Consider the following 57,671-nt stretch of genomic DNA (forward strand, 5'->3'; position numbering starts at 1 on the left):
GAGCGCCGGTGCGGAGTCCGGTGAGGCGGCCACCGTCCGTCCGACCAACTCGACCAACCGTGCGTGCGCCCGGCCGACGGGGATCCGGGTGCTGTGCGCCGAGGTCGACCCCACGATCGAGAGCACGGCCCAGGCGATGAGCCGCGACGACCGCGGGTCGAGGTCACGGTCGCCGGTGAGGGCGTCGGCCCACCGGTCGAGGATCGCCCCGGTCCGCCGTCGGACCTGGATGTTCTGCTCCTCGGAGAGGAAGCTCGCGTTCCACCGCCACAGGATCGCGGCGTCCGGTCGGTGCAGGCCCATCCGGCACGCGGCGTCGATGAGGGCGTCGCGACGCAACGCGGGATCGTCCGGGGTGTGGTCGGTGAGTGCGCCGTCGGTACATGCCTGCAGATCGTCGATCCGAGCCATCACCGTCTCGGCGAGGAGCGTCTGCTTGTCGGCGAAGTGCCGGTAGACCCCGGGGCCCGTGACCCCGGCCGCGCGGGCGACGTCGGCGACCGAGACCCGTGCGTATCCGCGCTCGGCGAACAACGTCGCCGCGGCGTCCAACAGGGCGCGACGGCGGTCCGGATGTCGGCGCGACCGAGCGGGGGCGGCAGTCATGGTGAACCGAGACTAGCGCACGGCGAACAATGAGCGAACGTTGTGACCGGCGGCTATGGCGGTATATGTTATCGAGCGTTAGCCTTGCGGCAACCGATGTACGAAGGTGAGAGGACACTGTCCATGAGTGACGCATTCATCTACGAGGCGATCCGTACGCCCCGTGGCAAGCAGCGCGGTGGTTCGCTGCACGGAACCAAGCCCGTCGACCTGGTCGCCGGCCTGATCACCGAGCTCCGCACCCGATTCCCCGACATCGACCCCGCCGACATCGACGATGTCGTGCTCGGCGTCGTGTCGCCCGTCGGTGAGCAGGGCGCAGTGATCTCGCGGACCGCGGCACTGGTCGCCGGTCTGCCCGACACGGTCCCCGGTACCCAGATCAACCGGTTCTGCGCCTCCGGCCTGGAGGCCAGCAACCTGGCCGCCCAGAAGGTGGCGTCGGGCTGGGACGACCTGGTGATCGCCGGTGGTGTCGAGTCGATGTCGCGCGTGCCGATGGGCTCCGACGGCGGCGCGATGTTCCAGGACCCGGCCACCGCCTACGACCTGTACATCGCCCCGCAGGGCATCGGCGCCGACCTGATCGCCACCCTCGAGGGCTTCAGCCGCGACGACGTCGACTCCTACGCCGTCGAGTCGCAGAACCGCGCCGAGGCCGCATGGTCGGCCGGCTACTTCGCCAAGTCCGTCGTGCCGGTGAAGGACATGAACGGTGTCCTCATCCTGGACCACGACGAGCACCGCCGTCCCGGCACCACGGTCGAGCAGCTCGGCAAGCTCAAGCCCGCGTTCGCGGGTCTGGCCGACATGGCCGGCTTCGACGAGGTCGCGAAGCAGAAATACCGCAGTGTCGAGAAGGTCAACCACGTCCACACCGGCGGCAACAGCTCCGGCATCGTCGACGGCGCGGCCCTGGTCCTCATCGGTTCGGAGGAGGCGGGCAAGAAGGCCGGCCTGACCCCGCGTGCGCGCATCGTCGCCACCGCCCAGACCGGCTCGGACCCCACGATCATGCTGACCGGTCCCACCCCGGCCACCGAGCTGGTGCTGAAGAAGGCCGGCCTGACCGTCGACGACATCGACGTGTTCGAGCTGAACGAGGCCTTCGCGTCGGTTGTCCTGAAGTGGATGAAGGACCTGAAGATCCCGCACGAGAAGACCAACGTCAACGGCGGCGCGATCGCCATGGGCCACCCGCTCGGCGCGACCGGCGCGATGATCCTCGGCACCGTCGTCGACGAGCTCGAGCGCTCCGGCGGCCGCTACGGCCTCATCACCCTCTGTATCGGTGGCGGCATGGGCGTCGCGACCATCATCGAGCGCGTCTGACGCACGGCCTGACACAGGAGAATTCGAGAACACATGAGTGACAACATGATCGCGTGGGACAAGGACGCCGACGGCGTCGTCGTGCTCACGATGGACGACCCCAACCAGGGCGCCAACACCATGAACGACCTGTTCATGAGCTCGCTCGAGGCCACGGTCGACCGCCTCGAGGCCGAGAAGGACGACATCACCGGTGTCGTGCTCACCTCGGCGAAGAAGACCTTCTTCGCCGGTGGCGACCTCAAGGACATGACCAGCGGACGCGGTGATCGCGACAAGGTCGAGATCGCGACCGAGATCACCAACCGCACCAACGCGATGAAGAAGAACCTCCGCCGTCTGGAGACCTTCGGCAAGCCGGTCGTCTCGGCCATCAACGGTGCCGCGCTCGGCGGCGGTCTCGAGCTGACGCTCGCGACCCAGCATCGCATCGCGGCCGACGTCCGCGGCGCCTCGATCGGCCTGCCCGAGGTCACCCTCGGCCTGCTGCCCGGCGGTGGCGGCGTCGCTCGTACGGTGCGTCTGCTCGGCATCCAGAACGCGCTGATGAACGTCCTGCTGCAGGGCCCGCGCATGAAGCCGGAGAAGGCCAAGGAGACCGGCCTGATCCACGAGGTCGTCGGCAGCGTGGAGGAGCTCCTGCCCGCCGCGAAGAAGTGGCTGTCGGAGAACCCCGAGGCCGTGCAGCCGTGGGACGAGAAGGGCTTCAAGATCCCCGGTGGCTCGCCGTCGAGCCCATCGGTCGCGCAGTTCCTCCCGGCGATGCCGGCGATCCTGCGTCGCCAGCTCAAGGGTGCCCCGATGCCCGCGCCGCGGGCGATCCTCGCCGCCGCCGTCGAGGGCGCGATGGTCGACATCGACACCGCCACGCAGATCGAGACGCGCTACTTCGTGTCGCTGGTGACCGGTCAGGTCGCGCAGAACATGATCAAGGCGTTCTTCTTCGACCTCAACCACATCAACGGTGGCGGTTCGCGTCCCGAGGGCTACGACAAGTGGTCGGCCACGAAGGTCGGCGTCATCGGCGCCGGCATGATGGGCGCGGCCATCGCGTACGTCTCGGCGAAGGCCGGGATCGACGTGGTGCTCAAGGACATCGACCTCGATGCGGCCAAGCGCGGCAAGGCCTACTCCGAGAAGCTGGAGGAGAAGGCGCTCTCGCGGGGCAAGACCACGCAGGAGAAGTCCGACGCGCTGCTCGCGCGCATCCACCCGACCGTCGACCCGCAGGACTTCGCCGGTGTCGACCTCGTGATCGAGGCCGCGTTCGAGTCGGTCGAGGTCAAGCACAAGGTGTTCCAGGAGATCGAGGACATCGTCTCCCCGGAGGCCGTGCTGGGCTCGAACACCTCGACGCTGCCCATCACCTCGCTCGCCGAGGGTGTGAAGCGGGCCGACGACTTCATCGGCATCCATTTCTTCTCCCCGGTCGACAAGATGCCGCTGGTGGAGATCATCCGCGGTGCGAAGACCTCGGATGCGGTGCTGGCCAAGGTCATCGACTACACGCTCGCGATCAAGAAGACCCCGATCGTCGTCAACGACAGCCGTGGCTTCTTCACCTCGCGCGTCATCGGCACGTTCATCAACGAGGCCATCGCGGCCGTCGGTGAGGGCGTGGAGCCGGCGTTCATCGAGCAGGCCGGTCAGCAGGCGGGGTACCCCGCGGCCCCGCTGCAGCTCTCGGACGAGCTCAAGCTCGGCCTGATGCAGAAGATCCGCAACGAGACCGCCGCCGCCGCGAAGGCCGAGGGCAAGGACTACCCGGAGCACGGGTCGTTCGCCGTCGTCGACTGGCTGCTCGAGCAGGGCCGTGACGGCAAGACCGCCGGCAAGGGCTTCTACGAGTACGACGAGAACGGCAAGCGCACCGGCCTGTGGAACGGTCTGCGCGAGCAGTACAAGTCGGGGAGCAAGGAGATCCCGTTCCAGGACATGGTGGAGCGCATGCTCTTCGCCGAGGCCCTGGAGACGGTGAAGTGCTTCGACGAGGGCGTCATCACCTCGATCCCCGACGCCAACATCGGCTCCATCTTCGGGATCGGCTTCCCGGCGTGGACCGGTGGCGTCGTGCAGTACATCAACCAGTACGAGGGCGGCCTGCGGGGCTTCGTCGACCGGGCGAACGACCTGGCGTCGAAGTACGGCAAGCACTTCGAGCCGCCGCAGTCGCTGGTCGACAAGGCCGCCAAGGGTGAGAAGTACTGATCTGATCTGCTGATCCGATCGCAGAGCGGCCCGGTTCCCCGAGAGGGGGCCGGGCCGCTTTCCTTTCGGGTCGGGGATGGGTGGACACTGTCATCCATGGATGGCACCTTCAGCGCCCCGGACCACGAGATCGTCATCGTCGGGGGAGGGTTCTCCGGCATCGGCGCGTCGATCCTGCTCGACCGGGCCGGGTTCTCCGACCAGCTGGTCGTCGAGGACGGCGACGGCCTCGGCGGTGCGTGGCACTGGAACACCTACCCGGGCGTCGGCGTGGACATCCCGTCGTTCAGCTACCAGTTCTCGTTCGACCAGCGGGCCGACTGGTCGCGCATCTACGCGCCCGGCCGGGAACTGAAGGCCTATGCCGAGGACTGCGCCCGCCGGTTCGGGGTGACCGCCCGGACACGCCTGAACACCCGCATCGTCGACGCGGAGTTCGACGAGACCTCCGACATCTGGCGGCTGCGCACCGGCGACGGGGACACGATCTCGGCGCGGTACGTGGTGGGTGCGACGGGGGTGTTGACCCAGCCGAAGCGCCCGGACATCGACGGTCTCGACGACTTCGCCGGCGACATCCTGCACACCGCCCGGTGGGACCACGATCTCGACCTGCGGGGGCGTCGCGTCGCGGTGATCGGTACGGGAGCGTCTGCGGTGCAGGCGATCCCGGAGATCGCGCAGGTGGCCGAGCATCTCACCGTGTTCCAGCGGACCCCGATCTGGTGCATGCCGAAGCCGGACGCCGCGATCCCGGGGGTGGTGCGGACCGCGTTGGGGCGGATCCCCGGCGCGCGACGCCTGGCGCGGACGCTGTCGCAGGCGTTCGTCGAGGTGAATTTCCCTCTGCCCGCGCACTTCAACGGCGTGGTGCCGATCGCGACCGCGGGGGAGAAGCTGGCCCGGGCGTACCTGCGGCGCACCGTGACCGACCCGATCACCCGGGAGAAGCTGACGCCGCGGTACGCGATGGGCTGCAAGCGCCCGAGCTTCTCCAATGCGTACCTGCCGACCTTCAACCGCGACGACGTCACCCTGGAGACGACCGGCATCGCGGCCGTCGAACCGACCGGTGTCCGCACGGCGGACGGGACTCTCCACGAGTGCGACGTGCTGGTGCTCGCGACCGGGTTCAAGGTCTTCGAGAAGGGCAACATGCCGCCGTTCGGTGTCCGCGGCGTCGGCGGCCGCGATCTCGACTCCTGGTGGTCGGAGCACCGTCTGCAGGCGTTCCACGGTGTGAGCGTCCCGGGGTTCCCCAACTTCTTCACCATCCTCGGGCCCTACGCCTACAACGGGTCGTCGTACTTCACCCTCATCGAGACCCAGAGTCGCCACATCGCCCGGTGCCTGACGCGCGCACGGTCGGCGGGTGCGTCACGCGTCGAGGTCACCGAACAGGCCAACGCCGACTACCTCGCGGAGATGTTGGGGCGTCGCGACAACCAGGTGTTCTTCCAGGGCGGGTGCGGGTCGGCGAACAGCTACTACTTCGACGACCACGGCGATGTCCCGTTCCGGGCGTCGACGACGCTGGAGACCATCTGGAGCAGCCGCCGGTTCGATCTCGACGCCTACGAGTTCACCCGCGTGAGCGACCGTCGGACACCGGCCATCGGCTGACCGGCGGCGGGGTTCGAAAATCTGGACATGCTGTTCAATATTGGTCGATTAGTCCGGGGTCGTCCGGCGGTCGGCGCACCGCCGCCCGGGTCCACCCCGGCGAACCTAGAACACGTTCTAGTCTGTCGGGGTGGACGTCACCTACGAGAACACCCGTCGCGAGCTCACCACCGACAACGGCGTGCTGCGGTACCACGAGGCCGGCGACGCCGACGCGCCCCCGCTGATCCTGTTGCACGGGTCCGGACCGGGAGTGACGGGGTGGCGCAACTATCGCGGCAATCTCGGCGTCTTCGCCGAGCACTTCCACACCTACGTCCTGGAGTTCCCCGGCTTCGGCGTGAGCGACCCATGGGGCGGCATGCCGGTCCTCGACGCGGGTAAGTCGGTCAACGCGTTCATGAAGGGTCTCGGCATCCCGTCGGCGGCGATGATCGGCAACTCGATGGGCGGCGTCGTCGCCGTGAATCTCGCCATCCGCAAACCCGAGCTGGTGAGCAAGCTGGTCACCATCGGCGGGGTGGGGGCCAACCTGTTCAGCCCGCAGCCGACGGAGGGTCTGCAGCTGCTCCAGGAGTTCGCCGACGACCCCGATCGCGACCGCTTGATCCGCTGGCTCCGGTCGATGGTCTACGACAAGTCCCTCGTCACCGAGGAGCTCGTCGAGGAGCGGTGGGAGGCCGCGACGCATCCCGATGCCCGCAGGACCGGCGAGACGATGTACGGCTCCGCCGCCTTCGCGATGCAACAGGAGTTCCTGGCGGCGTCCGACGCACCGCCCTACTGGGCGACGATGCACAAGGTCGCCTGCCCGACGCTGCTCACCTGGGGACGTGACGACCGTGTCAGCCCGCCCGACATGGCGCTGGTCCCGATGCGTCTCATCCCCGACGCGCAGCTGCACGTGTTCCCGCGGTGCGGGCACTGGGTGATGATCGAGGCCAAGGAGGCCTTCGAGGCGACCGTCCTGGCGTTCCTGCGGGACTGACCCCGACCGGGTGGCCCGGAACCGTCAGGACCCGGGGCCGGCCTCGACGACCTGCAGCGCCACGTCGGAGAGTTTCGTGTTCGAGTCCTGCGACAGCCGGGCGAGGAGCTGGAACGCGTCGTCGGCGGACAGCGAGTACCGCTCCATCAACATGCCCTTGGCCTGACCGATGATGTCCCGGTTGGTCAGCGCCGACCGGATCTGCTCCTTCTCGCGCACCGAGGAGAAGGCGATGGCCGCATGCGCCGCGAACAGACTGCCGATGGACTGCGACTCGTCGTCGAACGCGTCTACCCGGGTGCTGTGCAGGTTGAGCGCGCCGAAGTTGTCGCCCTCGACGTACAGGCAGAAACACACCATCGACCGGATGCCGAGGTCGGCGGCACCCGCGCAGAAGCGGGGCCACCGCTCCTCGGTGCGGGTGTCGTCGATGACGACGGTGTCCGCCTGGAGGGCGGACGTGACGCACGGTCCCTCCCGCAGCTCGGCCTGGAGGCGATCGGACGCCGCGGCGAGATCGCCGATCAGGACGGGACTGGTGATCGAGGACTTCTTCTCCACCAGCGTGATGCTGGCGTACTCGGCGTGCGGGATGGACTCGACGGCGGCCGCACTGATGGCCCGGAGAACGGATTCCGTGTCCCGGCTCTCCGACTTCAGCCGCCGCGCGAGCTCGGCCATCGTCGTCGACAGCGTCGTCAGCGACATCACCGGCTCGTCACCGTGGTCGAGCACGTCGGATCCGCCGTGGTCGGCGTCCGAGGGTGCTGTCGTCATCGTCTCGCCCCGGAATGGGCGAAACGATCGGTCGTGTACACAGGCAGGTCTCTCACCCGGGGTTTCCTTCACCGCTCGACTACGGGAGCCGTTCGCGGCTCACCAGCGCCGGCCCTGGTTCTCGACGCCGGTGACGGGATTCTAGCGAGGAGATACCGCACGCGCGGTGGGAGACAGCGAAACCGGGGGACCTGCTGCTCAGGCGGTCTGCGCGCGGTAACCGTGGTAGCCGAGGTGGGCGCCATAGGCGAGCAGTCCCGCCACGCCGAGCCGCCGGGTGGCCGGCACCAACAGAGCGATCCCGAGACCGGTCTCCACGGCGCCGTGACGCATGATCCACGCCCGTGTGTCCTCGGGGAACGCCGCGGCGGTCAGCGCCTCGAACGCCTCGGGCTTGATCCAGTGCAGCGGTCCGACAGCGGCGAGAGACGCCCCGACGATCGTGAGTGCGGCCATGTCATCCACCTCGCATCCGGTCCCGCGCCGAGGTGCGCGAGATCGGACCCACCGTAGCCGGGGGTCACCAGATGCGGACGCGCTGCTCCGGCTCGAGGTACAGGGCGTCGCCGGCGGCGACGTCGAACGCGTCGTAGAACGCGTCGATGTTGCGGATGACGCCGTTGCACCGGAACTCCGGCGGGGAGTGCGGGTCGATCGACAGGCGCCGGATCGCCTCGGCGTCGCGGGTCTTCGTCCGCCACACCTGCGCCCATCCGAAGAACACGCGCTGCAGACCGGTGAGTCCGTCGACCACCGGCGGATCCGTGCCCTCGGTCGCGATGCGGTACGCGGCCAGCGAGATCGACAGGCCGCCGAGGTCGCCGATGTTCTCACCGATCGTGAACTCACCGTTGACCGTGTGCGAGGGGTCGAGGCCCGTCGGGGTGAAGGTGTCGTACTGCTCGATGAGGGCGCGGGTGCGCTTGCCGAACTCGGTGCGGTCGTCGTCGGTCCACCAGTCGACGAGGTTGCCGTCGCCGTCGTATTTGGCGCCCTGGTCGTCGAAGCCATGGCCGATCTCGTGACCGATGACCGCGCCGATACCGCCGTAGTTGGCGGCGTCGTCGGCGTCGGGGTCGAAGAACGGGGGCTGCAGGATCGCGGCCGGGAAGACGATCTCGTTCATCCCCGGGTTGTAGTAGGCGTTCACCGTCTGCGGCGTCATGAACCACTCGTCGTGGTCGACCGGTCCGCCGATCTTCGCCAGTTCGCGGTCCTGCTCGAACGCCGACGCCCGGGCCACGTTGCCGATGAGGTCGTCGGGCGCGATCTCCAGGCCGGAGTAGTCGCGCCACCGGGCGGGGTAGCCGATCTTGGGGGTGAACTTGTCGAGCTTGGCCAGCGCCTTCTCGCGGGTCGCCGGGCTCATCCACTCGAGGTCGCTGATGTTGCGGCGGTACGCCTCCACCAGGTTCGCGATGAGCTCGTCCATCCGTGCCTTCGCCGCCGGCGGGAAGTGCCGCTCGGTGTAGATGCGGCCGACGGCGAAGCCGACCGCCGCCTCCACGAGTCCGACGCCGCGCTTCCACCGCTCACGGATCTCGGGTGTGCCCGAGAGGGCGCGGCCGTAGAACGCGAAGTTCTCGTCGACGATGTCCGAGGTGAGATAGGGCGCGCTCGAGTGCAGCAGCCGCCACTGCAGCCAGGCGACCCACTCGTCGAGCGGGCGGTCGCGCACCAGCGCGCCGAGACCCTCGACGAAGGACGGCTGCCCGACGACGACCTCGGCGAGGACGGCGCTGTCGGTGACGCCGAGCCCCCGCGACCACGCGGCGATGTCGAAGGCGCCTGCGGACGACACGAGGTCGTCGTGGGCGACGAGGTTGTAGGTGAGGTCGGCGTCGCGCCGACGGACGACGTCCCAGTGGTGGGAGGCGATCGCCGTCTCGAGATCCACCACGGTCGCGGCGCGTGCGGCGGCGTCGTCGAACCCGGCGAGGGTGAGCATGCGCTCGATGTGCGCGACGTACCCGCTGCGGGTCTCGGCGTGCTTGTCCTCGCGGTAGTACGACTCGTCCGGGAGGCCGATGCCCGACTGGCCGAGGTGGACGAGGTAGCGGTCGGACTGCTTGGAGTCGGTGTCGACGTAGAAGCCGACCGCACCGCCGACGCCGCGGCGCTGCAGTTCCCCGATCACCTCGGCGAGCTCCTCGACCGAGGAGATGCCGGCGATGCGGTCGAGGTCGGAGCGGATCGGGTCCAGACCGAGCGACTCGATGCGGTCGGTGTCCATGAAGGAGGTGTAGAGGTCGCCGATGCGCTGGGCGTCGGAGCCGCGTTCGGCGTCGGACCCGGCGCACTCGACGACGATGTCGCGGACGTTCTCCTCCGCGCGGTCGCGCAGGGCGAGGAACGATCCGTCGATCGGCCGGTCGGAGGGGATCTCGTGTTCGGCCAGCCAGCGGCCGTTCACGTGCGCATACAGGTCGTCCTGGGCGCGGATGTCGTCGTCGACCCAGGACAGGTCGATGCCGGAGGGACGGTCGGTGTCGGTGGGTGCGCTCACCCCGCCCATCCTGGCACCGCGACGCCGCGGCTGCACGGACCTCGCCGCCGGACTGCACGGGCGGGGTAGGGTGGTAGGGAAAGTCCCTGTGGGGCCGCCGATCTGGCGATGGGTGTACATCCAATCGTGATCGGATCGTGAGCGGATCGAAAACCCCAACGGTGTCATCTGTGACCTGCACCGGGTGGACTGGGCATCGTGACGAGTTCGGTGTCGTGATGGCCTCCATCTCCCTGCGTACGCGTGTCGCCGTGGCCTCTGTGGTCAGTGGCGTCCTGGTCCTCGCGTCCTGCGGGGTGTTCTCCGACCAACAGGTGTCGGGGTCGCACCGCATGCTCGACGAGTTCGGCGCCGCCCTCGCGGCGCAGGATGCCGGTAGGGCGGCGGCACTCACGTCCGCACCGGGCCAGGCGGCCCCGCAGATCGCCTCGACCCTCTCGGGGATGCACGCCCAGTCGGTGAAGGTGAGCGTCACCCGCCCGGTCGAGTACTCCGACGGCACGGCCGACTACGGACTCGACTACACCTGGGACCTCGGTTCCGGCCGCAGCTACACCACCCAGACGACGGGGACCGCGCGGAAGCTGTCGTCGGGGTGGCGCGTCCAGTGGGATCCGACGGTGCTCGCCCCGGGCCTGCAGACCGGTGGCGCGCTGCGCCTGGTCCGCACCGACGCGACCCCGGCACCCGCTGTCCTCGACACCGCCCGCAAGCCCTGGATGACCCCGCAGGGGCTCACCGCCGTCGTCATCGACCCGTCGGCCACCCGGGACCGCGCCGCGAGCGTCCGCCGACTGGCCGCCGTGATCGCGCCGATCGCGCCCCTGATCACCGCTCCCGTCATCGAGCAGCGGATCGACGCGGCGGGCGGCAAGCCCACGACCGTCGTCTCCCTGCGCGACTCGGACATGGCGGTGCTCGCGGGCAACCCTGCCGCGGTGCCGGGGGTCACGGTCACCCGCAACGTCACGCTGCTCACCACGGACCGCCGGATCTCGTCGCCGCTGGCCGAGTCGACGGCCGCCTACTGGCAGGCTCTGCGCGACGCGACGTCGGGCTGGGCCGTGCAGCGGGTGGCGGCCGACGGCGGCATCACCCGACTCGCCGGCGAGCAGGGTCCGCCGGCGCCGAGCTTCTCCACCACGATCAACCCGCCGGTGCAGCTGACGGTCAACGCCTCCGTCGTCGACGTCGCGCAGCCCGCCACCATGCTCGTGCTCGACGCGCGGTCGGGCGCGATCCTGGCCGCGGCCGACAACGACGCGGCCGACGCCGCGGGTGCCGGCCTCGACGACCTCGTCACGCCGGGCTCCACGCTCGACCCCGTCCTGGGCGCGATCGACGCGGCCGCGGGTGGCAACCGTAATGCGGCGGAGAAGTCGCTGCACTCGCTGGGTCTCGGGGTCGACTACACCGTCCCCGGCGTGACCGCGGCGAACACGGGCCGCGCGGGGATCTCCGCCGCCGGCCTCGACTCGGCACCGCAGGTGTCGGCGCTCTCGATGGGAGCGCTCGGCGTCGCCATCGCCCGGATGGCCGGGGTCGCCCCGTCGTTCGTGCGCGGGACCACCAGCACCGTGCGCGGTGGCGAGCTGGGTCCGGTCGACCCGACCGTCGGTGCGCGGATCGCCGCGGCCATGCGGAGCACCGCCACCACCGGCGACGCGAGTGACCTCACGGGGGCGTCGGACCTGCGCGCGCTCGTCGGTACCAACGGTCCGCAGGGACCCGGCTGGTTCGTGGGGATCACCCGCGGGCAGGTCGTCGTCGTCCACTGCGCGGGTGAGAAGTCCGGGTCCGCCGCCCTCCAGGTCGTCCAGAAGTACCTGCGGCAGCGCTGATCCTCCCCCCGCCGCCGCGTCGGCCGCGTCGGCCGGGTCAGCGGTCGTCCAGGTCGACGACGCGGGTGATGCCCAGGTCGGCGACGAACCGTGTGTCGTGACTGACCACGATGACCGCGCCGCGGAAGCCGGCGAGCGCCTGGGCGAGATGGTCGCGGGTGGCGATGTCGACGTTGTTGGTCGGCTCGTCGAGCACCAGCAGGTGGGGTGCGGGTGACGTGAGCAGCGCGACGGCGAGCGCGGCTCGCACGCGCTCCCCACCGGACAGCTCGCGCATAGGCCGGTCCGCCTCGCGCCCCCGGAACAGCAGTCGCGCCAACCCCGCACGGCGCTGCTCCGCGCTCCTGTCGGGGCTCACCGCGGACACCAGGTCGTAGGGACTCGCCTCCGGGTCCAGCCCGGACTGCGCCTGATGCACGACGCCTGTCGCGACCTCCGGGGGTGCGGCGAGCACCTGACGGAGCAGCGTCGTCTTCCCGGCGCCGTTGCGACCCCGGAGGTGGATGCGTTCGGGCCCGACGACCTCGAGGTCGACCGCTACATCGACGGGTCCGCGCGGGATGGTGAAGCGGCGTTGCGCGAGGACCACCTGTCCGGGGTGCACCGCGGTCTCGGGCAGGTCGATGCGTACGGCACGGTCGTCGCGGACGTCGTCGGCTGCGGACGTGGCCGCGGCGTGGGCCTCGTCCAGACGCCGTCGGTGACCCTCGGTGAGCTTCGCGGCGGACTCCTGGGCCGATCGTCTCCGCTGCTGCATGACGATCTTCGGTTCTCGCTTCTGCGCGGACATCTTCCGGCCGTACCGCTTGCGGTGCGCGATGACCGTCTGCGACTCGACCAGGTCGCGCCGCTGCCGGGCCTCGTCGTTGCGGGCGGTGGCCAGCACCTCGCGCGCCCGCTGCTGTTCGGCCGCGACGATCTCCTCGAAGTGTGTGTGATCGCCGGTGACGACGCGGATCCCACCGTCGCGGACCTCGGCGATCTGGTCGACCGTGTCCAGCAGATCCCGGTCGTGGCTGACCGTCACCACCTGTGCCGAGGAGCGGGCGATCGCCTCGACCAGCAGGTCTCGCGCGACGGGGTCGAGGTTGTTGGTCGGCTCGTCGAGGACGACGAGATCGGGCTCGGCGATCATCGCGCCGATCACCGCGACCAGCGTGGCCTCACCGCCGGACAGGTGGTCGACGACGCGGTCCAGGTCGGACGGCACGGACACCAGGTGGTCGAGTCCGAGATGGCCGAACAGGGCGACCGCGCGGTCGTCGATGTCCCAGTTGCCCTCCAGGAGTTCGTGATCGGATGCCGACGCCGTGCCGTCCTCGATCCGCCGTGTCGCCGCGCGGATGTGTGCGACGCCGATGAGGCTGTCGATCGCGACCCCGGAACGGAGGGTGATGTCCTGCGAGACCAGCGCCACCGACCCGGGTCGGGTGATCGTGCCGCCGCTCGGAACGAGGTCACCGGTCAGGAGACGGACCAGGGTGGTCTTGCCGGCACCGTTTGCCCCGACCACGCCGACGTGGTGTCCCGACAGCGACACCGACACGTCGTCGAACACGACTGTGCCGTCCGCGAACCGGAAGTCCAGACCGGCCAGCGTCACCGAATGCATCACGGACAGCGATGGTAGGCAGCACAGACGGTGGTGACGAACGATTTACGGCGCAGGGGCGGCCGGCGGACTCAGGAGGACGAGCGGGAGCGTGCGAGACGCGCTGCGCTGCCGCGCAATCCACGCCATCCGAGCAGGAACAGACCCAGCACGATGGTCGCGACGACGATGAAGCTCACGGCGATCCCCTGACCGAACTGATCGCGCAACACCATCCCGATCGCGACGGTGCACAGCCAGGTGATGATCCCGTCGGGGACGACCCGCTCGGGACGGAAGTGGGGCACGCCTACCTGCTCGGTGTGCACGTGTGCCACGACGTACCCCACCGACCACCCGACGGCACCACCGGCGACGAACGGCCATGCGGTGGTGAGGATCCCGGTGACCGACAGGCCGTCGTCGTGGTTGAAGCGGCCGATGACCACGAACACGAGGATCGCGACGAGGTCGGCCACGACGGCGGCGGCGACGATCCGGCCCCGAGAGGTCATGCGGTCTCCTCCTCGATCTCAGCGTCGGTGTCGGCGAGAGCCTGACGGAACATGACCGCGATGACCACCCATCCGACGAGCGCGACCAACAGGTAACTGATCAGGCGGTAGACGAGGACGGCGGTCACGGCCTCGCCGGCACCCATCCCCGCCGAGGTGAGCGCGGGCACCAGCACCGCGTCGACGACGCCGAGGCCGCCGGGGAGGAGGGGGAAGGCGGTTCCGACGGCCTTGCCGGCCGCGTACGCGACCGCGAGGCCGGCGATCCCGGGCTCACCCCCCACCGCGTAGCAGGCGAACGCGAGACAGGCGACGTCGGCGACCCAGTTGACGAGCGACCAGCCGAACGCGATCGAGGTGTCCTTGCCGGTGAGCTGCACCGCGCGGAGCTGGTCGACGATCTCGTGCCAGCGGGCCACACCGTGCTCGTGGTCCTTGTCGCGCATGTTGTTGAGGGCGTACAGCACCCGCGTCCCGACCGACTTCATGATCTCGGGGTGCGACGCGATGTACTGCGCGACGATGCCGAAGGCGAGGAAGCCGCCGACGGAGAAGATGACGGAGAACGGGCTGGTCTTCGCGCCCGCCAACAGGGCACCGCCGATGCCGAGCACGGCGAGCCCGACGCCCATCAGCAGTCCCGACATCACCACCTGCCAGGACGCCACCACCGGCGACGCGCCCCACTTGCGGGTCTGGCGGTAGGTGAAGGCGGGGGCCAGGACGTTGCCGCCGGGCATGGTCTGGCTGACGGAGTTCGCGGCCAGCACCACCGCGAGCGACCGCAGCTGGGACACCCGGACGCCTGCGGACCGGAGCAACGCCCGCTGGACCTGGGCGAAGCTGTCCATGGAGAACCCGGACGCGACGATGCAGGCGACCACCCACCACCAGTGCAGGCTGCCCATGCTGCGCCACGCCTCGGTGAGCTTCGGCCAGACGAGGACCACCTCGACGGTGAGGACGACGACGACCGCGGCGAGAGCCACCCATCGCACCCACCAGAACCGCCGACGCGTCGGTGCGGCGGGCGCGCCGTCGTCGGCGGCGTCGCCGGGCTGAGCCGTCATGGGGGCCCAGCGTAGTCGCCGGGGTCGACGATCCGGGGTCACGACCTGCCCTCGGGCGCTACCCTCTCCCCCGACGGGACAGTCCATGGGGGGCGTTCCCGCGGGGGAGGGACCTTCTCGTGATCCGTCGTCACGTCGTGGGTGCGACCGCGTTCGCGGTGGCAGCGGCCCTGACCGTCGGTGTCGGCGGCGCGTCCGCGGACACCGCACCACCCAGCTCCGCCCCATCCGTCGCCGCACCGACCGGCGGGACGATCCTGGCGCTCGGGGGCAACAGCAACCCCGAGGGCCGGGACATGGACACCGAGCTCTCGGGGTACATCTCGGGGAGGCCGGGCACCCAGTACGCCGGCCGCGCCTTCCGAATCGTCCAGTGGCCTGCGCAGACGCCGTTCACCGCGGGGTGGACCGGTCTCACGTACGACCAGTCGCAGCAGGCGGGCGTGGCCGCGCTGGAGACCGCCGTGGGCGGACCGCATGGTCCCGCCGGCCCGGTGCTCACGGTCGGCTACTCCGCGAGCGCCGGCGTGGTGATGAAGACCCTGCGCAAGTGGCAGCAGAGGCGGGACGCGGGCGGGACCGTGCCGTCGCCCGAGAGACTCGGCGCGGTGGTGTTCGGCGACCCGAACCGGCCCAACGGCGGCGTGTTCGCCCGGTTCCCGGGTCTGTACGCGGCGCCGTTCGGCATGACGTTCGACGGGGCCGCGCCCCGCACCGACTACCCGGTCACCGACATCAGCTGGGAGTACGACGGGGTCTCGGACTTCCCCCACGACCCGTCCAACAGCCTGGCCATGCTGAACGCGGCGTTCGGGTTCCTCGTCCACGGCAGCTACAAGGACGCCGATCCCACGAACACCGCGACCATCGCCTCCGACGTCACCGTCGGGAAGACCCGCTACATCACCATCCGCAACCGCTACATCCCGCTGCTGATGCCGCTGTACCTCGCGGGTGTGCCGACCCAGGTGCTCGACCGGATGGAGCCGTCCCTGCGCGCCCGCATCGAGCAGGCCTACGACCGGTCGGCGGGACCGGGCACGCCGACACCCGCCCGGATCGGCGCGGGCCAGTCGGCGCAGAAGATCATCGACCGGTACGTCGCCGCGATCGCATCGAGCCGGACGACGTGGGACAGGGCACTCGCCCAGCACGCGGCGGCGGTCCCCGGGGGCTGACCGTCCGACACCGGCGGTCGCCGTCCGCGTGCCGTCGCCCGGGCTAGGGTTGGCCGGTGAGTGACCGCAAGCCCGCCGTGGCCGACCGCGCCGACAGGTTGGCCGTGACCCCGCTGGTGCGCGCGACGTCCGAGTGGGCCTGGCGCCTGCTCATCATCGGTGTCCTGGTCTACGCGGTGATGTGGGTCGGTCATCGCTACGAGGCGGTGCTGGTCCCGGTCGCGCTGGGGATGCTGGGCACGGCGTTCCTCGTCCCCGTGGTCGACTGGCTCGACCGTCGCGGACTGCACCGCGGTGTGGCCGTCGCACTGACGCTCATCGTCGCGATCGGTGTGATCGCCGGCATCCTGACGTTCGTCGTCCAACAGTTCATCGACGGCCTGCCCGATCTCACCAACCAGGCGACCTCCACCATCGACTCGGTGAAGAGCTGGCTCGTGCACGGGCCCTTCGGGCTCGAGCAGAATCAGCTCGACCATGTCGGCAACGACTTCGTCGCGATGTTGCAGCGCAACCAGAGTGAGATCACCACCGGGGCGATCGCGACGGCCACCACGGTCACCGAGCTCGCGACCGGCGCCCTGCTGCTGCTGTTCCTGATGATCTTCTTCCTCTACGGCGGCGGGCAGATCTGGATGTTCGTCACCAAGCTGGTGCCGTCGTCCACCCGCGACCGCGTGCGTGTCGCCGGGCGTGCCGGCTTCGGCACCCTCGTCGGCTACGTGCGGGCGACGGTCGCGGTGGCCGCCGTCGACGCGATCGGCATCGGTGTCGGGTTGGCCATCCTCCAGGTCCCCCTGGCGTTGCCACTGGCGTCGCTGGTGTTCATCGGTGCGTTCATCCCCATCGTCGGTGCACTGGTCACGGGTGCGCTCGCGGTCGTCGTGACCCTCGTGACCCAGGGCTGGATCGCGGCGGTGATCGCGCTCGCGGTGGTGGTGGCGGTGATGCAGCTCGAGAGCCATGTGCTGCAGCCCTTCCTGCTCGGCCGCAGCGTGCGCGTCCATCCGGTCGGCGTGGTCCTGGGCATCGCGGGGGGCATCGTGACCGCGGGCATCATCGGCGGCCTGCTGGCCGTTCCGGTCATCGCGTTCCTGAACACCGCGATCCGATCCGTCCTCGGATCGGCACCTCCTCCGCCCGACGACACCTCGACGGTGTCCCCGGACGAGCCGCTGTGGGACAAGGCCGACCACCCCGGGATCGACGGGAGGCCGGAACCGGCCGACGACACCGCGCCGGGTGACACCGCGCAGGACGCCACCGCGCGGGACGCCATCGGGGACGACGGGCGCGACCGGGGCGAGTGATGTCCGCCGAGCGCACCGACGCCGACGATGCCGTCGGTCCGCTTTGGCGCGCCGGGCAGGTGTTCCGTGCGCTCACCGTCGTCTATGCACTCGGGTTCCAGATCGCCGTCGTCGACGAGCTCGAGCACCCCGCAGTGGGCGTGGCCGTCGCCGTCGCGGTCGTGGTGTGGTCGGTCGCCTGCGCCGTCGCCTACATCCGGGGATTCGGTCGGACCACCGCCTGGGTAGTGGTCGACGTCGTCGTGGTCTGCCTGCTCATGCTCAGCACCCTGGTCATCGCGTCGGGGCAGTGGCGGGCCGACCACCAGTCGGTGCCGACGACCCTGTGGGCGGCGAACGCCGTGATCTCCGCCGGGATCCAGACCGGTGCGATCGGCGGCGGTGTGGCCGCCCTCGCGGTCATCGTGTCGAGCACGGTGGCCAAGGGTTTCGTCATCGTCGACCTCACCCGGAACTCCGCCGTCGTCATCCTGCTCGCGCTCGGGGTGGTGATCGGTATGGGCTCGGTCGCGTTGCGGCGTGCGACCGTCCGGCTCGGCGAGGCGACGCGACTCGCCGCGGCGACCGCGGAACGCGACCGCCTGTCCCGCCACGTCCACGACGGTGTGCTGCAGGTGCTGGCGCTCATCGCCCGCCGCGGACGGGAGATCGGCGGTCCCACCGGCGATCTGGCCGAGCTGGCGGCCGAGCAGGAACGACTGCTGCGCGCGCTCCTCGGTGACACCGGCACGTCCCGCATGCCGACTGCGCACGGTACGACGCGTGACCTCGCCGCCGACCTGCGGGCACGGGCCGACGACCGGGTGACCGTCAGCGCGCCGGCGGCACCGATCACCCTGCCCGCCGACCATGTCGCCGAGATCGTCGGGGCGGTCGACAACGCCCTGGACAACGCGGCGCGGCACGCGGGCGCCGACGCACGGGTCTACGTGCTGCTCGAGGACCTGGCGGACACGGTCGTGGTGAGCGTGCGGGACGACGGCGTCGGCATGGCACCGGGGCGGCTGCCGGAGGCAGCTGCCCAGGGGCGCCTCGGCGTCCGACAGGCGATCGTCGGGCGCATCGAGGCTCTCGGTGGCAGCGCGCGCGTGGAGACGGCCCCGGGCGCCGGAACCGAATGGGAGTTCACCGTGCCGCGACGACCCGACAGCGTGAGGACGAGACGATGATCGACCAGGACCCGACACCGGCGACGCGGACCCGGGTGATGGTGGTCGACGACCACCCCATCTGGCGGGACGGCGTCGCCCGCGATCTCTCCGACGACGGGTTCGACGTCGTCGCCACCGCCGACAGCGTGCGGGCCGCCGTGGCACGCGCGGCTGCGGTGACGCCGGACGTGGTGCTGATGGACATGCAGCTGCCCGACGGGACGGGGGTGGACGCCACGGCCGGTGTCGTCGAGGCGTCCCCCGCGACCCGGGTGCTGGTCCTCTCGGCGTCGGCGGAGCGCGACGACGTCCTCGGCGCCGTGAAAGCCGGCGCCAGTGGCTATCTCGTGAAGAGCGCGTCGCGCGCCGAACTCGTCGAGGCCGTGACCGCGACAGCGTCGGGTCAGGCCGTGTTCACGCCGGGGCTCGCGGGACTGGTGCTCGGGGAGTTCCGACGGATCGCCGGCGCGGGCGGCCCGGAGCCGGCGACGCCACCGATCACGGACCGGGAGACCGAGGTGCTGCGCCTGGTGGCCAAGGGGCTCACGGCACGGCAGATCGCCGGTCGGCTCGGTCTGAGCCATCGGACGGTGGAGAACCATGTCCAGTCGACGTTGCGGAAGCTGCAGCTGGGCAACCGGGTCGAGCTGACGCGCTACGCGATCGAACACGGGCTGGACGAGGAACCCCCCACCGCGACTGAGTAGTCGTACGCATCTCGGGCGTCCACGCCGCGGCGACGATCGTGCGATGACCACACCACATCCCGGCGCACCCGGCCCCGACTGGACCGTCCTGGGCCGCGTCTCCCACGACTTCGGCGTCCTGTCCCGCCAGATGGCCCAGCTCGCCACCGATCTCGACGCCATGCACGCGGCGGTGCGCGCGCCCGCGCCCCCGCCACCACCGCAGCCGCAGTACGTCGCGCCGCCCGTGCCGACCCCGATGGCCCCTCCGATGGCCCCTCCGATGTCGCCGCGGCCACCGTCGCCCCCGCAGCCACCGTTGCCGGTGTGGCACCCGCAGGCGGGTCCACCGCCGCCGCCGTCGGGACCCAGGCCCGCGCCGCGGCCCGCGCCGCCCAGTCCGTCGTGGCTGCGACGGGCGGCGTCGGCGACCGACGGCCGGTTGGTCGGTGCGACGCTCGCCGTGGCCGGGGTCGGCGTGACCCTGGTCGGGGTGGTGCTGCTGCTCGTCCTCGCCGCCCAGGCCGGCATCCTGCGGCCGGAGGTCCGGGTCGCGGCGGGCGCGGTGTTCGCCGTCGGCCTGGTCGCCCTGGCGGCGCGGCACCGTCGACGGGGTGGCCGGGTCGGGGCGATCGCACTGGCCGCCACCGGTGTCGCGACCGCCTACCTCGACGTCGTCGCGATCACCCGCATCTACCACTGGGTGCCCGCCGCGGCGGGTCTCACTGTCGCCGCGGTGGTGGCAGGCGCCGGTCTGTTCCTCGCCCACCGGTGGCGGTCGGAGCACCTCGGTCTGACCGTCCTGGTCCCGCTGATCGCACTGGCGCCGTTCGTCACCGGTGGTGTGGACCTGCTGCTCGTCGGCTTCATGCTCGTGCTGTCCGCGGTCACCGTGCCGGTGGTCCGGGACACCGGCTGGATGTACCTGTACGTCGCCGGTGTGGCCGCGTCGGCGCTGTGGACGTCGGTCACCGTCGCCGCTGCTGTCGTGTCGCTCGGCGACATCGACGGCGGTCTGCTCACCGCGGGATGCGGTGCGACCGCGGCGCTGTGCCTGGCCGGGACGGTGCTGTCGGTGCCGCGGATCGGACAGCCCGTCGTGGTGGCGCTCGGCTCGGTCGCGGGCTGCGTCCCCCTGATCTTCTGTGGCGTCGCCGTCGACCGGATCCTCGCTGCCGCCGGCCTCGGTGCCCTCGCCGCGGTCCTGACCGTGCTGGTCGTCGCCGCACCGCGGATCCCGGGCACGACGGAGGTGCTCCGGGCCACCTGGGCCGTCCTCGCCGCGACAGCCGCGGTGATCGCCATCCCCGTCGGGCTCGGTGCGACGACCGCGGTGCCGTCGCTGATCGCGCTCGCGCTGGCGGTCGTCGTGGTGGGCCGCGGCGATCGCGTCGTGCGCGCCATCGGCCAGGTGATGACGGCGGTGGGTGCTCTGGCGTTCCTGGGGTGGTCGGTGCCGCTGCACACCCTGATCGAGCCCGTCGACGTCTCCGTGGCGCAGGCGATCTCGGCTGCGGTCGCCGGTGGTCTGCTCGCGGTGGCGGCCGGTGCCTGCGCATGGTCGGTGCCCCGACAGGCCGGTCCCGCGCCGGCGAGCGCGTGGCCATGGGTGGTCGCCGGTGTCGTCGCGCTCTACGGAGTGACCGCGGCGTCCGTCACCGTCGGCGTCGCCGCGGGCGGCACGGACCGCGGGTTCCTCGCCGGCCACATGGTCGCGACGATCCTGTGGGCGATCGCAGCGGGCGCGACGCTGACCCTGGCGGGCCGGATGCCCGCGGGGCCGACGCGGGTGGTGCCGATCGCGGCCGGGATGGCGCTCACCGGAGCGGCGATCGTCAAGTTGATCACCTTCGACCTCGCCACCCTCGACGGCGCGTTCCGGGTGGGTGCCTTCATCGTCGCCGGGCTCATCCTGCTGGCGGTGGGTGCGCGCTACGCACGCACCGTGACGACATCGGCGAGCTGATCCGGCGTGGCCCGCTCAGTCGGTGCGGTCGCGGCCGGTGGTGCGACGCAACAGATCCTGCACGCTGATCTGCGTCTGACCGTCGCGCTTGTGCCGACGTCCACCGTTGTCGGACGGCTCCTCCCGCGGGGGCTCGGCCCGGGGCGGTTCGCGCCGCGGGGGCTCGGGACGCGGGGGTTCCGGCCGACGCTGCTCCGGGCGGACCGACGGCGGGCGCGGGGTGTCGTCGCGGATGGCGCTGTTCAGTCGGATCCCGCTGTCGCCCAGGCTCCAGCCGCCGGTGTCGGGACGCGACTGGCGGGGCAGTCCGCCCGCAGGTCGTGGGCTGGGACCCGGCGGTCGCGAGCCGGGGCCCGTGGGCCGGGGGGCCGGTCCTGTCGGACGGGGGCCGGGTCGGGGACCCCCGACCGGTTCCCGGACGGGCTCTCGCGCGGGTTCGCGCGGGGGCGCGGGGCGACGGGTGACCGGGCGGGCGTCGGGCGGGCCCGCGGGGCGGGGACCGCCGCGCGAGGTCTCGGGGGAGGCGGGCGCCACCACGGCGGGCTCGGCGCGGCGCATCGCGGTGGTCGGGACCTGGGAGACGACGGTGCCCGCGTCGCGCTGGGCGTTGGGCACGATCGCGCGGCCGGGCTCGTCGACGAGGACGGTCTCGCCGAGTCCGATCTTGCGCTGGACGACCTGCATCCACCTCGGCGCCCACCAGCAGTCGTCGCCCAGCAGCTTCATCACGGCGGGCACCAGCAGCATGCGGATGATGGTGGCGTCGAGGATGAGTGCGGCGATGATGCCGAACGCGATGTACTTCATCATCACGATCTCGGAGAACCCGAACGCCCCGACCACCACGACCAGGATCGCCGCCGCGGCCGTGATGATGCGGCCAGTGTGGGCGGTACCGCTGCGGATGGCCTCGGTGGTGGTGGCGCCCTGTTGGCGGGCCTCCACCATCCGGGACAACAGGAACACCTCGTAGTCGGTCGACAGGCCGTAGATGATCGCGATGATCAACACCAGCACCGCGGACATGAGCGGTCCGGGGGTGAAGTTGAAGAGCCCGGCGCCGTGGCCGTCGATGAAGATCCACGTGAGCACGCCGAGTGTGGAACCGAGCCCCAGCGCCGACATGAGCGCGGCCTTGATCGGCAGCACCACGGAGCCGAACTGCAGGAACATCAGCAGGAACGTGACGACGATCAGCAGCACCGCCATCAGCGGCAGGTCCGCGAGCAGCGTGTCGATGGAGTCCTGCGTGAGCGCGGGGGTGCCGGCGACGTACATCGTGAGGCCCTGGGTGTCGATGCCGCGCAACGCCTTCACCGCGTCGGCGGTGATGTCCCGGTTGACCAGACCCGCCGACATCTGCACGACGCCGGTGGTGGTGCCCTCGATGGTCCCGGTGAGTGCGCCCTGGCTCGCGTCGAGGCTGAACTGCTTGGTGAAACCGGGGATCTTGTTGGCCTCGTCGGCGATCTTCTGCAGCTTCGCGCCGTCGGAGCCACTGTTCTCGTCGTAGCGGACGACGAGCTTGACCTCCTCGGTCCGCTGCGTCGGGAAGATCCGGTCGAAGTCCTCCTGCGCGGTGCGGAACCCGTTGTCCGGTGGCAGGTACTTCTCGGTGATGCCGCCGAACGAGATGTTCGTGAACGGCACGATGAGGACGAGCAGGAGCAGCACGGTCGGGATGGCGGTCTTCAGCGGGTGCCGCATCACCCATCCGGCCAGACGACCCCACGGGCCGTTCTCGATCTCCTTCTTGGGCTTCGTGCGCCGCAGGAACTTGAACCCGAGGGCGTCGATGCGGGTGCCCAGGATCGCGAGGATCGCCGGGAGCACCGTGATCGACAGCAGCGCTGCGAGTCCGACCGCGCAGATCGCGCCGTAGGCGACCGACTTGAGGAAGCCCTGCGGGTAGATCAGCACGCAGGCCAGCGCGGCGATGATGACGGTCGCCGAGAAGACCACCGTCTGGCCGGCCGTCATCACGGTGCGCTTGACCGCCAGCGGAGGTGGATACCCCTCGGCGAGTTCCTCGCGGAACCTGCTGACGATGAACAGGCCGTAGTCGATGGCGATGCCGAGCCCGATGAGCGAGATGACGGGCTGGGCGAAGAAGTTGACCTCCGTGGCCTGCGCGAGACCGTTGAGGATGCCTGTGGCGCCCGCGATCGTCAGGCCACCGATGATCACCGGCAGGACGGCGGCCACCACGCCACCGAAGATGAAGAACAGCATCAGCGCGACGAGCGGCAGCGCCACGAGTTCGGCGCGGGTCGTGTCCTTCGCGACGCCGTCGGAGATGGCGTTGGCGATGGGTTGCAGACCGGCGAGCTGGAACGTCGTGCCCTGGAGGCCGAACCGTCCGGAGATGTCGTCGAAGAACGGTTCGATGGTCTTGTAGTTGTTCAGGATCGTCGTGTCGTCGTCGCCCTTGACGCCGATGCTGATGAACGCGTGCCGCTTGGAGGCGTCGAACGTCTGGGCCCGGATCTGGGACAGGGCGGCCTGACCCGCGACGCCCGCGGCCGGCGCGAAGGGGTCGATGATCCCGGGATCGTCCCGGTTGACGATCGTCGGGTGGGCCTTGATGAGGGCGTCGACGAACGACTCGACCTTGGTGCCGAAGGCGGCGTCGTCGACCGTCGTCCCCGCCGGCGGTGTGACGAGGAGCACGATGTCGGACTTGTGGTCACGTCCGAACGTCGAGTCGGCGAGCTGGGATCCCTTCACCGACTGTGAGCCGTCGTCGAAGAACCCGCTCTGGCTGAGGTTCTTGCCGAGCCCGAGGCCGAAGATCCCCAACCCGCCCATCACCACGATCAGGACGGCGATCACGGCGAAGCGCAGTCGGTACACGAATGTGCCTATCGCTCCGAACACCGCTCACGTCCCCTCTCGTCGGTCTCGAACGCACCGAGTGTCTCACCGGTGCGGGCCGGTCAGTGCTGGCGGCCGCTGAGCAGCGCGGACAGCGGTCGGAACGGGGCCAGCCATGCACCCTCGTCCGGCAGCGACTCGAGGTTGATCCGCGGCAACGGCTCGCGGAAGACCCCCGCGATGTCCTCCAGGTCCACGAAGGAGATCACGTCGGAGGTGACCGCCCAGCTCGCATGTTCGCGGAAACCCAGCACCGACACCGGCACGCCTTCGGCGGCGATGTCCTCGGCCACGGTACGGAACGCCTGCCCGTCCGCCGAGGCGACGTACAGCCCCGCCAGCCCGACAGTGTGCCTGCGGAGCTCGATGTGGTCGAGCATGTCCGCGTCGACGTCGGAGTCCTCGGTGAGCTTCGGCTTGGCGAACACCGCGAAGCCGACGTTGCGCAGCGCCTCCACCCACGGCCGGACCACCTCGGCGGTCCCCGGCGCGATGTTGGTGAACACCGTCGCCTCGGGCTCGACGTCGCCCTCGTCGTCGCCCAGGGTGCGGGACAGCTGGGCGGTCTCGCCCAACAGCCACCGACCCAGTGCGTCGAACCGGGGGCGGTGGGCGGCGGTCGGGCGGCCGCCCAGGATCGAGCCCAGGCCCATGTCCAGGTTGGGGGCGTCCCACACCAGCAGCACCCTGCGTGCGGTGCTGGTGCCGGAGATGGTCTGCGCCACCGTCGACGAGCCGCTCATCGGGGACCTCCTGCGCTGTCGCGTGCCACGCGGCGCAGCACGAACTCGGTCACGTCACGGCCCTCGCGGTCCGCGCGGCCCTCGAACTTGGTGGTGGGGCGCTCGAGGGAGAAGGGGGCGGGACCGTCGAGGGGGACGAACACGTCCTGCTCGGCGAGGACCTCGGCGATCCACTCCGCGTACTCGGCGTGGTCGGTGGCGATGTGCAGGACGCCGTCGTCGGCGACGACGTCGGCGACGGACGCCAGGGTGCCGGGCTGGATCAGCCGACGCTTGTGGTGGCGGGCCTTCGGCCACGGGTCCGGGAAGAAGATGCGCACCCCCGCGAGCGATGCGGGCGCGAGCATCTCCCGCAGCACCACGACGGCGTCACCGCGGATGATGCGGATGTTGTCGATGTCACCCCGGGCGATCAGCCCGAGCAGCTGCGCGAGACCCGGCTTGTAGACCTCGACGGCGAGGACGTCGAACTCGGGCTCGGCCGCCGCCATCGCGGCGGTCGCGGTGCCCGTGCCGCAGCCGATCTCCATGATCAGCGGGGCCTCCCGGCCGAACCAGGCGCGCAGGTCGAGCGACTCGCCCCCGGTGTCGGCGGACGCCGAGACCGTGGCGTCACGACCGATGATCGGCCACAATGTCTCCCAGTTCTGCTGCTGGGCCGGGGTCAGGGACCCCCGTCGTGACCGGAAACTGGTGACGCGCGGGTACAGGCGGGCGCGGGCCTCGTGGTCGGCGGGCACATCGGACTCAGCGGTACGCGTCGAGCCGGTCTCGGGGATGTCCACGGTGCCATCGTGGCCTATCCGGCGGCGCGGATACAGCCGGAGCGTGGGAGAAGGGGAGCAGGTGGACCCGATCCTGTCGTCGGCGGTCGAGGAGATCCTGCGGCGTCACCCCGACGATGAGCGTGCGCGGCGGGCCCATCGCGTCCTCGACGGTCCGCTGCGGGTCGCGGTGCGCGGACGGCCCGGCACGGGTCGCGACACCCTCGCCCGGGCGCTGCGCGACCAGCTCGCCGTGGCGCCGATCGTCCCCGGCGACGACCTCGAGGACGCTGACGTCTGGTGCCACGCGCTGGTGGGGTGGCCGCGGTCGGAGGACCTCGACGAGCTGCGGCGGCTCCCTCTCGACCGCACGGTGGTGGTCCTCGCGAAGGCGGACACGCTCGGCGGGTGGGACGAGGCGATCGAGCGCGCCCAGGAGTGCGCGGCCCGGATCGGCATGCCGGTCACGCCGGTGATGAGCCTGTTGGCCTGTGTGGACCTGTCCGACGACGAGGTCGCGTTCCTGCACGAGATGGTCGCCACCGGCGAGACGGTGCCGTCGATGGCGGCGACGTTCGTGGTCGGCGAGTCCGACGAGCGGATGATGCGTACCCGACTGCTGCGCCGCCTCGACCAGTACGGGCTGCTCACGGCGTGCGACGAGATCGCCGACGCGCTCGCGGTGGGACGTCGGTGTGCGACGGCGCAGCTCAACGCACTGCTGGCCCGTGAGAGCGGTGTCGCAGCACTCCGGCCGGTGCTCGAGGACATGTGGCCGACGGTCGTCGTCCACCGTCGCGAGGTCGTCGCCGGCCTGCTCGACCGGATCGCCGCGAGCGGGGTCGAGCGCGACGCGATCGAGGCGACGCTCGCGGGGGTGCGCGGGTGAGCTCCGTGGTGATCACCGGGGTGCCCCGGTCCGGGGCCGCGACTCTCGCCGACGCTCTGGCGGAGGTCGACTCCCGGCTGAGCGTCGCGGTCGCGCGCCCCGACGCCGTGGGGGCGTCCGGCGCGGTCGTCGGGCTGCTCGTGGTCGAACCGTCCTCGATGTGCGGTGCCGACGACAGGGCCGCGCTGCACGCGCTGCGGGATGCGGTCGGGCATGTCGCCGTCGTCGTGACCAAGGTCGACGCGTTCTGGGACTGGCCCACGGTCGCCCGGTCGTCCCGGGCCGCGCTGGACCCCTACGAGGAACTGCCGGTGTTCGCCGTGTCCGCTGCGGCCGCCCTCGCCGGTGCCGTCGACGAGTCGGGGGTGGACGCACTCGCCGGGTGGATCCGCGAGCGGCTCATCGACGGTCGGGTCGTCCCGCGGCCGGCGGTCGACGACAGCCCCGGGCGGACGCGGGCCGACGAGCTCGCGGCGCTGCGTGCCCGGCGTGCCCGGGTGGTGCGGGGGCGTGACCGCGGCCGGACCGATCGTCTCGCCGCCGTGCGTGGCGGGCTCGGTCGGATCCGGACGTCGGCGTCGGCCGAGACCGTCGCGGGGTTGCGGGACGTCGTCGAGGAGTCCGACGCGGTGGTCGCCCACCTGCGCGGTGGCGGTGTCGCGGCGCACCGACGGTGGCTGCACGAACGGGTCGCGCACCTGCAGACGCAGGTGCTGGCCGGGGTCGACGACGAGCTGGACCGTCTGCGGGCCGCGGTGCTGTTGGGCGTCGAGCCCTTCCGGCCGGAACCGCCGGCTCCCGCGTCACCGATCGTGGTCCGGGACCCGCCGCCCGTCGGCGCCCCCACCGAAGAGATCGTCGGTGTCCTGCTGGGTGCCGCGTCCGGTTTCGCGGTCGCCCGGTTCCTGGTGGAGCCGTTCACCGAGGTGGAGGTCGTGCACCAGATCAGCACCCCGCTCGCGCTGGTCGTCGGAGCCGTCATCGGTCTCGTCATCACCACGGTGCGCCGGCGGGCGGCGACGCGTGCACGGGTGCGCTCGGCGACGAACGCCGCGCTCGCCGAGGCGCGGTCGGTGATCGACCAGGACGTGGCGGTCCGTCTCGCCGACGCCGAGTCGCTGATCAGCGGCCGGGTGGTGCGTCACGCCGAGCGGCGGGCCGTGGAGGCCGCCCGGGAGGTGTCCGCGCTGGACGAGCGCATCCGGGCGCTGGGCGGGGCACGGGATCCCGGCGGCACCCGGGGAACCGATCGCCGCCCCGCTGCGTCCAATGCACGGGAGGCCCCCGCCCCGGGAGTCCCTGAGCCCGCCGGACCCCGACGATCGGAGACGACCTGATGGACGTCCACACCCACCTCGACGGTCTGTCCGACCCCGACGACCACGACGGTCCCCTCGCGGGTGTCGACGGCCTCGACGAGCCGCATTTCGCCGCGGCCGCGCACGTCAGCCCGGCGCACGACGCCCACGATCACCTGTGGATCGCGGAGGGGGACCGGATCTGGGACCTGGGTCCGGCCGAGACCGACACCGACGCCGACGGCGTCGCGGACTCCCTGACCCGCGTCGGACCGGACGGCATGACCGTCTACACCGACACCGACCACGACGGCCGGGTGGACGCGATCACGGAGGTCCGTGGCGACGGTGAGGTCGAGACGCATCGTCTCGACGACCGCACCGGCGAATGGGTCCGCACCGACGTCGGTCGCCTGCGCTGAGGACAGCCCACGAGGACCCGCTGACGACGACCCGCTGGTCCCGACCGTGCGATCGGTCACCCAGGTAGAACACGTGGTCGGTCGCCCGGTAACCTGGACAAACCGACACTGCGGCGTGTCGGGGCGACATCTGCCGACCCGTCGACGCCGTCCGTGCCCGACGGCCACCAGGAGAGACGAATGACCTCGGCGACCATTCCCGGACTCGATCCCGACAGTGCTCCCACGAAGCACGCCGAACTCCTGCGCTGGGTGGCCGACGTCGCCGAGCTGACCCAGCCCGATCGCGTCGTCTGGTCCGACGGCAGCGACGAGGAGTGGGATCGCCTCACCGCCGATCTGCAGGCCGCGGGCACCATCACGAAGTTGAACGAGGAGAAGAAGCCGAACTCCTTCCTCGCCCACTCCGATCCCGCCGACGTCGCGCGCGTCGAGTCGCGGACGTTCATCTGTTCGCACCGCGAGGAGGACGCCGGCCCCACGAACAACTGGGTCGATCCCACCGAGATGCGCGAGACGATGACCGAGCTCTACCGCGGGTGCATGCGCGGCCGCACGATGTTCGTCATCCCGTTCTGCATGGGCCCGCTGGGTGCCGAGGACCCGAAGCTGGGCGTCGAGATCACCGACTCCGAGTACGTCGTCCTGTCGATGCGGGTGATGACCCGCGTCGGGCCGAAGGTCGTCGAGGCGCTCGGGGAGGACCGCTTCTTCGTCAAGGCGCTGCACTCGCTGGGCGCACCGCTGGAGGAGGGCCAGGCCGACGTGCCGTGGCCCTGCAACTCCACGAAATACATCACGCACTTCCCCGAGGAGCGCGAGATCTGGTCCTTCGGATCCGGCTACGGCGGCAACGCCCTTCTGGGCAAGAAGTGCTACTCGCTGCGCATCGCGTCGGCCATGGCCCACGACGAGGGCTGGCTCGCCGAGCACATGCTGATCCTCAAGCTGATCAGCCCCGAGGACAAGGCGTACTACATCGCCGCGGCCTTCCCGAGCGCCTGCGGCAAGACCAACCTGGCGATGATCCAGCCGACCGTCCCCGGATGGCGTGCCGAGACCCTCGGCGACGACATCGCCTGGATGCGGTTCGGTGAGGACGGTCGCCTGTACGCCGTGAACCCGGAGTTCGGGTTCTTCGGCGTCGCGCCCGGCACCAACTGGTCGTCGAACCCGAACGCCATGAAGACCGTCGAGGCCGGCAACACGATCTACACGAACGTGGCCAAGACCGACGACGGCGACGTGTGGTGGGAGGGGCTCGAGGGCGAGCACGACCACCTCATCGACTGGCGCGGACAGGATTGGACGCCCGACTCCGACGGCCCTGCGGCGCACCCGAACTCGCGGTACTGCACGCCGATGAGCCAGTGCCCGATCATGGCGCCCGAGTGGGACGACCCCCAGGGTGTCCCGATCTCGGCCATCCTGTTCGGCGGTCGTCGCAAGACCACGGTCCCGCTGGTCACCGAGGCGCGCGACTGGCAGCACGGCGTGTTCATGGGCGCCACCGTCGGCTCCGAGCAGACCGCCGCCGCCGAGGGCAAGGTCGGCACCGTCCGCCGCGATCCGATGGCCATGCTGCCGTTCCTCGGCTACAACGTCGGCGACTACCTGCAGCACTGGATCGACCTCGGCAAGAACGCCGACGAGTCGAAGCTGCCGAAGGTGTTCTACGTCAACTGGTTCCGTCGCGGTGACGACAAGCGCTTCCTGTGGCCGGGATTCGGCGAGAACAGCCGGGTGCTCAAGTGGATCGTGGAGCGGATCGAGGGCACCGCGTCCGGCGTGGAGACGCCGATCGGCGTCGTCGCGAGCCCGGAGGCGCTCGACCTCGACGGGCTCGACGTCGACGTCGACGACGTGGCCGAGTCGCTGTCGGTGAACGTCGACGAGTGGCGCGAGGAGATCCCCTCCATCGAGGAGTGGTTCTCGTTCGTCGGGGACAAGCTGCCCAGCGGCATCGCCGACGAGTTCGCGGCACTCAAGCAGCGCCTGGGCTGACCCGACCGACGTCCCGTGTCGCGGGGCGGTATCGGGCATGTCTCGTTTGCGACCGTTCACGACGCATCATGGATGCTGCATTCGGTAGCATCCGGTCCATGAGGCTGCGCCGTGTCGGCACCCCCCTGTTCCGCGTCGGATCGCTGGTCACAGCGCTCGTCGCCTCGGTCTCGGTGGGTGCGGGCGTGGTGCACGCGGCGCCGCCCGCGCCGGCCGGATTGCCGGCTCGGTACATCTCGACGCTGACCGTCCCCGACAACTTCGTCCCCGCGCCGTTCCGCTGGGGCGGCATCTCGGGTCTCGACGCCGTCGGTGGCGGCAACTACGTCGGTGTCAGCGACGACCCGGGGCGGTTCGGTCCGGCCCGGTACTTCCAGTTCCGGCTGCCGATCGCCGGCAACGGGATGTTCACCGGGCCCACCCCGATCCTGACCGGTGGCGGCACCGTCCTCGGGCCCCGCAACATCCCTCTGCTGCCCGGCCAGATGGACATGGAGGGCATCCGCAGGCTCGGCGGGAACTACGTCGTCAGCAGCGAAGGTGCTCGTCCCTGGATCCGGGTGGTCACCCCGCTCGGGCTCTACGTCCGCGACCTCCGGATCCCGTCGGCGTACATCCCCGGGCCGAACCGGGGCATGGGCGTCAACGACGGCTTCGAGGGGCTCGCGGTGATCCCGGGCGGCACCGTCGCCGCGATGACCGAGCGGTCTCTGGCCCAGGACGGGGGTGACCCGACCCTCGCCGCCGGCACCCGGTCCCGTCTGGCCGTGTTCGGTCCCAAGGGGACGAGCGAGTACGTCTACCGCACCGATCCGCTCGCGAAGGGTGCGAGCAGCCGGGCCAGCAAGGGTGTCTCGGAGATCCTCGCCGTGAACGGCACCGACTTCTATGTGCTGGAGCGTGGGTACGACCCGGCGACCAACCGCAACGACATCAAGGTGTTCCTCGCGACCACGCGCGGTGCGACACAGGTGGGCGGCCGCTTCAAGCTCTCCGGGTCGGAGACGGTGATGCCCAAGCGCCTCGTCTACGACTTCGGGATGCTGCCCCTGCTGCGCCCGGACAACGTGGAGGGCATGGCCTGGGGGCCGCGACTGGCCGACGGGCGGCGGTCGCTCGTCCTCGTCAGCGACGACAACTTCGCCACGCCGGGCCAGAAGACGAAGTTCCACGTCCTCGCGCTGAACTGAGGCCGGCTCCGGCCGGACCAGGACCAGCTCAGGGGTCTTTCTCAGGGTGTGCCCGGATGCCGTGACTACGGTGTCGGGCGAAGATCTCCCCATGCCCTCAGAGAGCGAGTCCCGATGAGCACCGACGACCGCGCCCGCAGCGCCACCGCCACCGTCGCGGCCCGCGCCGACGACGTCCGTAAGACCTACGGCGCCGGCGACACCACCGTCGAGGCGCTCAAGGGCGTCTCCCTGTCGTTCGCGACCGGTGAGTTCACCGCGATCATGGGCCCGTCGGGGTCGGGCAAGTCGACGCTGATGCACTGTCTCGCCGGCCTCGACTCGGTGTCGAGCGGGTCGGTGACGATCGGCGACACCGACCTGACGACCCTCGACGACAAGGCCATGACCCGACTCCGTCGCGACCGGATCGGGTTCGTCTTCCAGTCCTACAACCTGGTGCCGACCCTCACCGCGCGCGAGAACATCACGCTCCCGCTCGACATCGCCGGGCGCACGGCGGATGCGCAGTGGTTCGACACCGTCACCGAGCGGCTCGGCATCACCGCGCGCCTCGACCACCGGCCGAGCGAGCTGTCCGGCGGTCAGCAGCAGCGTGTGGCGTGCGCGCGCGCCCTCGTCGGGCGGCCGTCGATCATCTTCGGTGACGAGCCGACCGGCAACCTCGACTCCCGGTCGTCGGCGGAGGTGATGGGCATCCTGCGGGCCGCGGTCGACGAGTTCGGTCAGACCGTCGTCATCGTCACCCACGATCCGCGGGCCGCGAGTTGGGCCGACCGCGTGGTGTTCCTCGCCGACGGACGGATCGTGGAGGAGCTGCGGTCGCCGTCGGCCGACGACGTCTACGCGTTCCTGCGCGACCTCGACGACCCGGCACGTCAGGCCAAGCCCTGATGGCCGGTTCCGCGATGCGGCGGGTCTCCCTGCGGAACCTGGCCGCGCACAAGGTGCGTCTCGTGCTCACGGTGCTGTCGGTGGTGCTCGGGACGTCGTTCGTCGCCGGGTCGATCATCTTCACCAGCACCATCTCGACCGCGTTCGACAAGATCTTCGACGGCGTCGCGCTCGGCGTCGACGCCCGCGTCAGCCCGTCGCAGTCACAGGCCAACGGGTTGCCCGAGTCCGTCGTCGACACCCTGGAACGGGACCAATCGCAACTCGGCATCGATCGCCTCGTCCCGCGGTACACGGCGCCGGTGACCATCGCCAAGGCCGACGGCACGGCACTGCAGTCCGGTGGCGCCCCGAGCATCGGGAGTGCGTTCCTGCCGTCCGCGCAGTCGTTGTCGCCGACGGAGAGCGTCGTCGAGCCGGGTGGGCGTGCCCCGCAGGGCACCGGGGAGATCGCGCTGAACGCCTCGGCGGCGACGAAGGCCGGGCTGTCCGTCGGGTCGACCACCAAGCTCGTCGTCGGCCGTGGCTCGAGCGAACCGCTCTCCGTGAAGGTCGTCGGGATCCTCGACCTCCCGCAGGACACCGGCGGCTACGTCAACGTGCAGATGCAGCAGTCCGTGGCGCGCGACCTGTTCTCCGACGGGTCACCCGCCTACGTGGAGGCGTCCGCGGTGCCGGGTGTCTCGCCGACCGAACTGACACAACGCATCTCGCGGGTGGTCGGTGACGGCTACTCGGTGCAGACCGGGGATCAGGTCCGGCAGGAGGAGAAGGACCAGGTCAACAAGTTCCTCGACGTCTTCAACTACATCCTGCTCGGGTTCGCCGCGATCGGCCTCGTCGTCGGCACCTTCATCATCTACAACACCTTCGCGATGATCATTGCGCAGCGGGTGCGGGAACTGGCCCTGCTGCGGGCGATCGGAGCGGCTCGGACGCAGATCACGCGCTCGGTCCTGCTCGAGGCGTTCGTGGTGGGTGTCGTCGGCGGGGCCGTGGGCCTCGCCATCGGCATCGGGCTGGCGGCGCTGCTCAAGGCGATCACGTCGGCGAACTCCGGACTGCCCACCGCGCCACTGGCCGTCACGCCGTCCGCGGTGATCGCCTGTATGGCCGTCGGGATCGTCGTGACGATGGTCAGCGCCTACGCGCCGGCTCGCCGTGCCGCGCAGGTGTCGCCGGTGGAGGCGATGCGGGAGAGCCAGACCGACGGCGCGTCGTCGCTGCGTCGCCGCACCCTGACCGGCGCGGTGCTCGCCGTGATCGGTGTGGTGCTGCTGGGGGTCGGGACGTCCGGTCAGGGCGCGAAGTTCGCCGTGACCGTGGGTGCCGGTGCGTTCGTCATGATCCTGGCGGTGGTGTTCGCGGCGCCGGCGCTGTCGCGGCCGTTCGTCGGCGCGCTCGGCCGGGTGCTGGGCCGTCCGTTCGGCAAAATCGGGATCCTGGCCCGCACCAACGCCGTTCGCAATCCCCGACGTACCGCGGCGACCGCGTTCGCGTTGACGCTCGGTCTGATCCTGGTCGCTGTCGTGGGGACGTTCGGGTCGAGCCTGAAGGGCTCCATCGACGACACCATCGACAAGAACCTCAGTGCCGATCTGGTGTTGGCGACATCGGACCAGGGGTCGCTGCCGACATCGGTGGTGTCCGCCGCCACGACGTCGCCGGACGTGGCGACCGCGGTGTCGTTCCGGATCGTCGCGGCGAAGGTCGACGGCGCCGGGGTCACCGGCGTCTCGCCTGCGGGCGACCTGTCGAAGGTCGCGCCGTACACGATGCTCGACGGGGCGTCGCCGTCGATCCCGTCGGACGGGATCATCGTGTCGCAGAAGGTCAGTCAGGCGAAGGGGTGGAAGCGCGGCGACACCATCACCTTCACGGGATACGACGGCGCGGTGGTGCCCGTCCGCGTGACCGGCATCTTCGAGGACAACCAGGTGCTCGACCCGTGGCAGATGGGGTCGGGGGCATACGAGAAGCTCATCCCGGCCTCGTTCCGCGCCGACCGTCTCATCCTGGTGAAGGCCAAGGACGGTGTGTCCGTGGACAAGTTGCGCTCCGACCTGACCGCGGCGACCAAGGACTATCTCACCGTCCAGGTCGAGGACCGAGCCGAGTTCGCCGGGCAGGCGTCGTCGCAGATCGACCAGATGTTGGCCGTGCTCTACGCGATGCTGGGGCTCGCCCTGGTGATCGCGGTCCTGGGCATCATCAACACGCTGGCGCTGTCGGTGATCGAACGCAAGCGGGAGATCGGCATGCTGCGCGCGATCGGTATGGCGCGGGCGCAGGTGCGTCGGACCATCTACATCGAGTCGGTGCTCATCGCGATCTTCGGTGCGGTGCTGGGCGTGATCCTGGGCAGCGCGTTCGGTATCGCGGTGGTGCGGACGTTCAAGGACCTGGGCGTCACCCGGGCGGTGCTCCCGTACTCGCTGATCGGCATCACGCTCGTCGCCGCTGCGGTCGTCGGGGTGGTCGCGGCGGCCTGGCCGGCCGTGCGCGCCGCCAGGACCAACCCGCTCGAGGCCATCGCGGACGTGTGACGCGGGGGTTCGGTGCACACTGGAGGCGCCTTGAGCGTCGAGGCGTTCCACCGTTGCAGGAGGCCGCCCGATGACCGATCGACCCGACGACGAGCAGTGGCGTCCGGTCGACCCGCCGACGGAGGGTGCCGGGCCCTACCAGCCCAACCCCTATCCGCAGGGCGGGCCGTACGGCCAGGGGGATCCCTACGGGCAGGGCAATCCGCCCACACGGGCCTTCGATCCGTACGCGGGTGGTCAGCCGTACCCACAGGAACCCCAGTACGGGGGTGGCCCGGCCTACGGCGGCGGGCAGTACCCGGGCGGCCCCGGGTACCCGCCGCCGGGCGCGCCCTACGGATACGGTCAGCCGGCACCGGACGGGCCGCCACCGCCCGGGGGTGGTGGCGGCTCGTCGCGGACCCTGTGGCTGATCGTCGCGATCGTGGCCCTCGTCGTCGTGGTCGCGGTGGTGGCGGGGTACTTCCTCGTCAGCCGGTCGAACGGCGACGACTCGACAGCGGCCGCGGCATCCACGTCCTCGGTGCCGACCACCGACGACCTGCTGCCCACCCTCGACAACCCGTCCGCCGGTGCTGACACCCCGCAGACCAGCGCCTCGGCCGCGCCTGGGCAGGTCCTGTACGCGCTCAGCGGCAACGGCCAGGTGCTCGGCGTGACCTACACGGTGGGGACGAGGCTGAAGATCTCTCCCACGTTGATCTCGCCGCCTTGGTCGGTGGCGGCCACCGTCGACTCGGACCCCTCGCTCACCGCGGTGGTCCTCAGCGGGTCGGTCACGTGCACGATCTCCCGCGACGGGCAGGTGCTCACCACCGCGACCTCGTCGACAGGTCTCCTCCGCTGTGCGGCGCCTGCGGGCTGATCTGTGGGCGGCTCAGCGGCCGGGCGGCCCTAGAAGCGCGTGTGGGCTCTGTGCCCTGTGGTCGTCGGTGCCACGTGGTCGTGCAGGGTGTGGTCCTGTCCGTAATCCCCGCCGCGAAGCGAGCGGAACCCCAGGGGGCGCTCTCGACTCGCGCCGGTGATGCGATCGTGCAGCCTCCCCACCTCCGTCTCGACACGGTTCTCGGAGATCGAGTCGGCCTCGGCGATGAGGTGGGTTCGCAGCGGCGTCATCCCGGTGTAGTGGGCAGTGCCATGCAGAAGTGGCCAGAGGATGTCGTCGATGTCGCCGCTGATCCCTCGATCGCGGAGCGCAGTCTCCCTGTCACCGGCGGTGACGACCGGGAGGAGGCGTCGTCCGGCCAGGTTCCCGTCCCCGTACTTGCGGACGCGCCCGTTCTCGTCGCGGACACCGAACGCGAATCCGTTCGTGAAGACGCGGTCGAACCACCCCTTGAGGATCGCGGGCATCCCGTACCACCAGAGGGGGAACTGGACCACGATCAGCTGGGCGCGCATGACCCGTTCCTGTTGCGTACGTACTGCATCCGGCGGGGATCCGGAAAGGGTTGCAGCTCGTTGACGATCCGACAGCGTCCTCCCGGACGCAGCGGCGACGTCCTCGTGAGAGAGGAGGGGATTCCATCCCTCGGCGTACAGGTCGACGACCTCGGTCCGCCAGGATCGGTCGGGGAGTCGGCTGATGACCTCATCCCGCACAGCCGCGTTGAGGGACGTTGGCATCGGATGCGCGTAGAGCCACAGGATGTGGGAGGGATCGCTCATGGGGCCAACGGTGGTACGCCAGGTCTCGGCCGGCAAGTACTGACATTCTGGTCGCATACGGACTGTTTCGTAAGTGATGAGGTGAGCGATGCGCAAAGCCGTCGTGTCGGCGATGCAGGTGTGTCCCGTCGAGGTCGCTGTCGCGGTGGTCGGAGGCTCGTGGAAGCTCACCGTGGTCAAGAACCTGCTGGACGGACCGATGCGGTTCGGCGCACTCGGGCGGGCTGTCGGCCCGGTCAACCCCCGTGTTCTGACCCGCCAGCTGCGCGAGTTGGAAGCAGACGGCATCGTTCGCCGAGAGGTGTTCGCGGAGGTGCCACCGAGGGTCGAGTACTCCCTGACGGAGCTCGGCGACACACTGCGCCCGGCCGTCGCATGGCTGAACGAGTGGGGGGCTCGGTACACCGACGGCCGTGAGGCCCTGTAGCTGCGTCGGCGCTCAGAAGGGCGGTGGGTCGGCGTCCTCGGCGCGTTCGATGGCGCGCAGGTGTGCGGCGCGTTCTGTGTCGCGTCGGTTTGCGAGTGTGGTTCTCGCGGGGTGGTTCTCGGGTTTTTTGGGTGGTCCGAGGGCGGGGAAGATGTCGACGGCGGTGTAGGCGTTGCCGAGGAACATGTGTCCGGTGGGGGATTCGAAGAACGCCTCGCCGAGTGGTGTCTGGTAGTCGCGCCACCGTTTGTCGAACGTTTTGGTGCGGTGGTGGAACCGGCACAGTGGTTTCAGGTTGTCCCGGGTCGTCTGGCCGCCGGAATTTGGATTGTGGTGGTCGAACGGGGTGGTGTGGTCGAGGTCGACGTTCCATGCCGGTGCTGAGCAACCCGGGAAGGTGCAGCAGAGCTCCGAGCACCGAATCAGCGCGGCCAGCTTCTTCGACGGGACATAGGTCGACGCTGCTGAGGCGGCCGGTGCGGGGTCGTCGCAGCGCAGGAACTCCCGCTCGGCGTCGGCGAACAGTGCGCGCATGGTGTCGGCGTCGATGATCCCGCGGCCGTCGAGGTATCCGGGGTCGTCATCGTGTCCGAGCAGCGTCGACAGGTTCGCCACGATGTGAAACATCGGTCGCGCCGGACCCACAGCAGGTGTGCTCGGCTGAGCGGCAGGGGCATCGGTCGGCACGGGGTCGACATCGACATCGGTGGTGCAGGCATCGCAGCCGCACACGAGGTGATCCACCCCGGCGGCGAGAGCGATCAGCGCGTCGGCGCGCCGTTGCGCCCGGCTCCGTGGGTCGCCGGTGTGGACCGCACCGGCCATCGCCGACAGGCGGGTGTCGATGGCGGTGGCATCGATGTCGGGAAGTGTGGCGGTGACGCGGGAGGCGCCGGGCTGGAAGCGGTCGGGACGAATGGTGACGTCGCGGTCAGCGTGGACACGCTCCCGGCGCCGGACCAGTGCGTCGGGGTCGATCATCGCGACGATGCGATCGACCATCGCGATCAGCCGGGCTCGTGACAGTGGTGGCCGCTCGAACAGGGCCTGGGCGATGTGGGTGTCGACGATCTTGACCAGCTCGGGATCGACGACGAGTTTCGTGCGACCACAGATCAGCAGGAACCCCGCCAGGTCGATACGACCTACCGCCAACGCCTGTGCGGTGAACACCAACCGGTACCGGGCGGTGTCCCCGGCGACGATGTACTCCCGCGCTTTCGACGCCGGCACGTTCAGGACGGCACCGACCTCAGCGGTCGCACGCTCCAACCCATCTGGCCCGTATTCGGCTCGGGGGTCGCGTCCGGCGAGATGGTCCATCCCCGCGGCGAGCAGTTCGTCGAGCGACTCCCGCTGCCCGGAGTCGTGTTCGGCGACCGACACCAGATAGTCCTCGCACCGTTCGTCGTGGATGAGCGACGCGGCACACAGCATCCGATAGTCGGCTGACGAGGTGATCGCCCGACAATGCGACAGAACCTCCACCAACTCATGAGCGGGGAGCGCCGAGTCGGCAGCCAACGACGCCACCACACCCGAGGTGTCGAAGGTTGCCGTCTCGCTCATGTGTTCGATTGTACGGTCGCCCACCGACAAGACCCATACGCGCCGCCCCGCCTGTGGACAACTCGTCTGTCGGAGTCAGCGGGACTTGCGGAACACCAGAACCAGGTTGCTGCCCAACAGTTCTCGCAGAATCGGCACGCGCATGACCCGCCACATCCACGACGGGAGATAGCGGGGGAAGGCGCCGACGAGGACGGCCGTCGACGGGGGAACGGTCGCGGCCCACCGCAGTCCGTCGGCCGCGGTCACGCGAAAGAGACTGGTGCCGAACAGGTTCTTCGGTGGGTGTCCGTGACGCCGCGTGTAGAGGCGGGCGGCACGGTGACCACCCAGGTAGTGCGTCAGGCCCATCTCGTGCCCGCCGAAGGGTCCGTACCAGAGCGTGTAACTGATGACCGTCGTGCCGCCCGGGCGGGTCACCCGCAGCATCTCGGCGCACATCCGCCACGGATCTGCCACGTGCTCGACCACGTTCGACGAGAACACGACATCGAAGGACTCGTCGGCGAACGGGAGCGCCATCCCCGACGCGCGCACCGTGGCGCGGTGGGGGAGCCCGGCCGCGTGCAGCTCGGCGGGGTCCGGCTCGGCGGACACGTAGCGCGCGCCGCGGGACGCGAACCCCTCAGCGAAGTAGCCGGGGCCACCGCCGACGTCGAGGACACCCGCACCCGACAGGCCGTCGGGGTGCAGGTCGTCGATGAGCTCGACGGAGTCGCGGGCCAGTGCGGAGTAGAAGCGGTCGGGGTCGGGCTGTTCGTAGCGGAAGTCGTTCAGCAGGCCCGCGGCGCGCCGCAGCGTGGCCCGGCGGGCCAGTCGCGCGAGTCCGGGGGCAACCACACGCCACACCCTAGAGTGGGCGGCGTGTCGCCCGAACCCACCGTCCGCGAGGTGCTGCTGCTGTGCTGGCGAGACACCGGACACCCGCAGGGCGGCGGCAGCGAGCGCTACCTGGAACGCGTCGGTTCCGAGCTGGCGAGCCGCGGGATCCGGGTCACCCTCCGGACCGCCGGGTACCGGGGGGCCGCCCGCGACGAGGTCCGTGACGGTGTCCGCATCTCCCGCGGGGGCGGACGGCTCAGCGTGTACCCGCGGGCGCTCGTGGCCATCGCGTCCGGACGCCTCGGCCTCGGTCCGCTGAAAGGCATCCGACCCGACGTCGTCGTCGACACCCAGAACGGCATCCCGTTCTTCGCGCGGCTCGCCACCCGCGCGCCGGTCGTCGTCCTCGTCCACCACTGTCACAAGGCGCAGTGGCCGGTCGCCGGACGCGCGCTCGGGACCGTCGGCTGGTTCATCGAGTCGTGGCTGTCACCCCGCGTGCACCGTCGTCACCAGTACCTGACGGTGTCCGAGCCGTCCGCGGCCGATCTTCTCCTGCTCGGCGTCGACCGTGCTCGCGTCGCCGTGGTGCGCGCGGGTGCCGACGACATCCCCGCCGAGGTGCGCGGCCACGTCGCGACCCCCGGACACCGCCTCTGTGTGGTGTCGCGACTGGTGCCGCACAAGCAGATCGAGGACGCGCTCGCCGCTGTCGCCCGACTGCGTGTCGCGATGCCCGACGTCCACCTCGACATCGTCGGCGACGGATGGTGGGCGCCGCGTCTGCGGGCCGTCGCGACCGAGCTCGGGGTGGGCGACCACGTCACGTTCCACGGCCACGTCGACGAGCTGACCAAGCACCGGATCCTGTCGGGCGCGCACGTGCACCTGATGCCGTCGCGGACCGAAGGGTGGGGTCTCGCGGTGATCGAGGCCGCGCAGCACGGCGTCCCCACCATCGGTTATCGCTCGTCGCGCGGTCTCACCGACTCGGTCGTCGACGGCGTCACCGGGCTCCTCGTCGACACCCCAGACGACCTCGCGGCCGCTGCGGGCGACCTGCTCACCGATCGCGCGCGGCGCGAGGACCTCGGCGCCGCGGGACGTGACCGTGTCGCCGACTACTCCTGGCCCGCGACAGCCGACGCCGTGCTGTCGGTGCTGGGCGCGGCCGCGTCCGGCAGGAGGATCGCGGGTCCCGTCGAGAGGGAGAAGCTCGGCACGTCGGCCAGCGACAGCGTCGCCTCGTAGGTGCGCTGATAGCCGGTCCGGCAGATCCGCCACCCGTCGGCGGTGCGACGGTAGGTGTCGTCGTAGAAGGCGGCCCCGAACAGCATGAAGTTCAGGCTCGCCGCGATCACCCGGTCCTGCAGGTACCAGCGGCCCGTCGCGGTGTCACCGTCGACGTCGATCTCCGGGTGGCCGGCGTGGTGCTCGGTGATGATCACGTCCGACCCCAGCGACGACCGCATGAACTCGACGAGAGCGTCGCGGTCGGCGAACTCGAGCTGCGCCCCGTAGTTGCCGGTGACGTCCGGGGTCAGGGTGTCGGCGAACTCGTCCCACCGCTTGGTGTCCAACGTCCGCAGGTAGCGGTACTTCAACCGCGTGATGGCGGCGACGTCGTCGGCGGGGGTCGGGAGGTCAGCGTCGGGCATCTCGCCATTGGACCAGCCGACGCCGTGCCCCCGCGGCGATTCCGGCGGCGATCGTGGCGACCCAGACCAGGTGCGCGGCCCAGGACAGCGATCGCGACACGGTGCTCGCGCGCACGACGATCGGATCAGGGACGCGCAGCAGCGCCAGGTCGACGCCGTCGTGGACGCACCGGAGTCCGCTCACCGTCACGGCACCGCACCGAGCGGCTTGCGCGGGCTCCTCGACGAGCACCCACCCCACGCCGAGCCGGGCGAGGTCGGCTGCGGTACCGCCGTCGGCGACGACGCGATCCGCGAGAGCCGCCCGCGATCCGGGATCCGGCGCATCCACGGTCCGACCGTCGACGATCAACGACCCACCCGCCAGCACCGGGACCCGCAGCAGCCGTGCCGCCGGGTCCAGGGACACCGCGCCGCCGGTGAACGCGTACCTCCTGTTGGTGCCCGCCGGGACGGTGACCACGTCTCCCGACCCCGCCGGGATCTCCTCGGCGACGACGCGCCAGTCCTGCGGGTAGTCGACGGTGCGGACCGCCCCGCCGACGCCCCACGCCAAGTCGGGCAGCGGGGCCACGACGAGCAGGACCGCGACGCCCGCCGCCGCGCCACGCGGGATCCAGCGACCGACCAGCTGCACCGCAGCCGCGGCGGCCACCGCGTAGACGGGGACGGCGAGTGCGACGAACTTCCCGGTGTCGCGGAGCAGCCCGGCACCGGGGACCACATCGACGACACCGCCGAGCGCCGATCGGCCGGGGCCCGTCGCAGCGAGCGCGCACAGCACCAGCGTGACCACGGCGACCACCGACAACTCGACGATCAGCGGTGTCCGCCGACGACGCCACAGCACCGGGATCCCGACGGCGACGACCAGCAGCAGGCACGCGGTGGCCACGCCCGCCCAGCCGATCGTGCGGCTGCCGGGCACGGCGTCGGCGTTCCAGATCCCGGCCAGCCCGGCCAGGGACCCGAGCGTGCCCAGCCCGGGCTCGCCGCGGGCGGCGAACACCGCGACCGCGCCGGGATCGGAGGTGGTCGACGCCCCCGCCAGGATCGATGCCGTCACCCACGGCAGGTTCGCGACAGCAACGGCTGCGGCCGCGGACGCCGTCGGGCGGATCCGCCGCCGCGCGACGGTCGGTACGACGACCACCGCGACTACCAGCACGGCTGCCATCAGGCCACCGGTCGGTGTCAGCGCCGCGGCCGCGCACCAGCCGGCCAGGCGCAGCCACGACGCCACCCCGCCGGTCTCGCGACAGTCCAGACAGGCCAGGGCGATCCAACTCAATGCACCGAGGCCGAGCAGCAGACTCCACTGCCCCTGCAGCAGCCGCTCGGCGACGAAGGGATTCCACACCGCGACCGCCACCGCCGCGATCGCACCGGGCGTCCCCGCAGCGGGGAGGAGTCGCTGCGCGAGCCGACCGGCACCGGCGCCGGTCAGGACGAGTGCGAGCGTCGTCAGTGCCACCACGACGAGCCCGCCGTCGACGACGTGCGACAGGACGGCGACCGCCCAGTCCTGCGGCACCGCGCGGGCGGGGAGGTCGCCGAGGCCCAGGGCGGTGTCGGTCACGTGGCCGCGCGGCGTCGAGACGGCGTCGCGGTAGAGGAGGTACCCGCCCGACCACAGCGGCGCCACGATCAGCGCGGACAGGGCCCCCGACGCCGCCCATATCGCCCCGCCGGCGCCCCTGCGGCCCATGGTCGGCGACCCTAGCGCGACCTGGGAGACTCGACGCCGTGACCACCTGGCTTCGACGACGCCCCCGTGCGGCGGCGGCGTCGGGGTCGCTGGCCTCGTCGGTCGGACAGGTGGCCGTCGGGTCGATGGTCGCGAACGTCTGCGCCTATTTCGTGCACCTGCCCGCGTCGCGGTGGCTCTCACCCGACCAGTACGGGGAGTTCGCCGTCCTGCTGCAGGCGACGCTGGTGCTCGGTGTCCCCGCGCTCGCCGTCCAGGCGGTCACCGCGCGCGAGGTGGTGGCCGGCAGGTCCACGCGGTCGCTGGTGCGGCTCGGTGGGATCACCGCCGTCGCCGTGGCGGTGATCGCTGCGATCGCGGTGGTCCCGTTCATGACCATCGCGCACACGGGTCTGCCCGCGACCGCCGCCGCCTTCACAGTCGCGCCGCTGTTGGTGATCATCTCGGTGGGGCAGGGGATCCTGCAGGGCCACCAGCATTTCCGGGCGCTCGCCTGGGTGATCGGGCTCGTCGGCGTCGCGCGAACCGTGCCGCCGCTGATCGCCCTCGCGCTCGGCGGCCAGGCCTCGTCGGCGTTGCTGGCCACCATGATCGGTGCTGTCGCCGCCGTTGGGCTCGTCGTGTCCCAGGTGCGGTCGCTGGTCACCCACACCGACGACGCCGGGCTGCCCCGACTGTCCGCGCGATCGGTGATGCACGCCTCGCAGGTGCAGCTGGTGCTGGTCACCGCGACCTCGATCGACCTGCTGCTGAGTCGGGTGGTCCTCAGCGAGAACGACTCCGGCGTCTACGCGCTCGGCACCGTCGCCGCGAAGGTCGCCTACTGGCTCCCCCAGGCGGTGGGTCTGGTCGTCTTCCCGCGCCTCGCCGACGCGCAACGGTCCGCGGCCGCGCTGCGGGGCGCGGTCCTCGTGCTGCTCGGCCTGTCGGCGGTGACCTCGATCGGTGCCGCCGTGGGCGGCCCGCTGGTCCCGATCGTCATCGGCACCGACTACCGGCCCGTCGCGGGCCTGTTGTGGTTGTTCGCGATCGCCGGCGGGGCCATGGCGGTCCTGCAGGTCGCGCTGCTCGCCGCGATCGCCCGCAACCGGACCCGCGTCGCGACCATCCCGTGGGTGGTGCTGGCCGTCGAGGTCGTCGTGATCCTCGCCGCGGCGCACTCCGTCCTGAGCCTCGCGACGATCGCCGCGGCCTGCGCGGTCGTGTCCGCTGCGGCGACCGTCGCGGTGACGATGCGGCTGACGCCGCACCCGGTCACACCGGACTGACCGCCGCGAGCATCGCGAGCTTCTCGTGGCTCTCGCTGCCCGGCGTCGCGGTGTACACCAGCAACGACAGGCCCTGGTCGGGATCGGTCAGCGTCTGGCAGTCGACCTCCACCACCCCCAGCTCGGGGTGGTCGATCCGCTTGCTCGTGGTGTCCAGCGCGACGTCGACGTCGTGGCGTTCCCACACCGCGCGGAACTCCGCCGACTCCGCCAGCAGGGCGCGGCTGATCTCCGCCGCGCGCGAGGAGTCACCCTCGACGGCGACCGCCCGGCGCAGTCGCGCGGTGTGGGCGCGGGTGTGGTGGTCGTGGTCGGCCGCGGGCACCCGGCCGCGCGCACCGGGGACGGCGAACCACCGGTAGACGACGCTGCGCGCGAGTCCGGAGTGTCGCGTCTCGTCGCCGAGCAGGGCTGTCGCGGGACGGGTCTGCACCAGGGTCTCGCCGGCGCTGGTCACCACCATCGCCGGGGTGTCGCCGAGGCGGTCGAGGATCCGGAGCAGGCCGGGTGGTACGTGGTCACCCCGCGAGAGACGCTGCGGCGCGGTGTGACCGGCGAGCGCGAAGAGGTGGTCACGCTCGGCCAGCGACAGGTGCAGCGCGCGGGCGAGGGCGGTCAGCATCTGATCCGACGGCTGCGGCCCGCGCTGCTGCTCGAGTCGCGACAGGTAGTCGGTCGACATGCCGGCCAGCATCGCGACCTCCTCCCGGCGCAGCCCGGGCGTGCGGCGCCGCTCACCCCGCGGCAACCCGACGTCCTCGGGTTGCAGGGCCTCTCGCCTGCGGGTCAGGAACTCGGCCAGTCCTGCGCGGTCCACCGCCACCTCCGGTCGTCTCGTGGTCGTCACCAGAATGTCCGCGCCTGCGCCGCGTATCCAGGGACCGACGGTCCCCCGATCGACTGTGCCTTCCTCAGCGTCACCGCCGACGGTCGACTGGTGTCACCGCCGGGACATCGGAGCCCGGCACCAGAGGAGGACATCATGGACATGACCGGACGCACCATCGTCATCCCCGGCGCCACGTCGGGCATCGGCCGTGCACTCGCCGTCGCGCTGCACCAGGCGGGCAACACCGTCATCGCGGGCGGTCGACGGCGCGGGTTGCTCGACGAGCTCGCCGCCGAGCACCCCGGCATCGAGGCCGTCGTCGTCGACGTCGCCGACCCCGCCTCGATCGCGGCGGCCACCGCCGACGTCCTGGACCGGTTCCCGCAGACCGACACCCTGATCACGATGGCCGGCTTCGCGGAGCCGGAGGACCTCACCACGAGCGGCTTCGTCGACACGGCGGAGCGGATCGTCACCACGAACATCCTCGGCACCGTGCGACTCGTCGGCGCGTTCACCGAGCACCTCGCGCAGATGGGCTCGGGCACGATCGTCACCGTGTCGTCGGGACTGGCGTTCACGCCGCTCGCGCCGATGCCGACCTACTCGGCGACCAAGGCGTTCGTGCACGCCTTCACCGACTCCCTCCGGATCCAGCTGCGCGACTCCGGCGTCCGTGTACGCGAACTGGTGCCGCCGGCCGTCCAGACCGAGATCTTCGCCGGCCAGTCGAGCGCGGAGTGGGCGATGCCACTCGACGCGTTCGTCGCCGAGGTGATGGACCTCCTCGGCAAGGACGACGACGAGATCGTCGTCGACGACGCCCGCGCGTTGCGGGACTCCGAGGTCGCCGGCAACCGTGCGGCACTCATGGATCAGCTGGCCCACCTCATCTGAGGACGACCCGGACACACTGGACATCCAGGACGGGAGCGCGTCTACTGCACTCATGCGGACGACGATCGTGATCGTGCTGGGACTGCTCGTCGCCGCGGTGGCCGGGACGGGGCCCGCGAGCGCGGCTCAACCCGCCTGGAACGGTGACTGGTCGCTGAAGCGGTTCGCGGCGACGAAGTCCGGGACCAGCCTCGCCGCCACACAGCACGAGCCCGACTTCTCCGATGTCTACCGGTTCCAGACGGTGTGCGTCGGCGAGACGTGCACCGCCACGGTCATCTCGGGTCCTGCGCCGGCGAACGCGACCCTCCCGCAGCCCGCCCGCTACACCTTCGACGGGACCAGCTGGGTCCACGTCTACGACTGGCAGTGGGACTGCTACATGGGTCCCGGCAAGCCCAAGGTGTACGCGCCGGCGCACTCGGTCGCGTACTACACACCGCAGCCGGGCGGGACGTTCGCCGGGTCGTGGCGGACCGACATCGCGTCGGGACCCTGCGCCGGATCGGTCGTCATGCGCGTCGAGGCGTACCCCGTCGCGACCCCGAGAGTCAGCCCGTTCGGGAGCTGATCCGACTCCCGGTCACGCCGGGGCCCACGGGCCTAGTGTGGATCGGGTGAGCATCCGCCTCGGTTACCAGATCCCCAACTTCACCTACCCCGGTTCGGCCGCGGACATCGTCCCGACCGTCATCGCCCAGGCCCGCGAGGCCGAGAGCAGCGGGTTCGACACCGTTCTCGTGATGGACCACTTCTACCAACTCCCCGGGATTGGTGCCCCCGAGGAGCCGATGCTCGAGGCGTACACACTCCTCGGCGCGCTCGCCTCGGCGACGCAGAGCATCCAGCTCTCGACGTTGGTCACCGGCAACACCTATCGGAACCCGGCGATGCTGGCGAAGACGGTGACGACGCTGGACCTGGTCAGCAACGGGCGCGCGGTGCTGGCTCTCGGCGCCGGGTGGTACGAGCTCGAGCACCAGCAGATGGGCTACGAGTTCGGCACCTTCACCGAGCGTTTCGAACGTCTCGAGGAGGCGTTGGGCATCATCGAACCGATGCTCCGCGGAGGACATCCCGAGCTCGACGGCAAGTGGTACCAGGCGCACGGCACGCTGAACGAGCCGCGCATCCGTGACGACCTGCCGATCATGCTCGGCGGTGGTGGCGAGAAGAAGACCTTCGGTCTCGCCGCCCGCCACGCCGACCACCTCAACATCATCTGCGGCGACGACGAGATCCCCCGCAAGCTCGAGGCACTCGCCGCCCGCTGCGACGAGGCCGGACGTGATCGCGCGTCGCTGGAGACCAGCTACCTCGCGTTCGTCATCATCGACGAGAACGGCGACACCGCACGGGATCTGCAGAAGCAGTTCCTCCGCAAGACGGGCGTCGACCTCGACAGCCTCGACGAGGCCGGACGGTCCGCGGCGACGGCACGCCACTTCTGTGGTACACCCGACGACGTCGCCGAGCAGGTGCAGCGCCGCATCCTCGACCCGAAGGTCGACGGCCACGGCATCGACGGTGTGTTGGTCAACTGCATCACCAACGGTCACGTGCCCGGGATCGTCGAGCTGACCGCGAAGACGCTTGCCCCGCTGGTGAAGTGACGGACCCCGCGGGCGTGGCGGTCGAGACCGACGAGGAGGTCCGTGCGCAGCAGCTCATCGCGGCCGAGGCCCGAGCCGTCGAGCTGTTCGACGCCGTCGTCGCCCGCGGGATCCTCCGGCCGGGGGTGTCCGAGAGGGCCGCGAGCGACACCGTCCGCGACCTCGCGGCGGACATGTTCGACGTGGATCGTTTCTGGCACAAGCGGATCGTCCGTGCCGGTCCGAACACACTGCACCCGTACAGCGAGAACCCCCCGGACCGTGACATCGCGGAGGACGACATCGTCTTCCTCGATCTCGGGCCGGTGCTCGAACAGTGGGAGGCCGACCTCGGTCGTACCTATGTCGTCGGCGACGATGCGCGCAAGCATGCGCTGGCCGCGTCGGTGCAGACCGTGTGGGACGGCGCGCGTGACCATTTCGCCGCCACCGAGGACATCACCGGCGAGCAGCTGTACGACCATGTGTGCCGACTCGCGGCCGACGCGGGATGGGAGTTCGGCGGGAGCATCGCCGGGCATCTCGTCGGGCAGTTCCCGCACAAGCACATCTCGGGCAGTGAGGTCGGCAGTTACATCGCGCCCGGTTCGCGGGAACCGATGCGACGCCGAGACCGCGCGGGCCTGACGTGCCACTGGATCCTCGAGGTCCATCTGGTCGACCGCGACGTGGGTATCGGCGGGTTCTTCGAGCAGCTCCTCGACATCGGACCGAACGCGCGATGACCGACCTCTGACCACGACAACGGCCGCCGGGTCCTGCCCGGCGGCCGTCGTCGTGGTGCGTCACTGCCGGCTCAGGCCGGCGCACATCACTTGGTGTTGATGGTGATCTTCGCGATGCCCACCAGCAGACCGGCCTTGACCGCATCGGTGTTGAAGGTCTGGTTCAGCAGGCCCGCGGCCGTCGGCGAGATGAGCACACGGGTGCCCTCGAGCACCGCGGTGCCGTCGGGGTTGCTCTGCAGCGGCTTCAGGGTGCTGCCGTCGAGATCGAACACGACCGCCTGTGGCGCAGCGACCTTCCCGTCGACGCTGACGTCGGCCATGAGCTTCGAGGTGCCCGGGTCGATGGTCAGGTTGGTGATGTCGACGGTCTTGCCGCCACCGGTGAGGGAGAACCCTGCGCCCTGGTGGTCGATGATGCCCTGCACGTACGGCTGGATGGAGCCGGGCTTGTAGTAGGTGACGTTGCCGCCGGTGATCGGGAACACGAGCGACCCGTTCTCGAGCTTGGCCCCTCCCACGACACCCGGGGTCAGCTTCAGGGTGGTGAGCGCACCGGTGAAGCCGGAGTCCAGGGCGACAGCGGTGTCACGCCCGGTGAGGGTGGGAACCGTGGCGAGCGGGGCCGGGGTGCTCTGCGCAGCCGACGACTCCGGGGCGGACGCCGACGACGACGTCGACGAGCCCGACGACGAGTCGTCGCTGGAGCAGGCGGCTGCGGGGAGGATGGCGACAGCGGCGATCGCTGCGCCGATGACAGCCTTGCGGTACGAGATCTTCATGAGAGGTGTTCCTGTCGTTGATGTCTCGCGACGTGGACGCCGCGGATCGTGGTCTCGACGCCGTGCGCTCGAGCACGATGACGTCATCGGGTCTTCGTCGCCGACGACGGTCCGGACGGGTCCTGCGCGATTCCCGCTTATGGGAACGCTCACAGAGGGCCGAGGAGGGTGTCGACCGAGGCGAGAGGCGAGGTCAGGCCAGGCCGCGCAGGATGAGACGCCAGTAGATCTGCGGCAGGGCATAGCGGTCGAACGCCCAGATGAGCAGTCGGGGTCTCAGCGGTGAGAGGAACGCCGGCAGCGACGTCGTCAGCGCGCGTGTGCGGTCGAACTCGCCGAGGATGGCCCGGTGACGGCTCAGGGTGACCGGGGCGACGGTGTACCCGTCGTACCTCTGTGGCGACTCGCCGCGCCGAGCGGCGCGGATGTTGTGCGCGCACACCGGGGCCTGTTTGCGCAGCGCCCCACCGGAGGGGTCGGTGCCGAGGTCCGCACAGTCCCCGAGCGACCACACCCGTGGGAACCGGTTGTGCGCGAACGTCTCCGGGTCCACGTCGACGAGACCCGCGTGGTCGGACGCGAGACCGGCGTCGGCGATCTGTGTGCCGGCGCGATACGGCGGGACGAGGTGCAGCAGGTCGTAGTCGAGGGAGTCCTGCGTGCCGGTCGACGTCCGGGCGGTGATGCGGCGGGCGTCGGGATCGAGCCCGACGACGGCCGTGTCGTACCGGACGCGGACGCCGCGGTCGTCGAGAGCCCGTCGGATGGTGCGGTCGAGATCGTCGACACCGGTGAGCGTCGGACGGTCGACGAGCAGCGTCGTCCACACCGAGGCGTGGTGGTCGCGCCACTGGTCGAGCGCGAGGAAGAGGGGCTTGAGCGTCGTCGCCGAACAGCTCACCGGTGGACGGGGGAGGGTGAACACGGCGTGGCCGCCGGTGCGTCCGAGCGTGCGGATGCCGGTCCAGGTCCGCGTGGCCGCGTCCAGGTAGTTGCTCACCACACCGGGCGTGGTCAGCGCCGCGGTGACGCCGGGCAGCTCATCGTGATCGGGGACGAGGCCCGTGGCGACGACGAGGTCGCGGCAGCGCACCCGCCGACCGTCGTCGCACACCACGGTGTGCTCGTCGTCGCCGGTACCGGGGACGATCTCGACGACCGATCGCCGGATCCACGTGACCCCCGACGGTGTCACCGCGGCCTGGGACCGCTGGGCGACGGCGATCGACGCCTCACCTCCGCCGACGTACGACAGCAGCGGGCGGTAGGTGTGCGTCCTCGACGGCTCGACGATCGCGACGTCGCTGATCCCCCGCCGTCGGAGGTGGGCGGCGACGGCGATCCCGGCGTTGCCACCGCCGAGGATCACCACGTCGTGGCGGGCCGCGGACGGCGTGCGTGCCGCGTCAGCCACCGTGTGCCGCGGGCAACGCGTCCAGGACCTCGACGAGCTTCTTCTCGGTGTCGTTGCCGAGCTTCTCGAAGAGGACCTTCACCACCGGTGAGGCCAGCTTCGCTGCACCGCTGAGCTCGACGTCGTTGTGGTAGGTGACGGTGCTCCCGGCCCCGCCGTCCTGGGTGACGTCGGCGACGGTGATCGTCTCGGTGGACGTGGCGGTCTCGTTGCGACCCACGAGGACGATGCGACTGTCCGTCAGTTCGGTGAGCGTGTAGGTCAGCTCCGTGCTGACGCCCGCGATCTGCGACTCGTTGTGCCACGACGACCCCACGCGCACGGGTCCGTCGTCGTTGCGCGTGCACCGCTGGGTCCCGGGATCCCACTGCTCGGCGTGGGAGAAGTCGGCGAGGTACTCGACGACGGACGATCGGGGTGCGGTGGTGGAGAAGGTGCGTTCGACTGACGGCATGGGGACGGCTCCGGCTCTGTGTCGGCGATGGTGGACGTCGGTGGACGACATCTCCTGCGACGAGGCCGGGGGCTGTAGCGCCGTCCCCTCCACGTCTACCAGCCCGCCGCGATCAGTGCGTCGCACTCACAACGGGATCCCGCGCTCCAACAGGTCCAGGACGTCCATGACGGCCTGCAGCGCGACGTCGGGTTCGGGGTCGTCCTCGGGGTCCACCACCTGGTTGATGGCACCGGTCACCGCGCCGAGGAACACGCGGACCCCGAAGTCGTCGAGAGGCCGCCCCAGGTACTCGGCGAGAACACGCGTGCCCTCCCCGATCCGGCGTTCGAACAGGTCCTGCTGCGCCGCCTTGAGCACCGGGTCGGCGCGGATCAGTCGTGCCCGGTCCGGGTTGCCGGCCCACTCGTCGCCCGCGGACCACTCGAAGAGGTTGCGGACCTCCCAGCGCACGAGGTCGAACGCGGACATCCCGGCGGGCGCGCCGACGAACATCGGCGGTCGGTCCTCGAGGAGGTCGTCGGTGATGATGACGTCCTCCTTCGACGGGAAGTAGCGGAAGAACGTCGTCGGCGAGACCTCCGCCTCCGCGGCGATCTGTTCCACCGTCGTCGCGGCGAACCCCTGCTCGAGGCAGAGCCGCAGGGCAGCCGCCCGGATGGCGGCGCGGGTGCGCCGCTTGTTGCGTTCCCGCAAGCCACCCGGGCGGTCCTGCCCCGCGACGGTCACCGGGCGGACCCCACTGCCTCCGCCGTCGTCCGCGCCGAGGCGTCCGGCACACCGCGATCGATCACCTTGGTCCCCTCGATGTCGAAGTCGATGACGAAGCGGTCCAGCCACTTCGGCAGCGACCACGCCCGGTCACCCAGCAGCGCGATACACGCGGGCACCACCATCATGCGGATGACAAAGGCGTCGAACAGGACCGCGGCGGCCAGGGTGAACCCGATCATCTTCGACGTCGTGTCCGGCGCGAGCATGAACGCGGCGAACACACTGATCATGATGATCGCGGCAGATGTCACCACGCGTGCGCCATGCCGGTAGCCGGCGATGATCGCCTCCTTCGTGGTGAGCCCGTGGACGAACTCCTCGCGCATCCGTGTCACCAGGAACACCTGGTAGTCCATCGCGAGGCCGAACACCACGCCGATCCCGAAGATCGGCAGGAACGACAGGATCTCGCGTGGGTGGCTGACGAGGCCGAAGGTCCCCTCCTGGAAGATCGCGACCGTCAGCCCGAAGGTCGCGGCGACCGAGAACAGGAAGCCGACGGTGGCCAGCAGCGGCACCCACAGTGATCGGAAGACGCCGATCATCACCAGGAACGCCAGGCCCACCACCACGATCAGATAGGGGATCAGCGCCGAGTTCAGCTTGGCCGACAGGTCCGAGGTGATGGCCGTCTGACCGCCGACGTGCAGTTCAGCGCCGGCCTTCTCGACGGTGGGGCCGAAGTCCCGGATGTTCTCCATCAACGTGTGCGTCGCCTCGGCGGCGGGTGCGCTGGTGGGGGTCACCGTGATCAGGGCGGTGTCACCGGCCTGGTTCGGGATCGACTGCAGCGCACGAGCGTTCGCGACGTCACCGAGGGTCTTGATGTGGTCGACGGTCTGCTGCGCGATCGCCGCGACCGGCTTGCCGTCCTCGGAGTGCACCACCGCCAGCAACGGGCCGTTGATGCCCTGACCGAAACCGCGCTGCAGCAACGACTGTGCCGCGGCCTCGTCGTCGTTGCTCAACGACAGGCCCAGTTCCATCTTGGTGGCCGGGATCGCGGCGATCGCCAACACCGCGAGACCGACGATGATGAACGGCAGCGGGCGCTTGACCACCATCTTCCCGAACCGCACGCCGAGCGGGTTCGAGTCGGGCGTGGCCTCGGCGTGCTTGATCCACGGGATCCGCGGGGTGAACGCGAAGCGTCGGACCGCACCGAGCAGCGCGGGGATCAGGGTGAGTGCGCCGAGCACGGCGACGCCGACGGCGATCGCTGCGCCCGAACCCATCTGGGTGATCAGCGGGATACCGATGACGGTGAGCGCGACGACGGCGATGGCGACGGTCAGGCCGGCGAACACGACCGCCGAGCCGGCGGTGCCGACCGCACGCCCCGCGGCATCGGCGGCATCACCGCCCTTGCGGAGCTCCGTCCGGTACCGCGAGACGATGAAGAGTGCGTAGTCGATGGAGACCGCGATGCCGAGCATCGTGACGATGGCCGTGGCGGTCTGGTTGATGGACAGGAACTCCGCGCCCAGCGTCACCAGCATGATGGTCAGACCGACGCCGACGAGACCGGTGATCAGCGGGATGAACGAGGCGACCAGCGCGCCGAACGCGACGATCATGACGACGAACGCGACCGCGAAGCCGATGGCCTCGGCCTTGCCCGGCGGCTCCTGGGCCTGCATCAACGAACCGGTGGCCTCGACCTCCAGACCGCCGCCGCGGTTCTCGGACAGGACCGACGTCAACTTCTCCTTGTCGGCGACCTTGAGGTCGGTGACCTCGATCGCCTGACGCACCTGGATCAGACCGACGCGGCCGTTGTCGCCGAGCACCTGCGCGGCCAGTTGTGGACGTGCCTGTGCCGCCGCGACCGGGTTCACGATCGCAGCGGAGTCGGTGAGCTCGGGCAACCCCTTCAGGTCCGCCACCAACTTGTCGATCTGCGCGGTGTGCTTCGCCAGCCCGTCGGGTGCGGCGACGAGGACGCTCGTCGACGCCTGCATCTGCTGCTTCTGCACCTCGGGGAAGTACTTCTCGACCTGCGACGTCGCCGTCCCCGAGTCGGTGCCGGGGAGGCTGAAGTCCTTGGCGAAGGTCGGCTTGAGCACGCCGACGAGGGACGCGACGACCACGAGGGCCAACACCCACGCCGCGATGACCGGCCACCGGTGTCGGTAGCAGAACCGACCCACCCGGAAGAGAAGGGACGCCATGAGGAGGCCTTTCGCGAGAGAAGACGAGATGCGCCACCATCTGACGCTCGCTGCCTAGTGTTAGTGACTACCACTTTGCGGTCAAGCGGGAGCCGGCGTCTGTGAGCGACGACACCGGACCCGGAGAAGACACCGCCGCCCGCGACCTGAGGTCGCGGGCGGCGGGGTTCGGGGGTGACGCCGGGTGTCAGCCGTTCGGGCGGCGCCACGGGTCGTCGGGGCGGGTCTCGGAGTCACCGGGGCCCTCGGGATCCCGACGGGCGTCGGGACCGTCCGGCGACGACCACCCGACACGACCGCTGTCGTCGGAGACACGGGGGAACTGCTGCGTCGCGTCGTCGTCGGAGGGTCCACTGCCCGCCGCGAAGCCACCGCCGGCACCTCGGTCACCGTCCTTGCGGAGGTTCGGTCGCACCTCGGTGGGCGCGTCGGCGTCGCGGAAGTCGTCGTGACCCCGCGCGTCCCGGGTGTCGTCGTCGGGCGTGGCGACCGGGTAGTACGGGTCGTCACCGGCGACCACCGCGGCGGGCGTCCGCGGGCCGCGGAGCAGCAGGATGATCCCGGCGATGAGCGCGAGCGCCCCGACGATGCCGAAGGCGATCGGCAGCCAACGGCCGTACAGCTTGATCGGCGACGACAGGTCCTTCGCCGCGGACGCACGCTGCTGCTGGGACTGCTGGTCGTAGGCGAACGTCACGTCGAGGTTGGTCAGGCGGTACTGCCGCAGTGCCTGCGGCGCATCACCGCTGACCCCGGAGATCTTGTAGTACTCCTGGATCCGCTCACGGTCGTTGACGATGGTCCCGCTGTCGGGCTCCACGTACAGGTCGCGCGTGGTGGTCCGGTAGAGGTCCGCGGGCAGCTTCTGACGGTTGTCGATCCCCGGGAACCCGCCGTACCAGGACGCGTTCTGCGACAGCTGGGTACCGGCGGGGGTGGAGTCGTTGGCGTCGCGCAGCTGCGCCAGGTTGGCCTCGGGGACCGTCTGGCTGAAGTGCAGGACCTTCACGCCGGCGATCTCGGTCGAGTCGACGTACTTGAGCGGGCTCGTGGTCCGCGACGCGAGGTCGAAGTAGATGTAGCGCTTCGACGACGACGAGTCGAACGGGAACTTGTACTGCAGCCCACGACGATCCGGGATCGACACGGACTTCGACGACGAGTCGAGCTGGACCTCGGAGCTGCCACCGCCGGACAGGGCGGCCGCACCGCTGGTGCGGTTGGTCGTCACACGGTCGACGGTCGCCGTCAGCAGCGCGCCGAGGCAGCCGCCGCCGGAGGTGGAATCGGCACTGGGGGTGACGGTCTCGCCGGAGATCTGCACCTGGTTGATGCGGGTCGAGGTACCGGCCTGGAAGGTGACCTTGTCGGCGCCGGCGGGCTTGACCGCCACGACTCGCTGCTGGCGGGTCAGCGCCGCGGCCGACACCTCCGGCTTCGACGCGGTCAGAGAGCAGCGGTTCAGGATCTTCGCCGGGAGCGCGTCGCTGCTGGAGTCACCGTCGGTGCGTTGGGAGGTGGACACCGTCGTGTAGTCGGTGTCCATGGGGGTCTTCTGCAGCTGCCCGACCAGATAGAAGGGCATGGCGATCGCCGCCACGATGAGCAGCGCGCCGAGGAAGATCAGGACCGGACCCAACAGGTCACGGGCCGACATCCGGCCTGTCGCCATGGCAGAAGCTCCTTCGAGGTCGTCGTCTCGCCATCTCTGGCAGGCGCAGTGCTCCGCCCTTGCGAGCGAGACTAACAGTCACCCCAGTCCGATTCGCGGTCCTCCGACCCCGATCGGCCGCAGGTCGCAGGCGGGTAGCGTCGTCGCCGATGCCCGCCCCGACCTCGCCGTTCCGCCCGCCGCGGTTCATCCCGGCCCTCGAGGGGATGCGTGCGCTCGCCGCCCTCGGGGTGCTCACCACCCACGTGGCCTTCCAGACGCGGTCGGTCGACGGCTCGGTCACCGGGGCGGTCTGGGGCCGGCTCGATCTCGCGGTGGCGCTCTTCTTCTCCCTCTCCGGCTTCCTGCTCTGGCGGCCGCACGCCGCGGCGGCCCGGGGTGGACCGCCGGCGCCGCCGGTCGGCCGATATCTGCGGCATCGCGCGGTCCGCATCCTGCCCGCGTACCTGGTCGTGGTGCTCGTCGTGCTCAGCGTGGTGCCCGCGGCCCGCGGTGCCGGACCCGTCACGTGGCTCGCCAACCTGTCGCTCCTGCAGGTCTACGTCCCCTATTCGTTGGTGTCGGGGTTGACGCAGATGTGGAGCCTCGCGGTCGAGGTCTCGTTCTATGCGGTGCTGCCGCTGCTCGCCTGGGCGATCGGCCGGCTCCGCGGCCCGCGGGCCCACCTGCGGATCCCGGTGATGGTCGGCGTCGCGGTGGTCAGTCTGGGTTGGGCATTCGTCGCCACCCGGCTGCCCCTCGCCGACGGCGTCTCGGCGACCCTGTGGTTGCCGGGGTACCTGCCGTGGTTCGTGGCCGGGACCGCACTCGCCGAGGTGGCGGCCTCCGACACCGACGGCCGTCTCCGACGGTGGTCGTCGCGTCGCGTCCCCATGGGTGTCCTCGCGGTGGGGATGTACGCGCTGGCGTGCACGCCGATCGCCGGCCCGTCGGGACTGGCCGCCGTCTCCGACGGGGAGTTCGCGACGAAGACGGTCATCGGCGCGGTGCTCGGGTGGGCGTTGCTCGCACCCCTCGTCCTGTCGCCGGCGCCGCATCGGTTCCTGGCGTCGACGGCCATGCAGACGCTGGGTCGGTGGTCCTATGCGATCTTCATCTGGCACCTCGCGGTGCTGGCGGTGGTGTTCCCGGTGTTCGGGTTCGCCGTCTTCGGCGGCGCGATGTGGGCGGTGTGGATCGTGACGGTGCTGGTCACCATCGGCGTCGCGGCCGCGAGCTACGGCCTGGTCGAGGACCCGGCGCGGCGGGCCATGCGGGACCGGGAGCGTCGCGACGCCCAGCGCGTGACGAACCCCCGCGCCGGCGACGACACCGTCGCGAGACCGGCCACGGCCACCAGCGCGGGCAGCGTGACCCACCAGTCGAACCCCGTGTAGGGGTCACCCGACGCCCAGGGTCCCCACGACAGGCCGACGACCCCCAGGCCGAACATCGCGGCGACGGCGACGGGGACGACACGCGGCCTCCGGCGCCGGAGCGTGATCGTCGCGACGGCCGTCAGCACGCCCGCGGCCGCGCCGACCCAGCCACCGAGCACGACCATGACCGCAGCAGCGCCGACGATCGCGACCGTCGGGGCGTGCACGGGCGTGGGCGCGGCCCCCTCGTCGCGGCGACGGCGGTCGGGGAGGGCCGCTGCGAGGAACAACACCGCCACGGCGATCAACCCGAGCAGCATCGCGAGCCGGTACGGGCCGTCGAGGGGGTAGTCGAGCGTGACCGCCCCGGCGGCTCCGGCGGGGACGATCCACCCCTGCTGCCAACCGTTGACGGTGACCGCCCGCAACGCACGCCCGTCGAGGGTGGCGTGCCACCCGGGATTGGTGGATTCCGGCACGACGAACACGCGGTCGACCCCGGAGGCCGCGACGTCGGCCACCCGATGGTCGGCGGTCCACGTCGTCGGGGCGACGGGCCGCATCGTGTCGGGCCCGTCCGTGGTGGGGGTCGCCGTCTGCGCGGTCAGGCTCACCGAGTCGACCGAGAACGCCTCCGACGGCGCCACCGTCACGCTGCGACTGCCCGCCGCGAGTGGGACGGAGGTGTCACCGCCGCACGGCACGGCGGCGACAGCGTCACCGGAGACGAGTCGTCGTGCGGTCGTCGTCACCGACAGCGGGATGCGACGGCCGGCGACGGACATCGCGATGCCCGCCGAACACGGCACGGACACCACGCGGTCCGCCGGCGCGGTGGCCATCGGTGCACCGTCGAGGCGGATCTCGGCGATGCCGGGCGGCGCGGTCTC

47 protein-coding genes and 2 pseudogenes (2 of these 49 running past the window's edge) are annotated in these 57,671 nt (G+C 70.7%); 26 read left to right on the forward strand and 23 right to left on the reverse strand.

All coding sequences use genetic code 11. From position 1 onward, the window contains the following. On the reverse strand, positions 1 to 606 hold the 5' portion of the coding sequence (locus LX14_RS08795; protein ID WP_253646841.1) for a TetR/AcrR family transcriptional regulator. Its footprint begins 576 nt before the window's first position; only the first 606 of its 1,182 coding nucleotides appear in the window; the start codon lies at positions 604 to 606; its stop codon lies beyond the left edge, outside the window. A gap of 123 nt (positions 607 to 729) precedes the next feature. Here LX14_RS08795 and LX14_RS08800 point away from each other — a divergent pair, with 123 nt between their 5' ends. The 4 genes from LX14_RS08800 to LX14_RS08815 all read left to right on the forward strand — a co-directional run bounded on the left by LX14_RS08800 (position 730) and on the right by LX14_RS08815 (position 6,757). Next, positions 730 to 1,938 carry an acetyl-CoA C-acetyltransferase gene (locus LX14_RS08800; RefSeq protein WP_253646842.1) on the forward strand — a complete coding sequence of 403 codons (1,209 nt, stop codon included), beginning with the start codon at positions 730 to 732 and terminating at the stop codon, positions 1,936 to 1,938. 33 nt (positions 1,939 to 1,971) lie between these two features. Next, positions 1,972 to 4,146, forward strand: a complete 2,175-nt coding sequence (locus LX14_RS08805; protein WP_253646843.1) for a 3-hydroxyacyl-CoA dehydrogenase NAD-binding domain-containing protein — start codon at positions 1,972 to 1,974, stop codon at positions 4,144 to 4,146. 96 nt (positions 4,147 to 4,242) lie between these two features. After that, positions 4,243 to 5,769: a flavin-containing monooxygenase gene (locus LX14_RS08810; RefSeq protein ID WP_253646844.1), complete on the forward strand. Its 1,527-nt coding sequence runs from the start codon at positions 4,243 to 4,245 to the stop codon at positions 5,767 to 5,769. 130 nt (positions 5,770 to 5,899) lie between these two features. Then, positions 5,900 to 6,757, forward strand: coding sequence for an alpha/beta fold hydrolase (locus LX14_RS08815; protein WP_253646845.1), 858 nt, complete (start codon positions 5,900 to 5,902; stop codon positions 6,755 to 6,757). Between the two features lie 24 nt (positions 6,758 to 6,781). Here the strand turns inward: LX14_RS08815 and LX14_RS08820 are convergent, their stop codons facing one another. The 3 genes from LX14_RS08820 to LX14_RS08830 form a co-directional block, all read right to left on the reverse strand. Next, complete coding sequence (locus tag LX14_RS08820) at positions 6,782 to 7,468, reverse strand: GAF and ANTAR domain-containing protein (RefSeq protein WP_372505369.1); 687 nt, start codon at positions 7,466 to 7,468, stop codon at positions 6,782 to 6,784. Between the two features lie 264 nt (positions 7,469 to 7,732). Beyond that, entirely contained in the window at positions 7,733 to 7,990 is a 258-nt protein-coding gene (locus LX14_RS08825; RefSeq protein ID WP_253646846.1) for a DoxX-related protein, read from the reverse strand. A 64-nt stretch (positions 7,991 to 8,054) separates the two neighbouring features. Next, complete coding sequence (locus tag LX14_RS08830; RefSeq protein WP_253646847.1) at positions 8,055 to 10,049, reverse strand: M13 family metallopeptidase; 1,995 nt, start codon at positions 10,047 to 10,049, stop codon at positions 8,055 to 8,057. A gap of 209 nt (positions 10,050 to 10,258) precedes the next feature. Between LX14_RS08830 and LX14_RS08835 the strand changes: the two genes are divergently transcribed. After that, entirely contained in the window at positions 10,259 to 11,881 is a 1,623-nt protein-coding gene (locus LX14_RS08835; RefSeq protein WP_253646848.1) for an NTF2-like N-terminal transpeptidase domain-containing protein, read from the forward strand. A gap of 37 nt (positions 11,882 to 11,918) precedes the next feature. On the opposite strand, the gene LX14_RS08840 is transcribed toward LX14_RS08835, so the two are convergent. The 3 genes from LX14_RS08840 to LX14_RS08850 all read right to left on the reverse strand — a co-directional run bounded on the left by LX14_RS08840 (position 11,919) and on the right by LX14_RS08850 (position 15,057). After that, positions 11,919 to 13,493, reverse strand: coding sequence for an ATP-binding cassette domain-containing protein (locus LX14_RS08840; RefSeq protein WP_253647949.1), 1,575 nt, complete (start codon positions 13,491 to 13,493; stop codon positions 11,919 to 11,921). 71 nt (positions 13,494 to 13,564) lie between these two features. Then, positions 13,565 to 13,987, reverse strand: coding sequence for a DUF3054 domain-containing protein (locus tag LX14_RS08845; RefSeq protein ID WP_253646849.1), 423 nt, complete (start codon positions 13,985 to 13,987; stop codon positions 13,565 to 13,567). Beyond that, positions 13,984 to 15,057, reverse strand: a complete 1,074-nt coding sequence (locus LX14_RS08850) for a lysylphosphatidylglycerol synthase transmembrane domain-containing protein (protein ID WP_253646850.1) — start codon at positions 15,055 to 15,057, stop codon at positions 13,984 to 13,986. The genes LX14_RS08845 and LX14_RS08850 overlap by 4 nt, the downstream gene beginning before the upstream one ends. A 119-nt stretch (positions 15,058 to 15,176) precedes the next feature. Here LX14_RS08850 and LX14_RS08855 point away from each other — a divergent pair, with 119 nt between their 5' ends. Genes LX14_RS08855 through LX14_RS08875 form a run of 5 tightly spaced genes read left to right on the forward strand, consistent with a single transcriptional unit; the run spans position 15,177 to position 21,348 of the window. Further along, positions 15,177 to 16,235 carry a PE-PPE domain-containing protein gene (locus LX14_RS08855; RefSeq protein WP_253646851.1) on the forward strand — a complete coding sequence of 353 codons (1,059 nt, stop codon included), beginning with the start codon at positions 15,177 to 15,179 and terminating at the stop codon, positions 16,233 to 16,235. Between the two features lie 56 nt (positions 16,236 to 16,291). Then, positions 16,292 to 17,545 carry an AI-2E family transporter gene (locus LX14_RS08860; protein WP_253646852.1) on the forward strand — a complete coding sequence of 418 codons (1,254 nt, stop codon included), beginning with the start codon at positions 16,292 to 16,294 and terminating at the stop codon, positions 17,543 to 17,545. Beyond that, complete coding sequence (gene macS / locus LX14_RS08865) at positions 17,545 to 18,714, forward strand: MacS family sensor histidine kinase (protein WP_253646853.1); 1,170 nt, start codon at positions 17,545 to 17,547, stop codon at positions 18,712 to 18,714. Before LX14_RS08860 ends, macS begins: the two co-directional genes overlap by 1 nt. Next, on the forward strand, positions 18,711 to 19,403 hold the full coding sequence (locus LX14_RS08870; protein ID WP_253646854.1) for a response regulator: 693 nt from the start codon (positions 18,711 to 18,713) through the stop codon (positions 19,401 to 19,403). Before macS ends, LX14_RS08870 begins: the two co-directional genes overlap by 4 nt. Before the next feature lie 43 nt (positions 19,404 to 19,446). Next, complete coding sequence (locus tag LX14_RS08875; RefSeq protein WP_301283185.1) at positions 19,447 to 21,348, forward strand: DUF2339 domain-containing protein; 1,902 nt, start codon at positions 19,447 to 19,449, stop codon at positions 21,346 to 21,348. Positions 21,349 to 21,363: 15 nt separating this feature from the next. On the opposite strand, the gene LX14_RS08880 is transcribed toward LX14_RS08875, so the two are convergent. The 3 genes from LX14_RS08880 to trmB are packed head-to-tail and all read right to left on the reverse strand — an operon-like array spanning position 21,364 to position 25,768. Then, positions 21,364 to 24,225, reverse strand: coding sequence for an MMPL family transporter (locus LX14_RS08880; RefSeq protein WP_253646855.1), 2,862 nt, complete (start codon positions 24,223 to 24,225; stop codon positions 21,364 to 21,366). 59 nt (positions 24,226 to 24,284) lie between these two features. Then, positions 24,285 to 24,965 carry a PIN domain-containing protein gene (locus LX14_RS08885; RefSeq protein WP_253646856.1) on the reverse strand — a complete coding sequence of 227 codons (681 nt, stop codon included), beginning with the start codon at positions 24,963 to 24,965 and terminating at the stop codon, positions 24,285 to 24,287. Further along, positions 24,962 to 25,768: a tRNA (guanosine(46)-N7)-methyltransferase TrmB gene (gene trmB, locus LX14_RS08890; protein ID WP_372505370.1), complete on the reverse strand. Its 807-nt coding sequence runs from the start codon at positions 25,766 to 25,768 to the stop codon at positions 24,962 to 24,964. Before trmB ends, LX14_RS08885 begins: the two co-directional genes overlap by 4 nt. Before the next feature lie 25 nt (positions 25,769 to 25,793). Here trmB and LX14_RS08895 point away from each other — a divergent pair, with 25 nt between their 5' ends. The 8 genes from LX14_RS08895 (at position 25,794) to LX14_RS08930 (ending at position 35,837) form a co-directional block, all read left to right on the forward strand. Then, the gene (locus tag LX14_RS08895) at positions 25,794 to 26,618 is read left to right on the forward strand and encodes a hypothetical protein (protein WP_253646857.1); all 825 of its coding nucleotides are present in this window, start codon (positions 25,794 to 25,796) and stop codon (positions 26,616 to 26,618) included. Next, positions 26,615 to 27,955, forward strand: coding sequence for an amino acid adenylation domain-containing protein (locus LX14_RS08900; protein ID WP_253646858.1), 1,341 nt, complete (start codon positions 26,615 to 26,617; stop codon positions 27,953 to 27,955). Before LX14_RS08895 ends, LX14_RS08900 begins: the two co-directional genes overlap by 4 nt. After that, a complete protein-coding gene (locus LX14_RS08905; RefSeq protein WP_253646859.1) occupies positions 27,955 to 28,338 on the forward strand; it encodes a DUF6802 family protein in 384 nt (127 codons plus the stop codon). The genes LX14_RS08900 and LX14_RS08905 overlap by 1 nt, the downstream gene beginning before the upstream one ends. Before the next feature lie 180 nt (positions 28,339 to 28,518). Next, the gene (locus tag LX14_RS08910; RefSeq protein WP_253646860.1) at positions 28,519 to 30,342 is read left to right on the forward strand and encodes a phosphoenolpyruvate carboxykinase (GTP); all 1,824 of its coding nucleotides are present in this window, start codon (positions 28,519 to 28,521) and stop codon (positions 30,340 to 30,342) included. A gap of 98 nt (positions 30,343 to 30,440) precedes the next feature. After that, a complete protein-coding gene (locus LX14_RS08915; RefSeq protein WP_253646861.1) occupies positions 30,441 to 31,532 on the forward strand; it encodes an esterase-like activity of phytase family protein in 1,092 nt (363 codons plus the stop codon). A 114-nt stretch (positions 31,533 to 31,646) separates the two neighbouring features. Further along, entirely contained in the window at positions 31,647 to 32,426 is a 780-nt protein-coding gene (locus tag LX14_RS08920; protein ID WP_253646862.1) for an ABC transporter ATP-binding protein, read from the forward strand. After that, a complete protein-coding gene (locus tag LX14_RS08925) occupies positions 32,426 to 34,972 on the forward strand; it encodes an ABC transporter permease (RefSeq protein ID WP_253646863.1) in 2,547 nt (848 codons plus the stop codon). The genes LX14_RS08920 and LX14_RS08925 overlap by 1 nt, the downstream gene beginning before the upstream one ends. Positions 34,973 to 35,042: 70 nt before the next feature. Then, positions 35,043 to 35,837, forward strand: a complete 795-nt coding sequence (locus tag LX14_RS08930; RefSeq protein WP_253646864.1) for a hypothetical protein — start codon at positions 35,043 to 35,045, stop codon at positions 35,835 to 35,837. A gap of 29 nt (positions 35,838 to 35,866) precedes the next feature. Here the strand turns inward: LX14_RS08930 and LX14_RS08935 are convergent, their stop codons facing one another. Further along, positions 35,867 to 36,640: an NAD(P)H-dependent oxidoreductase gene (locus LX14_RS08935; RefSeq protein WP_253646865.1), complete on the reverse strand. Its 774-nt coding sequence runs from the start codon at positions 36,638 to 36,640 to the stop codon at positions 35,867 to 35,869. A gap of 88 nt (positions 36,641 to 36,728) precedes the next feature. On the opposite strand from LX14_RS08935, the gene LX14_RS08940 reads away from it, so the two are divergent. After that, positions 36,729 to 37,067, forward strand: coding sequence for a winged helix-turn-helix transcriptional regulator (locus LX14_RS08940; RefSeq protein ID WP_253646866.1), 339 nt, complete (start codon positions 36,729 to 36,731; stop codon positions 37,065 to 37,067). Positions 37,068 to 37,079: 12 nt separating this feature from the next. Here the strand turns inward: LX14_RS08940 and LX14_RS08945 are convergent, their stop codons facing one another. After that, positions 37,080 to 38,636 (reverse strand): HNH endonuclease signature motif containing protein, encoded by a 1,557-nt coding sequence (locus LX14_RS08945; RefSeq protein WP_253646867.1) that lies wholly within the window; start codon positions 38,634 to 38,636, stop codon positions 37,080 to 37,082. Between the two features lie 75 nt (positions 38,637 to 38,711). Then, positions 38,712 to 39,476 (reverse strand): class I SAM-dependent methyltransferase, encoded by a 765-nt coding sequence (locus tag LX14_RS08950; protein WP_253646868.1) that lies wholly within the window; start codon positions 39,474 to 39,476, stop codon positions 38,712 to 38,714. A gap of 24 nt (positions 39,477 to 39,500) precedes the next feature. On the opposite strand from LX14_RS08950, the gene LX14_RS08955 reads away from it, so the two are divergent. Then, on the forward strand, positions 39,501 to 40,709 hold the full coding sequence (locus LX14_RS08955) for a glycosyltransferase family 4 protein (protein ID WP_253646869.1): 1,209 nt from the start codon (positions 39,501 to 39,503) through the stop codon (positions 40,707 to 40,709). Here the strand turns inward: LX14_RS08955 and LX14_RS08960 are convergent. Then, positions 40,646 to 41,116: pseudogene (locus tag LX14_RS08960) on the reverse strand (nuclear transport factor 2 family protein); the annotation flags it as partial. The gene LX14_RS08955 and the pseudogene LX14_RS08960 sit on opposite strands and share 64 nt — an antisense overlap. Further along, positions 41,103 to 42,824, reverse strand: coding sequence for an MmpA family trehalose lipid delivery protein (locus LX14_RS08965; RefSeq protein WP_253646870.1), 1,722 nt, complete (start codon positions 42,822 to 42,824; stop codon positions 41,103 to 41,105). The pseudogene LX14_RS08960 and the gene LX14_RS08965, both read right to left, overlap by 14 nt. 38 nt (positions 42,825 to 42,862) lie before the next feature. Between LX14_RS08965 and LX14_RS08970 the strand changes: the two genes are divergently transcribed. After that, the gene (locus tag LX14_RS08970) at positions 42,863 to 44,092 is read left to right on the forward strand and encodes a lipopolysaccharide biosynthesis protein (protein ID WP_253646871.1); all 1,230 of its coding nucleotides are present in this window, start codon (positions 42,863 to 42,865) and stop codon (positions 44,090 to 44,092) included. Here LX14_RS08970 and LX14_RS08975 read toward each other — a convergent pair. Then, the gene (locus tag LX14_RS08975) at positions 44,079 to 44,939 is read right to left on the reverse strand and encodes a helix-turn-helix transcriptional regulator (RefSeq protein ID WP_253646872.1); all 861 of its coding nucleotides are present in this window, start codon (positions 44,937 to 44,939) and stop codon (positions 44,079 to 44,081) included. The genes LX14_RS08970 and LX14_RS08975 overlap by 14 nt on opposite strands. Positions 44,940 to 45,074: 135 nt before the next feature. On the opposite strand from LX14_RS08975, the gene LX14_RS08980 reads away from it, so the two are divergent. Genes LX14_RS08980 through LX14_RS08995 form a run of 4 tightly spaced genes read left to right on the forward strand, consistent with a single transcriptional unit; the run spans position 45,075 to position 48,156 of the window. Then, on the forward strand, positions 45,075 to 45,818 hold the full coding sequence (locus LX14_RS08980; RefSeq protein ID WP_253646873.1) for an SDR family oxidoreductase: 744 nt from the start codon (positions 45,075 to 45,077) through the stop codon (positions 45,816 to 45,818). A 52-nt stretch (positions 45,819 to 45,870) separates the two neighbouring features. Further along, positions 45,871 to 46,389 carry an Rv2253 family sensor-like surface protein gene (locus LX14_RS08985; protein WP_253646874.1) on the forward strand — a complete coding sequence of 173 codons (519 nt, stop codon included), beginning with the start codon at positions 45,871 to 45,873 and terminating at the stop codon, positions 46,387 to 46,389. Positions 46,390 to 46,435: 46 nt separating this feature from the next. Continuing rightward, positions 46,436 to 47,431, forward strand: a complete 996-nt coding sequence (locus LX14_RS08990; protein WP_253646875.1) for an LLM class F420-dependent oxidoreductase — start codon at positions 46,436 to 46,438, stop codon at positions 47,429 to 47,431. 14 nt (positions 47,432 to 47,445) lie between these two features. After that, positions 47,446 to 48,156, forward strand: a complete 711-nt coding sequence (locus LX14_RS08995) for a M24 family metallopeptidase (RefSeq protein WP_253646876.1) — start codon at positions 47,446 to 47,448, stop codon at positions 48,154 to 48,156. Between the two features lie 86 nt (positions 48,157 to 48,242). Here the strand turns inward: LX14_RS08995 and LX14_RS09000 are convergent, their stop codons facing one another. From LX14_RS09000 to pgfA, 6 genes are all read right to left on the reverse strand, one after another. Continuing rightward, on the reverse strand, positions 48,243 to 48,938 hold the full coding sequence (locus LX14_RS09000) for a hypothetical protein (RefSeq protein WP_253646877.1): 696 nt from the start codon (positions 48,936 to 48,938) through the stop codon (positions 48,243 to 48,245). Positions 48,939 to 49,131: 193 nt separating this feature from the next. Further along, positions 49,132 to 50,352, reverse strand: coding sequence for an NAD(P)/FAD-dependent oxidoreductase (locus LX14_RS09005; protein WP_253646878.1), 1,221 nt, complete (start codon positions 50,350 to 50,352; stop codon positions 49,132 to 49,134). After that, positions 50,345 to 50,806: an SRPBCC family protein gene (locus LX14_RS09010; RefSeq protein WP_253646879.1), complete on the reverse strand. Its 462-nt coding sequence runs from the start codon at positions 50,804 to 50,806 to the stop codon at positions 50,345 to 50,347. The genes LX14_RS09005 and LX14_RS09010 overlap by 8 nt, the downstream gene beginning before the upstream one ends. A 126-nt stretch (positions 50,807 to 50,932) precedes the next feature. Then, positions 50,933 to 51,535, reverse strand: coding sequence for a TetR/AcrR family transcriptional regulator (locus LX14_RS09015; protein WP_253646880.1), 603 nt, complete (start codon positions 51,533 to 51,535; stop codon positions 50,933 to 50,935). Beyond that, positions 51,532 to 53,751 (reverse strand): MMPL family transporter, encoded by a 2,220-nt coding sequence (locus tag LX14_RS09020; RefSeq protein ID WP_253646881.1) that lies wholly within the window; start codon positions 53,749 to 53,751, stop codon positions 51,532 to 51,534. Before LX14_RS09020 ends, LX14_RS09015 begins: the two co-directional genes overlap by 4 nt. 187 nt (positions 53,752 to 53,938) lie before the next feature. Continuing rightward, positions 53,939 to 55,423 carry a cell envelope lipid trafficking protein PgfA gene (pgfA, locus tag LX14_RS09025; RefSeq protein ID WP_253646882.1) on the reverse strand — a complete coding sequence of 495 codons (1,485 nt, stop codon included), beginning with the start codon at positions 55,421 to 55,423 and terminating at the stop codon, positions 53,939 to 53,941. A gap of 206 nt (positions 55,424 to 55,629) precedes the next feature. Between pgfA and LX14_RS09030 the strand changes: the two are divergent. After that, positions 55,630 to 56,577, forward strand: a pseudogene (locus LX14_RS09030) (acyltransferase family protein); the annotation flags it as partial. 62 nt (positions 56,578 to 56,639) lie between these two features. On the opposite strand, the gene LX14_RS09035 reads toward LX14_RS09030, so the two are convergent. Further along, a protein-coding gene (locus LX14_RS09035; RefSeq protein WP_253646883.1) for an alpha-(1->3)-arabinofuranosyltransferase domain-containing protein crosses the window boundary here: on the reverse strand, positions 56,640 to 57,671 show its end. Its footprint extends 3,246 nt past the window's final position; the window shows 1,032 of its 4,278 coding nt (coding positions 3,247-4,278); its start codon lies beyond the right edge, outside the window; the stop codon is at positions 56,640 to 56,642.

The sequence above is a fragment of the Williamsia deligens genome, from assembly GCF_024171765.1.
In the GTDB taxonomy this organism is placed as follows: Bacteria; Actinomycetota; Actinomycetes; order Mycobacteriales; family Mycobacteriaceae; genus Williamsia_A; species Williamsia_A deligens.

Coding starts and splice junctions, on each gene's coding strand:
- LX14_RS08800 (WP_253646842.1), top strand. CDS start 730: ATGAGTGACGCATTCATCTACGAGGCGATCCGTACGCCCCGTGGCAAG.
- LX14_RS08805 (WP_253646843.1), top strand. CDS start 1,972: ATGAGTGACAACATGATCGCGTGGGACAAGGACGCCGACGGCGTCGTC.
- LX14_RS08810 (WP_253646844.1), top strand. CDS start 4,243: ATGGATGGCACCTTCAGCGCCCCGGACCACGAGATCGTCATCGTCGGG.
- LX14_RS08825 (WP_253646846.1), bottom strand. CDS start 7,990: ATGGCCGCACTCACGATCGTCGGGGCGTCTCTCGCCGCTGTCGGACCG.
- LX14_RS08830 (WP_253646847.1), bottom strand. CDS start 10,049: ATGGGCGGGGTGAGCGCACCCACCGACACCGACCGTCCCTCCGGCATC.
- LX14_RS08835 (WP_253646848.1), top strand. CDS start 10,259: ATGGCCTCCATCTCCCTGCGTACGCGTGTCGCCGTGGCCTCTGTGGTC.
- LX14_RS08840 (WP_253647949.1), bottom strand. CDS start 13,493: ATGCATTCGGTGACGCTGGCCGGTCTGGACTTCCGGTTCGCGGACGGC.
- LX14_RS08845 (WP_253646849.1), bottom strand. CDS start 13,987: ATGACCTCTCGGGGCCGGATCGTCGCCGCCGCCGTCGTGGCCGACCTC.
- LX14_RS08850 (WP_253646850.1), bottom strand. CDS start 15,057: ATGACGGCTCAGCCCGGCGACGCCGCCGACGACGGCGCGCCCGCCGCA.
- macS (WP_253646853.1), top strand. CDS start 17,545: ATGTCCGCCGAGCGCACCGACGCCGACGATGCCGTCGGTCCGCTTTGG.
- LX14_RS08870 (WP_253646854.1), top strand. CDS start 18,711: ATGATCGACCAGGACCCGACACCGGCGACGCGGACCCGGGTGATGGTG.
- LX14_RS08875 (WP_301283185.1), top strand. CDS start 19,447: ATGACCACACCACATCCCGGCGCACCCGGCCCCGACTGGACCGTCCTG.
- LX14_RS08885 (WP_253646856.1), bottom strand. CDS start 24,965: ATGAGCGGCTCGTCGACGGTGGCGCAGACCATCTCCGGCACCAGCACC.
- LX14_RS08905 (WP_253646859.1), top strand. CDS start 27,955: ATGGACGTCCACACCCACCTCGACGGTCTGTCCGACCCCGACGACCAC.
- LX14_RS08910 (WP_253646860.1), top strand. CDS start 28,519: ATGACCTCGGCGACCATTCCCGGACTCGATCCCGACAGTGCTCCCACG.
- LX14_RS08915 (WP_253646861.1), top strand. CDS start 30,441: ATGAGGCTGCGCCGTGTCGGCACCCCCCTGTTCCGCGTCGGATCGCTG.
- LX14_RS08920 (WP_253646862.1), top strand. CDS start 31,647: ATGAGCACCGACGACCGCGCCCGCAGCGCCACCGCCACCGTCGCGGCC.
- LX14_RS08925 (WP_253646863.1), top strand. CDS start 32,426: ATGGCCGGTTCCGCGATGCGGCGGGTCTCCCTGCGGAACCTGGCCGCG.
- LX14_RS08930 (WP_253646864.1), top strand. CDS start 35,043: ATGACCGATCGACCCGACGACGAGCAGTGGCGTCCGGTCGACCCGCCG.
- LX14_RS08935 (WP_253646865.1), bottom strand. CDS start 36,640: ATGAGCGATCCCTCCCACATCCTGTGGCTCTACGCGCATCCGATGCCA.
- LX14_RS08940 (WP_253646866.1), top strand. CDS start 36,729: ATGCGCAAAGCCGTCGTGTCGGCGATGCAGGTGTGTCCCGTCGAGGTC.
- LX14_RS08945 (WP_253646867.1), bottom strand. CDS start 38,636: ATGAGCGAGACGGCAACCTTCGACACCTCGGGTGTGGTGGCGTCGTTG.
- LX14_RS08965 (WP_253646870.1), bottom strand. CDS start 42,824: ATGGGCCGCAGGGGCGCCGGCGGGGCGATATGGGCGGCGTCGGGGGCC.
- LX14_RS08980 (WP_253646873.1), top strand. CDS start 45,075: ATGGACATGACCGGACGCACCATCGTCATCCCCGGCGCCACGTCGGGC.
- LX14_RS08985 (WP_253646874.1), top strand. CDS start 45,871: ATGCGGACGACGATCGTGATCGTGCTGGGACTGCTCGTCGCCGCGGTG.
- LX14_RS09000 (WP_253646877.1), bottom strand. CDS start 48,938: ATGAAGATCTCGTACCGCAAGGCTGTCATCGGCGCAGCGATCGCCGCT.
- LX14_RS09010 (WP_253646879.1), bottom strand. CDS start 50,806: ATGCCGTCAGTCGAACGCACCTTCTCCACCACCGCACCCCGATCGTCC.
- LX14_RS09020 (WP_253646881.1), bottom strand. CDS start 53,751: ATGGCGTCCCTTCTCTTCCGGGTGGGTCGGTTCTGCTACCGACACCGG.
- pgfA (WP_253646882.1), bottom strand. CDS start 55,423: ATGGCGACAGGCCGGATGTCGGCCCGTGACCTGTTGGGTCCGGTCCTG.